Genomic DNA, 57,671 nt, shown 5'->3' on the forward strand with positions numbered 1-57,671 from the left:
CCGTGCGCCGGTCGCCGGCAATTGTATTGCTACAATCCCGCTGCCCCTCGACTTGCATGTGTTAAGCCTGTAGCTAGCGTTCATCCTGAGCCAGGATCAAACTCTTCATTGTAAAAGTATCTTTAACGCCTGAATATCAAATGACATTCAAGTAAGTTGTTGCTCTGCCAGGATTACGGATCAAAAGTTCATTACCTATATATATAAGTATTGACGGTTCTTTTTTACCCAAAACTGTTTCCAGTTTTGCTCTTGTACTACTGTATTGTTTATGTAAATCTCTTCAAAGATCGCTCTTCTTGATGCCCTCCGTTTTTATCGGAAAGCGGTTGCAAAGGTAAGGAGTTTTTCGTATATCCTCCAAATTTTTGCGGAACTTTTTTCGAAGTTTTTTTTCGAAGCTCAGCTTCGAGGTTCACTTCTTAAAAGCGGGTGCAAAGGTAAGGAGTTATTTTCAAACTACCAAATGTTTTGAGAAGTTTTTTTTCGAAAGTTTTTTCGAAGACCTCAGAGGGAAGGAGCTCTCCGCTTGGGCCTCTCTCATGCGAAAGGCGGGAAAGTTACTTGCCGCTAAAGGACAACTTCATCAAAAATCATCTGCAACAGCATGTCAAATATCACCGCTTCGTTTCCGAAAGCGGGTGCAAAAGTACAGCTTATTCAGATAACTGCAAGCTTACAAACGTTTTTTTTCTACACTTTCTTGAACTTTTTTCGCAAATTACTGATTTACAAGTATGTTTTATAGCAGGATTTTCAAAGACGAAATGCACAAGATGAAATGACGACACATTATAATATTTCATGCGCATGGGCGCGCGCGTTACAATTACAACTACAGGTAAACTCTATGCGAACAAAACAAGAAAACAGTGCGTTAGGGAAAGGAAAGCGATGATTTAAGGAGGAGAAAGCAATGCTTTTTCCCTAACTGGAGAAAAAGTTCTGGCCTACTGGGGAAAAAAATTTCCCAATAGGCCAGAACAAACAAATCATAAACATCCATTCCAACTCCGTAAAGTGCCACTTTAGCACGCTAAAGAGGGACTTTACGAAGCTAATATCAATAGTTACACCAAATAAGCTTTTTCGACCGACATCAAAGCACTCCTTTCGACGAAGGCAGTTCGTAGCGATAGATGTCACGCTTCACAGCCATCTTCAATGCACGAGCCAGGGCTTTGAAGATGCCTTCTATCTTATGATGTTCATTTTGGCCCTCAGCCTTAATATTCAAGTTCATCTTGGCGGCATCGCTCAGCGACTTGAAGAAATGCAGGAACATTTCGGTCGGCATCTCCCCTATCCGCTCTCGCTTGAAGTCGGCCTGCCAAACCAGCCAGGGACGCCCTCCGAAATCGAGGCAGACCTGACACAGGCAGTCGTCCATAGGCAGCGAATAGCCATAACGTTCGATGCCCCGCTTGTCGCCAAGGGCTTTGTAGAGACATTCGCCCAAAGCTAACGCCGTGTCTTCAATCGTGTGGTGCTCGTCGACATAGAGGTCGCCCTTCACACGAACCGTCAAGTCAATGCTTCCATGTTTGCCTATCTGCTCCAGCATGTGATCGAAAAAGCCCAGGCCTGTATCAATGAAGCATTTGCCTGAGCCGTCCAAATCAAGCGACACGAAGACATCAGTTTCATGAGTCACCCGATGCACTTCCGCCCGACGTTCGCCGGCAAAGAGGAAATCGGCCACCCGATCCCAGTCGGTCGTAGCCAACACACAAACTTCCTCTAATCCCTCACAAGAGGCACTGCCTCCTTCTACCACCGGCTTTAGCACCGACTTGTCGTCTTGCAACAGAATGGCCCGGCATCCCAAGTTCTTGGCTAGCTCCACATCGGTGGCACGGTCGCCTATCACAAAGCTGCCTGCCAAATCATATGCAGGGTCATTCAGATAGCGGGTCAGCATTCCTGTCCGAGGCTTACGGGTAGGTGCATTGTCTGCTGGAAAACTACGGTCGATACAAACTTCATCGAACGTAATCCCCTCACCCTCCAAGGTCTTCATCATCAGGTTGTGCACCGGCCAAAAAGTCTCTTCAGGGAAAGAAGCTGTCCCCAGCCCATCCTGATTGGTCACCATCACAAACTCAAAATCGAGCTTGCTACGGATGAAGCCAAGGTTTCGCATCACCTTGGGATAGAACTCCAGCTTCTCGTAAGCATCCAACTGATAGTCGACCGGCGGCTCTATGACCAGCGTACCGTCTCGGTCGATAAACAATACTTTCTTTTTCATCGCCCTCTCATCCTTTATAGTTTCTCAAAGCCTTCAGCAGCTGCTCGTTTTCAGGGCGGGTCCCTACCGTCACGCGCAGGCAGTTACCGCAAAGCGAAACCGTATGACGGCTACGCACAATGATACCTTCACCTACCAGATAGCTATAAATGGATACAGCATCGGTCACCCGCACCAGGAAGAAATTGGCATCCGAAGGGAACAACTGTACAGTGCAAGGAAGAGCCTTGAACTCTTCTTCCAGCCAAGCACGCTCTTCCTTCAAGACCTTGACCCAACGCTCCACTTCATAATGACGGAGCACCATCTCCAGTGCCTGTTTTTGAGTAAGCTGATTAATATTATACGGATATTTTATCTTATTGAAAATAGAGATAATCTCTTTCGATGCGAAAGCCATTCCCAACCGGATGGCGGCACATCCCCAAGCCTTGGAGAAAGTCTGAAGTACAACAATGTTCGGATATTTCGCCAAGTCTAGCAAGAAAGAGCGGGCCTCCGAAAAGTCGATGTAAGCTTCATCCACCACCACAAGACCGTCGAACGCCTCGAGCAATTTTTCAATCTCCTCGCGACACAGATTGTTACCTGTCGGGTTGTTGGGCGAACAGAGGAACATCAGCTTGGTATGTTCGTCGGAAACAGCCAGCAGACGGTCAGCCGTAAATTGGAAATGTTCGTCCAGAAGTACTTTCCGATACTCCACATCATTGACTTCAGCACATACCTGATACATCCCATACGTAGGATCGATAGCCACTACATTGTCGATACGGGGTTCGCAGAAAGCACGAAAAACCAAGTCAATAGCCTCATCACTTCCGTTGCCCAAAAAGATATTCTCCGCCGGCACTTTCTTTATTTGAGAGAGATGTACTTTCAGATCCCGTTGCAACGGATCGGGATAGCGATTGTGAGGATTATTATACGGATTCTCGTTCGCATCCAAGAAAACAGAAGCCGTAGCTCCATTGTATTCATCACGTGCAGACGAATAAGGTTTCAGCTTCCAAATATTGGGTCTTACCAATTCCTGTAACGATTTCTTCATATCCAAATTCTTCTATTTAAAACATTCATTTATCACGACGAACAGCATCCAGCCTGACGGATACGGCGTTCTTGTGACCGTCTAACGACTCATTGGCGGCCATCACCTCAATAGCAGGACCTATTTTACACAATCCCTCAGGTTTGATTTCCTGAAAGGTCATCTTGCGGATGAAGCTGTCCAAGCTAACGCCGCTATAGGCTTTGGCATAACCGTTGGTAGGCAGCGTATGGTTCGTGCCCGAAGCATAGTCACCAGCACTTTCGGGAGTTAATGCACCCAAAAATACCGAACCGGCGTTGACAATCTGTTCGGCCACAGCCATGTAATTCTCCGTCTCTACAATCAAGTGCTCGGGTGCATAAGCATTGGTCATCTCGACAGCCTCTTCCATATCCTTCACTACAATCAGTTTGCTGTTGGCAAGCGACCTGGCAGCAATTTCCTTACGCGGAAGCAGGTCCAACTGACGCTCTACTTCGTCCTTAACAGCCTGTTGTAGCTCCTTCGAGGTCGTTATCAGCACGGCCTGACTATCTACCCCATGCTCTGCCTGACTCAACAAATCGGCCGCCACAAACACAGGATTGGCCGTTGCGTCTGCCAGCACTTCTACTTCGGAAGGTCCTGCTGGCATATCAATTGCCACATCACGCAAGCTAACCAACTGCTTGGCCGCCGTGACATACTGGTTGCCGGGACCAAAAATCTTATATACCTTCGGAATACTTTCCGTTCCATAAGCCATCGCCGCAATGGCCTGTACGCCACCGGCCTTGAACACACGCTGCACACCAGCCACCCGAGCCGCAAACAATACAGCCGGATGCACCTTCCCGTCCTTGCCCGGAGGGGTGCACAACACAATCTCCCGACACCCAGCTATGCAAGCAGGTACGGCCAACATCAGCACGGTGGAAAATAACGGCGCTGTGCCTCCAGGAATATACAATCCTACTTTCTCGATAGGTACCGCCTTTTGCCAACAGGTAACTCCTGGCTGTGTCTCCACCTTCTTACCCACAAAACGCTGTGCGGCATGAAAGGCCGAGATATTTCCGGCAGCCAGACGAATAGCCGCCTTCAGTTCCTCGTCGATCAGATTTTCAGCCTCGTCGAACTCTTCAGAAGATACAGCTAAAGCGGACAAACTTACCTTGTCGAACTGCATCTCATACTGGAGTACAGCCTCATCTCCCCCTGCCTTTACACGATCAATGATGCCCTGCACCGTACCAAACAAACTTTCGGTATTCATAACCGGTCGCTTCAGCAATTCCTGCCATTGCGATTTTTCAGGATAATCAATCAGTATCATAACCGTCCGTCCTTTAAATAATCATTTTCTCGATAGGCAAAACCAAGATTCCTTCAGCACCCAATGCCTTCAATTTGCCGATAATTTCCCAAAAACATTTCTCGTCGAGCACCGTATGGACCGAACACCAACCTTCTTGTGCCAAAGGCATTACCGTGGGGCTCTTCATACCCGGCAGTACGGCCACAATCTCATCCAGTTTATCTTTAGGAGCATTCATCAGCACATATTTCTTATCTTCGGCCGTCTTCACTGCATCCATGCGGAAAAGCAGTTCTTTCAAGATCTCCTTCTTCTCGTCACTCAAGTTCTTATTGCCGATAAGCAACGCTTCCGACTTCATTACCACTTCCACTTCCTTCAACCGGTTGCTGACCAGCGTCGACCCCGAACTAACAATATCGAAAATGGCATCGGCCAAACCAATACCCGGCGATACTTCCACCGAACCGGTTATCACATGAATTTCTGCCTTCACTCCCTGTTCCTTCAGATAGCGGGACAGAATGCCAGGATAGGACGTCGCAATTTTCTTTCCTTCAAACCACTGCACACCTGTATATTCGATATCTTTCGGCATGGCCAGTGACAATCGGCACTTGCTGAACCCCAATCGTTTTACAATCTCTGCATCTTCAGCTCGTTCTACAAACTCGTTTTCACCGACAATACCAATATCCGCCACTCCCGTAGCCACCGTTTGCGGGATGTCATCGTCACGCAAGAACAACACTTCGATAGGAAAATTCGACGACTGTACCAACAGGGTACGTTTCGTCGCACTCAATTTGATGTCTGCTTCTTCCAGAAACGACATTGTTTCGTCATAAAGACGACCTTTGGCTTGTACTGCAATTCTCAACATAGCTTTTTATTTTTTCTAATTTTCAATATTCATCAACCAAGGGACAAATAAAAAAAGAAGCCTGCCTCAATCCGGCAAGCTTCTTTCCTCATGTATCCTTTCATGCACATACACTCATCTGCCTACCGAATTTATTCGCCAGGATAATGATGATGATGATGTACTGCAAAAATTCTCATATCTTTATTTGTTTGCGACAAAAATAAACTATATTCTTGAAACAACCAAAGATTTATCACAAAAAGTTTATTTTTCCTATCAAATCAACGGAAGAAGTTCCTCTGGCTCGACCTCGCAACTACGGAAAAACATCTCCTTCTCGGCTTTTTCCTTCGGAAAAGTAAAGTACGTACATAAAGCTTCCGTACAAAGTTCTCCTTTATCGTTATAAAGCCGGGCTTCCACAAACGCCAAGTTTCTCTTCTGTTCCTTCAGCGAAGCTCTCAGCACCAAATGAGAAGCATCTGTCGACACCGACTTGCGAAAGCGTGTCTCCATCTTGGTCGTCATTCCTGCCGTCTGCAACTTACGAAACACGACCCATCCACAAATTTCGTCCAGCAGTACTGACTGTATTCCACCGTGCAACGTGTGCAAAAATCCCTGATAATGCTCATCTGGCTTCCAAATACTCACCACCTCGTCACCATCCTCATAAAATTCCATCTTTACACCATATTCATTATCAGGCGAACAGCCAAAACAATTATATCCGGCAAGTTTCCGCCAGGGATTGATAATCTTCTTCATAATAATCTTCTATTTTGTGTGCAACAAATGTAGTGAAAGATCTCAAAACTTGTACACACAATCCACACCAAAGATGTTTTTCCGTCCGTCGTTCTCCCATTGGCGACAGTAGAATACATCCGCTTCCCAATTCTTCGAAAAAAGCGGAAGTGAAAGACCCGTCCGATAACGCATACGAGCAATATCAAAGCTGTCGCCACGATTCAAACTGTTGTACATCTCGACTGACACGTAAGGTTCCACCTTACAGTCACGTATGTCATAAGCCAATTTAAGACGAGAACGTAGCCTCAACTCATTTTCCTCATCATCCCACGTATGCTGAAATCGCTCACGCAAAGAGATTTTCAACCTCATCCACCGAGTAGATAAAGTTCCTTCCGCATGATAACGATGACGGAAGTTCCATCCATCCTCCCCACGGTTGCGATAATGAATTTCGTAACCTCCACCTACTTTCAGGAAAGGAAGCAGGACATATTTAGCCCCCACATCCAGTCCCCAGCGATCTGTGACCTGCAAGTGATCTTCCGTACGCCACTCCAATCCTCCAGACAAATCAAGACGCTCATTCAGTCCGTACTTGACACCCATCTTCATCCATGTAGTATAATCAGTTTCCTGTGCACATACAGACCATGTAGTAGTGCCCAACAAGAATATACATAGTCCTATAATCTTCTCGATCTGATGAAATTTGCCCATTATTCAGCCCTAAATAGTTATGCAGGCAAATATACTGAAGAATACTGGAATATTTCTGGAAAGGCTCTGCATTGTATTCCCATTTTCTATCAAACTCAATATAAAGCCTCTGCCACTTATCAATTTATAAACTATTCAACCACTTCTTACCATCCTTCACTGGAGCAGAAACTACTACTTCCGGAGCTACAGCCTCAAAATGCTTCTTTGCACAACGTATTTTATCCTGTTCAGCCGGACGTAATTCACTAAATATATCTGTTCCCTTTGTTTCGACTATAAAGTAAATTTTGTTCTCCACACCTTTTACATAAACAGCCCAGTCAGGATTGTATGTTCCGAGTGGAGTATCAATCTTGAATGAGTTTGGAAGTTTCATAAAACAACTGACACGTTCATTATTGTCAAGTGTTTTCGCAAACTCAAGTTCTTCCTTTGAATCTACGGCAAAACAGTCCACAATACTTTTATTAGGAGTTTCTGCTACAAGGCTACTAAAGAATTGTTCCATTTCATCATTAGCCGGAAGTTCCATTACAAATTCATCGTCGAGTTTGGTATATTTCAGCCCTACTACAAGTTCATGTTGCATCAATCTCTTAATAGTATCGCGGACCAACTCCATATATAGCTGTGGGTTATAGATAATTTTACCCAATGTTGTGGTTTGAGTCAGGATTTCGATAAGTGTCTGTCGCTTCAATCCTGTCTCATTTTGCAAATAGCGGATTATATCCGGAATAAGTATCTTGCCAGTATAAGATATTTCACTGAAATCACTAAGCACGCCATCTTTATCTCCCACACCAGAGTCCGAGTCTATAACTACAGTTGCCTTTTCTATATTGTATACAATACGCCCTACCTGCAACTCATTTAAAGCTTCAACACATTTGATTTTGAACTGTTCAACATCAAAATCCACTGAATAGACACTCTTATACTTTATTCTATCCCACAAAGCTTTAAATTCTTCAGATGCAGCGACACGTTTGTTCAATTTAACTAAGCGTTTTGGCTTATGTTTGTTTATGGTAATTTTAGTAGCCAGTTCCGTCACACGTTTACTTATAACTTCAACGTATGGTTTAAAGACATCATCATCCGGAACAACCATTTCAGGATTTACCTTTACTGTATCTCGTAATTTTTCAGTAGGTTTACCGGCCAGAGCATTCCCTTTTATTTTTTCTTTCTCAACATATTCATTACTTACCAAATGCTTGAAAAGCTTTTCTGCCAACTCTTTTCCCAATACATGTCTGACTCCATTATCCGCCAAATATGTTAGATTTCTGAACTTATCAGGAGTTATCACATCAAACATTTCACCTTCATCTTCACGAAGTTCTGTTTGAAAACGTGATACAAAATCATTGAAAGTCTCATTGGCAGTTACGGTAAGTATATTTACTCCCTTTGTATGCACACGTTGCCCTTCCTGATTTACTGCAATACGTAAACCACGGCCAATTTCCTGACGTAAACGAATGTTCTTATCTGGTTTTACCTGAGGATCTTTCAACATGCAAATCTGAAATACATTTGGGTTATCCCATCCTTCCCGTAAGGCAGAGTGTGAGAATATAAATCTACAAGGTTCTGATTCATTCAACAAAATACCTTTCTTCTGCATAATCTTCTGATAAGCAGAATTATCATCTTCTGTATCTCCCTTAGTATCCTTTATCCTTCCTTTCTTGTCAGCAGAGAAATAACCATCATGCAGTTTGCTTACATTACCGCCCCACATAGAGAAAAGCTTCTGGTAAAACATATTTTCCTGAGTAAGTTTCAGAAACTCTTCTTCAAACATAACAGCATATTTGCCACGTTCATCTTCCGTATCATAGTTTCTATAATTAGAAACCTTATCAATAAAGAATAATGACAGCACTTTGATTCCCTTGTCTAAAACAGAAATCTGTTTTTCAAGATGAACCTTTATTGTTTCCCGAATCATCATCCGTTTCAATTCATCATCTGAGTAAAGTGAACGGCTGGTTTTGACACTACCGATATTTATACGTTCATGTCCATTTAATTCAATACAATTATCGTCAATGTTTGTAAGTCGTAATCCAAGATACTCCGGATTATCGGTTACTTCATGTAGCAGGGAATTATATTTCACCTTCTTCGATTTCCTTGAAGATTTGCCTTTGTTTATAATATTCAGTTCCAGTTCAGCTTCACGTTTGGATGGATTGGTATTCAATACTTTAATATAGACACCATTCAAGTCTGTATCCTCGAAAATAGAAAGGACCTCTATTTGCTTTACCAGTTCCTGATTATACGCATCTATTGCTCCCAATTTATAGATGGGATGCGTAATAGTTCTATGAGTAGCTGAATATCTGAATATGGACAAAGGACTAAGTGCACTGATGGCTTCCTTTGCCTTTTCTGTATTATCAACTGACTGAGGCTCATCTATAATCACTATCGGATATGTTTCTTGCAAAAGTGTAATAGGAGCCTTACCATTACATTTCTCACTTTCACGGTAAATCACATTGGCCTTGTCCTCCGGATTGTCTCCTTTAAAAGCCCTGTTGAAAGCTGCTATATTGATAATCATAATTTGTATGGTATTGCTCATGGCAAAATCCCTGACTTGCTGCAGCTGTGAAGAGTCATAAACAAAGTGAGTATATTTTATTCCATACAACAAGTGAAAATGCTCCTTCAAGTCATTGAGTGAAGCATTAACACCCTCTCGGATAGCCTTATTGGGCACTACGATTATAAACTTCTTGAAGTTGTACTCTTTATACAAATTCAGGATAGTTTTCAGATAGACGTATGTCTTACCTGTACCTGTTTCCATTTCAATGGTAAAATCAGGGAAAGACAAGTTCTCTGAAACATCCAGACCACGTTCCATCTGTACAGCACGCAGATTATCCAGTATCTTGTTCTCAGAAATAGTAAACCTGTTTCCTTCACCTAATACAATAGTTGTATCATCTTGATTTCCAAAGTAAGATATACTTTTGCTTATGGTAAATGGAGAAGATGACTTTTGCTGTCCGTCAAATAAATGAATAGCAGCATCTACGGCTTCCTTCTGATATTCCAGATTAGGATTAAATTTTATTTTAGTTTCTTTTGCCATATGCAACTATCAGATAATTTCAAAGTTAGTAATACCTTTCTGTTTGAACAACTGCATAACATTTACTTTGTCATTGTTTGATGCAAAACTTTCATCAGAAAAGACAACTTTAAACTCTCCCGGCTGTACATAATCTGGCTTGTATTCCAACATCTTAGTAATGTCAGAATAAGTAAGTTCTTTTGCAAATGAAGCAACCATAACACCGTGCCCCACAATAAAGACTTTCTTACCGTTTATTTCTTTTTCTTCTACTTTTGTGGTAAGTTGAAGTCCTAACTTCAACATCACTTCATACAATAAGTCAAGCTCTGTTCTGCCTTCTTTAAGGATGTTCAAGACTTTATTAAACTCTAATGTTAATGTTTCTTTTGCATCCTTTTCATTTGTAGAATTAAGTTCCAAATCCCAGTCAGCCACATTAGAACGGTCAAGTTTAAATACTTTAAAACCAATGTCCAGTTTCTTTGCAGTTTCTGTAAATAAGTCTCCTTGCTCTTTATTCTTTTGTTCTTCAAGGATTTCCCTTCCGACACGGCGAATGCGTTCCTTGGCAAGTTCACAAAGGTTAATGGGTAATTGTTTTTCTTTTAAATAACAGACAGCTGCTTTTGCTGATTCTTTTGCAGGTGAACTCGTTGCTTTAGCTGGATCTATTATTTCTGGTAATTGCACCATTATGTATCTAATTTTTCTATCATTGCACGAATTTAAGCGATATACTGCTTCTGCCATTGTGCCAGAGCCACTGAAGAAATCAAGCACTATGAATTCTTTTTCGTTGAATAATGTTAAAAACAGATTCATTAGACCTGTATTTTTAGGAGCTGTAAAATAAGATACTTTTGAACTAAATAATTCTTTTAATTTTGTTCCAGCAGAAGTTGTTTTAACATCAAGTTCATAATCACATGGCATATTATCGATTACTGCTTTATATTTCTTATTTAGCACCAGACTCTTTATTCTAATTGTCGTACTTAAATTTTTTTCGTATATTTTCCCATTTTTAAATTCTAGTGCATTCTCAGTAAAAAGCTCCTTTATTTTTTCTTTTGAATATGTATTCTCAACAAAAGATTCATTATAATATGAATAATATCTAGAATATCCTTGATTTAATAAAGCATTATCAATGCTATCAATATTCACTTCTTTTTTTATGATAAAATCATTTGTCGTATCGTTGTAATATATTGTATAATGCTTGTCTGAATTTAAATCACTTACAATATTATTAAATTCATTTTCACCAACCAAAACCCTCTTGCCGCTATTGTGAACATAGTTGCCATTTTCATCTATAGCTAAATCATTAATATTCTTAGGTATATTTTCTATAAAACCTGAGAAACTTTTGTTTTTAGCATAAATACAACAATAATCATTACTTACAGCTACATAATTTGAATTTTTTCGTCCTTTAGGATTATTCTCTATCGACAGGATCCCTACAAAATTATCCTCTCCAAAAATCTCATCACAAATAGTTTTCAGATTAGAAACCTCATTGTCATCAATAGAAATAAAAATAACCCCATTGTCCGTCAGGAGATTTCTAGCTAATTTCAAACGTGGATACATCATATTTAGCCAGTTAGTATGATATCGACCACTGGCTTCACTATTTACCGCATTGGTAGTATTTGTCTGTTCAAAATAATTGGTCAGATTATCTTTGTAATTATCTTTATATACAAAGTCCTTTCCTGTATTATAAGGAGGATCAATATAAATCATTTTGATAGCACCGAGATAAGAATCCTGAAGCAACTTCAATACTTCCAAGTTATCCCCTTCTATATAAAGGTTTTCCGTATTCTCCCAGTCTTCACTTTCTTCGGGACAGGGACGTAATGTACCTGTACTGCGTTTCTGCGCTTCAGCTATAGCACGACGTTTTCCAGCCCACTCAAAAGAGAACTTTTCTCCATACTTTTGCTTGTAGTCTGTATCATCTTCTGGTATGGATGCTTCTCCCAATAAAATGGAAAGTTTTTCCATATCTACCTTCAATGAGATGTTATTTCCGTCTTTGTCTGCTACTTCAGTTACGGATTCAGGAAATATAGCCTGTATCTGCTTGATATATTCTTGAGTTAAATTCTTACTTTGTCCGTCCATGTTCATTTAAAAATATGTCGTTTAATTCTTTTTTCTTCTTATCTATGAGTAATATTCCTTTTTCATTTATTACACTGTATTTTTCACTGTTATTATTAAGGAAGTCGTTTCTTAATGATAACTTGAGTTTTTCTTTAATTTGTCCCCAACTTACACAAATAACATCACTATTAAGTTTCTCTATTTTTTGTAGCAATACGTTATAACTATCAATATTTTTACCATTACTCTGTTTTATTATTCTTTCTATAACTTGACATACATACTCTTCATCATCAATATCCATAGAATGAAGTATTTGCATAGCATATAAATAAGTTGAGATTTCATAATATCCAATGTCAACAGCTCGATGGTACTGTGCAATTTCCGATTCTTTATCAATATTTATTTCTGTAAAATATTTTGTATAAAACCAGTATTGTTCATCGTGAATATGGTTCATGATATCAACGTAATATGATGGTGTTAATACTCCTTGAATATTATCTACTTTATCTAAAACATAATTAGATTCAGATACACGATTTACATTACGTATGTCATTAAGCAAATCTTTTACTGCGTCTTTCCGTAAAATGTCTATTTGCAGTTTCTTTAAATCCTTATGCTGTTTAATTGATATAAAGATTACAATAAATGAAGCTATTCCAGAAATATAACTTCCCCAAAAAGAAAGCCAATCTTTAGGTTCACCAGCAATATCCCAAGGTACAAATTTATTACATACAGTCAGTGCTCCAATTAAAAATGGAAATAATATAAAAAAGATGCAAGTATAACGCATCCAATATTCTTCAACATGATTCCAAATTCTTTTTAGTATATTCATTTCTTAATAATTAAATCCTATTTAATTGCTCTATCTTAGCTGCAATTTCAACCTTTTCTTTCAGAGAAGTTGACTTGTTATTTAATAATCGTACTAATTTATCTATTTCCTGCTGAATTTCCTTTTTTCGTTCTACTTTTATTTTATATTCTTCAAAGTCCTCAGCTAAAATATCTATCGCTGTATCTGCATTTGCCTGTTCATATATTGCCTGATGAATCGTTATATATGCTTGTTTAAAGTCCAAAGCTGGTAATGAGCCATACTTAATAGTGTCTAAAAAACAATTATCACTATCTGACGTTGAGCATAAGTTTATCCATCTTCCAAAATGAAATTCCTCGGCTACCGTTTTTCCTTTTTCAGCTTTATTTAATCGCTTTAAAGCGGATGAAAAAAGATATTCATCATTCTTTTTAAAAATAGTTACAGTGGGAGTTGGCAATGATGATTGAATTATTTTCGATAACTTTTTTAATGAAACATCAGTCCGTAATATTACTTTGACGATAAATATGGCATCGTAACACTCTTCTTCTGTCACAACCTCAGCCATTGGGTATGTAAATTTATTAAATACATACTCCAACCTAATATCCTCCACTTTTTCTGTAAGGAGTGCACGATCTGTTCTACCAAGCTCTCCTTGCATAAAAAGCTGAGTTTTTGTGATTCGCTTTCCGTATGGCTTTATATTATCCTTGTACCCAAGTCGCTCGAATATATCCATATCACATAATCACTAAATAAGAAATCAATTCAAAATCATTCTCTATAAGTTGAATGCCGGATTTGCCTGCTCCAAAAGAAGACAAACCTCCCAAAGAAAATATATCACCACATTCTTCATCTTCTTTTTCTTTGATAAAACTCAGAGCAGTTTCACATAAATCACGCCAATGTCGCATCTTGCTTAAGTTATGACTTTTCTTATTGAATAAAGTGACAAGTTCTTTTATTGGTTCTTTTCTATCTAAACATAATGAGCGGTAAATGTCAAGAACCTGTTTTATCTGCTTGTCAGTAAAAAGGATGTCACCATCATCTGTGACATATACCAAAAAGTATGGAGCAATTGGATTTTTTTCTTTTCCTACAGTATCATCATTACTTTTGATACAGAAAATGACTCCAGGTTTTATTTCCTCTTGCAACTCTTCAGATTCATTCCGGCTAACCGCAAAAATACCAGTTGGAATTGTATCAAGCAAATTGGGATACTTTTCATTGAATGAAGTTAAGTCCATCCGGAAATCATTCAATGTAAGGTCTGTGATGGATACTCCACCGGAAAGGTCTTCCATATCTAAAACCTCATTCTTCAGTTGCTCCAATTGTTTACGACGATATTCCAAATCATGCATTTCTGTGTTTGATTCAATTATATTCTCTTCTCCTGTGGCTGAAACATCCAAAAGTTTCATTCTCCCCTTTACACGCTGCTCCAAGTTGATGTATTCGTCTAATTCCATTGCCGGCCAGAAGTTAACCAACTGGATAGAATCATTTTTACTTCCTATACGGTCTATACGCCCAAAACGCTGAATAATACGTACAGGATTCCAGTGAATATCATAATTTACCAGATAATCACAATCCTGTAAGTTTTGTCCTTCTGATATACAGTCTGTTGCTATTAATATGTCTATTTCTTCTCCTTCACTGTTACGTTCTTTAGAAATAGGCGAGAAGTTAATAAGTATACTGGCAAAATCTTTCTTTTTGATAGGAAGATTGGTTTTGGGTTCATTGGAGCCTGTAACTAATCCTGTATAAATATCAAAATTATTATTAGCCCACTGGTATAAGTTTTCATAAAGGTAGGTAGCGGTGTCGGCAAAAGCTGTAAATATAATGATTTTCTTGTTATCGACATTAATAGGATGATTCACTTTTTCTGATATAATTCTTTTTAATTCTGTCAATTTCTCATCCCTTTCAGCAGTAACCTTCTTTATTTCAGTAGAAATATGTTGTAGTACAGAAAGATCGAATTCCAACCCCGATTGGTACTTCACTTTATCTAAATCTGCCACACGTATTTTCGTAATTTTACCAATGGTCAGTCCACTTGCGAAAAATTCTTCATCTTCCCATTCTTCCAACAAATCCGGATTTTCAAACTGTTCTTCATCATTCTGTATTTGCTGAAGAATATAGTTTATACCTTCAATCAGGCTATCTACTGTTTTACTAAAAGCATAAACAGAACTCTCCAATCGCTTCAACAGGTTAGTACGCATCAAGGCTTTTAAGCTAAACTCACGGTCAGTCTGCTTAAAACTACCTTTCCCTTTTAATTTAGTATCATACAGATCTTCATAATATGATTTACGCTCCGGCATTACATAAAATAACGGAGTGTACATACAAAGACTCATTCGCATAATGTCTTCATTGATTTCTGCAAATGAAGGGAATTGCCGTAATGAATCAATTTCACATTCTTTATTTATTGGCCGCAATCGGGTTGGAAACTTCCCGATTTTCTCCAATCCATAATATTTTTCTATATGCCGTCTGGAACGGGCGATTGTAAGGGAATCAAGCAGTTTAAAATAATCCCAGTTAAGATACTCCAACAATGATTCTGTTGTTTGTTCTTTTTCCGGTAATTTGTTCCACAAATTAAAAGCAGCCTGTGCCTTGCGCAATGTGTTGGATATACTATCTATATCTGCACTTTTTGCAAAGGCATTATCATTTCCTTCTGATATAAAAGCTATCTGATTCTTAATATCGTTTAGTTCCTTATTGACTGGAGTTGCGGAAAGCATCAGAACCTTTGTTTTCACACCGGCTTTGATTATTTCTTTCATCAACCGCTCATACCTTGTTATTCGGTCTTTACCTGTAGTAGCATTTCTGAAATTATGAGATTCATCAATTACTACCAAATCAAAATTTCCCCATATAACAGATGATAAATCGACATCGCCTGTCATACCGTTTTCACGCGATAAATCGGTATGATTCAATAAAGTATAACTGAACAGTCTTTCACTTGCAAAAGGGTTACGTTTGTCGTTGAGTTTATATACCAGCCAGTTATCACGGAGTTTTTTAGGAGCCAGAACAAGCACCTTATGATTTCTGAGTTCATAATACTTTATAATAGCCAAAGCTTCGAATGTTTTACCAAGACCTACAGAGTCGGCTATAATACATCCACCAAATTTCTCTATTTTGTTAATTGCACCTACCACTCCGTCACGTTGGAAATCATAAAGTTTATTCCAAATCATAGTTTCCGTTATTCCGGTACGTTTCTCTATCAGGGCTTCAGCATCAGCATCTTCCAAAAAGTTATGGAAAAGCTGGTTTAATGTGAAATAATAAAGTAATTCCGGGGACTTGTCCTGATAAATTTTCTTCAAATCAGATAACATCTGAAACTTTATATCCTCCAGTTGGTTAGGGTTATTCCATATAGATTCAAAAGCTTGTCGTAATGCTGAAGCCTTCTCCGGATTCTCTATTTTTTCATTAATGTGTACTCTTCCTGCATTATCTAGTACACCTAAACCTACAGCATTGAAATCTGCATGAATAATATAATCTTTATATGTATCAGCAGTCGATATGCTCAGCATTTTCCCGTCAATTTTACGAGATTTTATTTTACGTACGTTTACTTTGGCCTCTAACCAATTGGCAAATTCCTTTGCTATACCACAATAGTCTAAATTTATTTTAAGACTGTTTTCCTCAATTGTTTCTATGATTTTATTGCTATTATCATATTTGTTTGGATTGATGATAAGGTCTACCCCTCCAAGTTTGGATAGTTCGTTTCTTATTTCCTTGAAGGCATATAAAGTAAAGTAAGAAGTCATGATTTTTAAACGGTCACCATCACCTACTTCATGGGTCATAATATCTTTTAATTGCGGCATGCCAACCATAATTTATTCATTAAAAACGGTTACTTTACAGAAAATTATCACATTGACTGTTTCCAACATAGTTAGCCATTCTTTTTAAAATTCTCAAGCCTGAGAAAAATTAAAAACTCACTATGTACACATTCTGATAACAAATATACAATAATTATCTAAACCCAGCATCTTCGAACTCAGAAAAACGGAAATGAGCACCTTCTATCTTTATAGCTTACAAACAAAAAAAGAATCCATCAAGCAGCTATCCTAACCCAAAGGAAGGTTTCAACCCCAAACCTTTTATGTTTGAAACATTCAGTCCTTAGGTTTCAAACATTCAACAAAAGGCATTTTTATAGCTCTTCAAACACAATAAAAACAAATGGAAAGAAACAATCAACAATATTTACAAACGCCAATTACACAATCCAAAATTTAACTTATTAGTAAAATATGCATCTACAAACATACCATTTCAGTTGTGTAAAGAAGGACTTTGCATAGCTAAAGTGCCACTTTAGCACGCTAACTATGGACTTTAGAAAGCTAATGTAGACCTTGGCAAAATCAGTGCAGTCAATCGGGATTTTGCTGGCGGTAATCATGGACAAGAGCCAACAACTCTTCGCCGTATTTCTCTACGCTCTTTTTGCCCAAATACGGAATGGTAAGCAGAAAGTCGAGAGTGTCGGGAAGCAGATTGGCAATGCCCAGCAGGGCTTTTTGCTGGAGAACGGTATAGGCTGGCAATCCCAGTTCGACAGCCTTCGACGCACGCCAGGCACGCAGGGCTTCAAAGAGCGCGGGATGAAGGATGTCTTGGGGAACCTCGGCCTTCTTCTCTTTCGAGGTTTTCTTTTTCGCGGCTTTGGGGGCTTCGGAGAGTTCGATGGTCAGGCGATTCTTCCGCTTCAAATAGTCGGCCACGATGAAATCGTGCTCCCCCGTCCAAATCAGAAGGCCGTCCTTCAGACGAAGTTCCATGAGCAGCTCAGCAGAGGCTTCGTCGAGTCGTTTCTTCACGACCTTGTTGTCCGTAGTCACGGGATTTTCTTCGAGCAGGGACAGAAGGGCGGCCACAGGCTTGTGCAGATAGGACGAAGCGGCACGGAAGCGCTGCTGCAAGTAGGCATCGTGAGTGTAGTCGGCACTGGTGGCAATGATACGGCTGCATTGGGCCACGAACTTATTCCCGACATCCACCAATTCCTTCATCGGTCCGTCGGCCTGGGCTTTGAGTGCACCGAGGAACTGCGGATAGAGGCGGTAGAGGTGTTCGTCCACCAGGCGAAGGTAGGTATGGAAAAGGCGGGACAGGCGGGCGAAACTGTAGAGCCCTGCCACTTGGTCTTCGAAATAGGCCTGCTGAAGGGCAGTGATACGGGAAGCATCGGGTATCTGAGCCGGAATGTGATTGACAAAGTCGGTGACAATGCGGTCGGAGATGACGGCCGAAGCCTCGACGGGCGCACTCAGCACCAATCCCTCCAAACTGCGACAGCGGCTGAGAGCCACATAGGCCTGACCGGGAGCAAAGGCTTGGCGAACATCAATAATGGCTTTGTCGAACGTCAAGCCCTGGCTTTTGTGAATCGTAATGGCCCAAGCCAACCGCAAAGGATACTGTTTGAAGGTACCCTGGATCGTTTCCGTGATTTCTTTGGTTTCAGGGTCGAGAGAGTATTTGCAATTGGTCCACTCCTCGCGATCGAGGGCTATCTGCTGCCCGTCTTCGGTCTCCACTTCTACAGGACCGATAGCTGAAAGTGAAATGATACGCCCCAACATGCCATTGTAGTAACGGTGCTGCCCCGAAATGTCGTTCTTGACAAACATGACCTGCGCTCCCACCTTCAACACCAGTTCTTCCTCCGTGGGATACATGTAGACGGGAAAATCTCCCTCCATCTCGGCACAGAAAACATGAGGCTCTCCTGCCAACTGCTCCAGGCGGGCAGTGTTCAAATCATTGGCTTTCTGGTTGTGGGTAGTCAGATAAATGTAGCCACGGGGTTGTTCGGCAGCAAAGTTGGGCAGGCAACGACGGTTCAGGCGATTGAGTACCGAGACATCCACCCGATTGTCACGGATACAGTTCAGCAAGTCGAGAAACTCGGCATTGCTCTGACGATAAACTTTGGTCAACTCCACCGTCACATAACCGGCCTGTGCCAGCGCATGGCTGCCGAAGAAATAGAAATGGTCATAATAGGGAGAAAGCAACTGTTGGTCCTGCTCCTTGACAACAGGCGAAAGCTGTTGCAGATCGCCTATCATGAGCAGCTGGACACCGCCAAAAGGCTTATGACGGTCGCAGTAGCGGCGCAGGACGTCGTCCACGGAGTCGAGCAGGTCGGCGCGCACCATGCTGATTTCATCAATGACCAGCAGATCGAGACTACGCAGGATGTTGACCTTCTCCTTACCAAAACGATACTGATACTTGGCTTCTCCTCCGAAATGAGATTCGGGCACAAAAGGTGCGAACGGCAACTGAAAGAACGAATGGATGGTAACACCACCCGCATTCATGGCTGCCACACCCGTAGGAGCTAATACCACCATCCGCTTGGTAGACCGCTCGCGAAGGCTGCGCAAAAAGGTAGTCTTCCCGCTGCCTGCTTTACCAGTGAGGAAAACATTCACGCCAGTGTATTCCACCAACTGCCATGCCAGTTCCAATTCGGGATTGGACTCCATAGGTACCTCCGCCGTCTGCGAGTTTCTTCCTGTATCCAGTTTGCCTGTTTCCATACGTAGTTGCTTTTAGTTGTCAGCAAAGATACGTAAAAATAATTCAGGCGCGGACTGTACGGATAGAAATCCGCGCCAGCCGCGCCTGAACAGAACTTCTATATCAAGCCGGAATTATTTCTTCTTATTATAATTGTTCAATCCTGTCTGCAGGAAGTCGACATACTTGTCGATGTCTTCATCGTAAGAATAAGACTTGTTGAGCGGCTTGCCTTCGTTATCGATCAGGACATAGAACGGTTGGGCATTGGCGCCAAACTTGACGCGCTGCAAGTAACTCCACTTGTCGCCCACGGTGCGGAGGGTACGCTCCGTGCCGTTCTCCATCACCTTGACAGGTTCGGGCAGGCGAGTCTTATTGTCCACATAAAGAGTGATAAGTACGTAGTCGTTGTTAATGAGATCGGCCACCTTCATATCGGTCCAGACAGCAAGCTCCATCTTGCGGCAGTTGACGCAACCATAACCAGTAAAGTCAAGCATGACAGGCTTACCATGTTCACGAGCGTACTTCATACCGGCATCGTAGTCGTCGAATTTAGCATGAACTTCGTTGTTATAGAGGTTGAAGTCCTGCGTCTGCATGGGCGGTGCAAAGGCACTGACCGCCTTCAGCGGAGCACCCCACAGACCGGGCACCATGTAAACGGCGAAAGCCAACGAAGCCAGCGCCAGGAAGAAGCGGGGCACGCTGACCTTGGTGTCATCGTCGTCGTGAGGGAACTTGATCTTACCCAAAAGATAGAAGCCCAGCAAGGCGAAGAGCACGATCCACAGAGCCAGGAAGGTCTCACGGTCGAGAATACGCCAGCCGTATGCCAGGTCGGCCACGGAAAGGAATTTCAGCGCAAAAGCCAGTTCGAGGAAACCCAGCGTTACCTTGATGACATTCATCCAACCGCCCGACTTAGGCATGGACTTCAGCCACGAGGGGAAGAGGGCAAAGAGCGTAAAAGGCAATGCCAAAGCAATGGCAAATCCCAACATACCTACAGCCGGAGCAATCACATTGCCTGTAGTAGACACCTGTACCAACAGGAAACCGATGATGGGACCCGTGCAGGAGAAGGACACCAACGACAACGTGAAGGCCATCAGGAATATGCTCAGTAAACCGGTCGTAGCCTCGGCCTTGCTATCAACAGCGTTGCTCCATTTGGAAGGCAACGTAATTTCGAAGGCGCCGAAGAAAGAAGCAGCAAACACCACCAGCATCAGACAGAAGAAGATGTTGAAGATGGCATTGGTAGAAAGGGCGTTCAGTGCATTGGCACCGAAGATAGCCGTGATGGCCAGCCCCAGCGTGACGTAGATGACTACGATGGAAGCACCGTAAGTCCAAGCGTCGCGGATACCTTTCTTCTTGTCTTTGCTGCGCTTCAGGAAGAAGCTGACCGTCATCGGAATGATAGGCCATACGCAGGGCGTAAATAACGCCAGCAGACCACCCACAAAACCAGTGATAAAAATGTAAAGCCACGACATATCTTCCTGCGAAGTAGTCTCACCCAAAGCGTTCAGTTCGTTGATAACGGGGCTCCACAAATCGTTGTCGGAAACCACCACGGAAGTAGGACCGTCGGCACCGCCGATAACGGCAGGAGCAGCAGCCGTGTCTGCTTGTTCCGCCGGAGTCTCCGCCTGCACTGAAGCAGAAGCTCCCTCGGCCTTACCGGAGAAACTGAACTCCACCTGCGTCGGAGGCAGGCAGTTCTCGTCGTTGCAGGCGCCATACTCCAGATAGCCCGGCACCTGATAGTCACCGCCGGTGAGCTTCAGCTTCTGAACAAACTGCGCCGTGTGTTCAAAGTAGCGCACGTCCATCTCGAACAGTTTGTCGAACGAGGCTATTTCCTTGCCTACGGGACGGAGCTTTCCGTCCAGCTGGGCACCGGTCAGCTTGTCGGTGTTGAACGTGGCCGAAATGGGGCCGCCGTCGCCCAGGTCGGTGGAATAGACATGCCATCCTTGCTCGATGGAAGCGGTGAACACGATTTCCACCTCGGTGGCAGATACATTCTTCAACTCAGTCTTGAACTTCACCGGTTCCTGTATTTGGGCATACGCGGCGAAGGCCAGGAAAGAGACAATCAGTGAAAACAGTATTTTTTTCATCTACAAAACTTTTATCGGGTTAAAATCACAATTCATAGTCGACGCAGGCACGGCTTTCCTTCACCTCGGCCAGCAGCTTTCCGGCGGCCACGTGGTCGGGATGCACGGCATACCGTCTGACGTCGTCCAGCGTGTCGAACTCGCTGTAGAGGGCGATGCTCCACGTCTCGGCCGGATTGATGTTCAGGCCCACTTCAATCTTGCGGATAAAGGGAATTTTGGCGGGAAGCGCTTCGATGGCATCCTTAAAAGCATGCATGGCAGCCAGCTTCGCGTCGGCCGATGCGTCGTCTTTCAACTTGAACAATACAATGTGTTTCACCATAACTTTGTTATTTTAATGATTTATACTATATTTGCTGACAAAAGTGCAGTCCTTAAAACGGATGCAAAAATACTTGTTTTGTTTCAGAAATACATTTAAACGGATGTTAATAATCGGAATAGCCGGCGGAACGGGCTCGGGAAAGACCACCGTCGTAAAGAAAATCATCGAAAGCCTGCCTGCAGGCGAAGTTGTCTTGTTACCCCAGGATTCGTATTACAAAGACAGTAGCCACGTGCCTGTAGAAGAAAGACAGTACATCAATTTCGACCATCCTGACGCTTTCGAATGGAGCCTTCTGTCCAAACACGTGGCCATGCTGCGCGAGGGCAAGAGCATCGAACAACCCACCTACTCGTACCTGACTTGCTCGCGCCTGCCGGAAACCATCCACATTGAGCCGCGTAACGTCATCATCATCGAAGGCATCCTGGCCCTGTGCGACAAGAAACTGCGCAACATGATGGACCTGAAAGTCTTTGTCGATGCCGACCCGGACGAACGCCTCATCCGTGTCATCCAGCGCGACGTGGTGGAACGTGGACGTACCGCCGAAGCCGTCATGGAACGCTACACACGCGTTCTGAAGCCCATGCACCAGCAGTTCATCGAACCCTGCAAGCGATATGCCGACCTCATCGTACCTGAAGGCGGAAACAACCAGGTGGCCATCGACATCCTGACGATGTACATCAAACGACACATTCATGACAATGACTAACCATAAACAAAGATAAATGAGAAATCGTAGGCTGACAAGCATCATCGGAACGGTCCTGCTGTGTCTGCTGGCCATCGGAGGCTGTCGTAGCAATCGTGCGGGCAGTGAGGAAGAACGCGTGCACGACCTGCAACAAATCAAGGACAGCGGCGAACTGGTGGTGCTCACCCTCTACAGCTCCACGTCCTACTTCATCTACCGCGGACAGGACATGGGATTCCAGTACGAACTGAGCGAACAGTTCGCCAAGAGCCTCGGCCTAAAGCTCAAGGTGAAAGTGGCCCGGAACGTCCGCGACCTCATCCGAAAGCTGCAAGCCGGCGAAGGCGATCTAATAGCCTACACCCTTCCCATCACCAAAGAATGGAAAGAAAGCCTGCTCTACTGCGGCGAAGAAGTCATCACCCATCAAGTCATCGTGCAACGGAGCGGCGGACGGGAAAAGCCATTGAAGGACGTCACCGAGCTCGTCGGCAAAGACGTCTACGTGAAGCCCGGCAAGTACCACGAGCGACTAGTCAACCTGGACAAGGAACTGGGCGGAGGCATCCGCATCCACCTCGTCAGGGGCGACAGCCTGAGCGCTGAAGACCTCATCGCACAGGTAGCACAGGGAAAAATCCCCTACACGGTAACGGACAACGACATCGCCCGCCTGAACCGCACCTACTACCCCAACCTGAACATCAATCTGGCCATCAGCTTCGATCAGCGCTCCTCCTGGGCCGTCCGCCGCGACTGCCCGCAACTGGCACGAGCCGCCAGCGAATGGCATCGCGCCAACATGACCTCGCCCGACTACAAGGCCAGTACGAAACGATACTTCGAAATCAGCAAATCGACGCCCCATACGCCCATCCTCTCGCTGCGCGAAGGACGGATTTCCCACTACGACGAACTATTCAAGAAATATGCCAAGAAGATCGGCTGGGACTGGCGCCTGCTGGCCTCGCTGGCCTACACGGAATCCAATTTCGACACCGCCGCCGTCTCCTGGGCCGGCGCCCGCGGTCTGATGCAGCTCATGCCCTCTACGGCCCACGCTATGGGAGTTCCGGTAGGTAAGGAACAGAATGCCGAAGAGAGCGTGAAAGCCGCCGTGAAATATATCGGCCTGACGGCGCAGAGCTTCAAGGACCTGCCGGCAGAAGAGCGCGTGAACTTCGTCCTGGCCTCCTACAACTCAGGCATCGGCCACGTGCAGGACGCCATGGCGCTAGCCGAGAAGTACGGAAAGGACAAGAACGTCTGGCGCGACAACGTGGAGAAATACATTCTGCTGAAGGCCAACGAAGAATATTTCACCGATCCCGTCTGCAAATTCGGCTATTTCCGCGGGGCGGAGACCTACAATTTCGTGCGGGAGATTACCGAACGGTTCGAACAGTATAAGAAGAAGATTCGACAATAACCTTCTGCCCATCTGCATCCCTCCGCACCACTGCTGAAGGGCGCAGACGCTTTTCTTCCCCCTTTCTTTCCTCTTTTTTCCCTGTAATGAAATCTGTCTCTGAGCTTTCATAAGCCTATTTTGAAGCCATAATGCGTATTATAGGACTAAATATATTAATATTTTGATGTGAAAAGGCGCTTTACAGCACCGAAATATGAATATTTCAGCATTGTAAAGCGCTTTATAGACTCAAAATATCAATTCAGAGATATGCAGAAAGCGGGAAATTCGACCAAAATAGAGGCGGAGGGAAAATCAGTCAGTAAAGAGGTTAAGCCGGCGCTTACGAGCCTCCTCGAGGGAAATGGTCAGCGTCTGGCAGGCCTCGCTACGGGCCAACAAGACTCGATTTGCCTCATCCAGTTCACGGACGAAGGCCTCACGCTGACGCGGATTCATCAAGCGGGCTGCAACGGCGGCGTTCTGCGAAGCATCCTTCAGGTAAACCACCGGCGCGTGATAGACAGGAACAATCTTCAGGGCCGTGTGCAGGGCCGAAGTCGTGGCGCCACCTATCAGCAGGGGGATGTCGAGGCCGGCCTTCTCCAGCTCGGCGGCCACGTGAACCATCTCGTCGAGCGACGGGGTAATGAGGCCGCTCAGGCCTATCATATCTACCTTCTCGGCAATGGCGCGCTGCACGATGGTCTCGGCGGGTACCATAACGCCCAGGTCGATGACATCATAGCCATTGCAGGCCATGACGACGGCGACGATGTTCTTGCCGATGTCGTGGACGTCGCCCTTCACCGTAGCCAGCAGTACGCGTCCGGCCGAGGCCATGCCCTCGGTCTTTTCGGCCTCGATGGCGGGTTGCAGGATGGCGACGGCTTTTTTCATCGTGCGGGCGGTCTTCACCACCTGGGGGAGGAACATCTTGCCGGCACCGAAGAGATCGCCCACGTGGTTCATGCCCGCCATCAGCGGTCCTTCGATGATCTCCACGGCCTTTGGATATTTTTCCAGGGCCTCGGCCAAGTCTTCTTCCAGGTAGTCGCCGATGCCTTTGGTCAGGGCGTAGGTGAGGCGTTCCTCCAGCGTGCCGCTGCGCCAAGCCTGCTGTGCGGGCGCAGAAGCGGAGATTCCGCCAGCCTTCTCGGCTTCCTTTTCGGCTTTCAAGCGTTCAGCAGTCTCGATGAGGCGCTCGGCGGCGTCGGAGCGGCGGTTCAGGACGACGTCCTCAATGCGCTCCAGCACGTCGGCGGGGATGTCGGTGTAGAGGACGGACGAGGCGGGGTTGACGATGCCCATGTCCATGCCCTCGCGGATGGCGTGGTAGAGGAAGACGGCGTGCATGGCCTCGCGGATGTAGTTGTTGCCGCGGAAAGAGAACGACAGGTTGCTGACGCCGCCACTAACGTGTGCGCCGGGCAGGTTGCGGCGTATCCAGCCCGCGGCGCGGATGAAGTCGACGGCGTAGTTGTCGTGCTCCTCCATACCCGTGGCCACGGCCAGGACGTTGGGGTCGAAGATGATGTCCGACGGACGGAAGCCAGCTTCGTCTACCAGCAAGCGGTAAGCCCTGCTGCAGACGGCAATGCGGCGTTCGTAAGTGTCGGCCTGCCCCTGCTCGTCAAAAGCCATCACCACCGCAGCGGCGCCCAGGCGGCGGATGAGGCGGGCATGTTCCAGGAATTTCTCCTCGCCTTCCTTCAGCGAGATGGAGTTGACGATGGCCTTGCCCTGCACGCACTTCAGTCCGGCCACGATGACGTCCCACTTCGAGGAGTCTATCATCACCGGCACGCGGGCAATCTCGGGCTCGGAGGCTATCAGGTTGAGGAAGGTTATCATCTCTTCTTTGGCATCAAGCAGGCCGTCGTCCATGTTGATGTCGATGACCTGTGCCCCGTCCTCCACCTGACGGCGGGCGATACTGAGGGCTTCCTCGTAGTTTTTTTCATTAATGAGCCGCAGGAACTTGCGCGAGCCGGCCACGTTGCAACGCTCGCCCACGTTGACGAAGTTGTTTTCGGGCTTCACCTCCAGCAGTTCGAGGCCGGAGAGCCAGAGGTTTTCCGGCGCGGGAGCCGGCGTATGGGGAGCCGCGCCTTCCACCAGAGCGGGGAAGCGGGCGATGTATTCTTCGGTCGTGCCGCAGCAGCCGCCGATGATGTTCACCAAGCCCTCGCGGACGTACTCGCCTACCTCGCGGGCCATGTCGTCGGGCGTCTGGTCGTACTGCCCCAGGCTGTTGGGCAGGCCGGCATTGGGATAGGCACTGATGTAATAGGGAGCGCGGGCGGCCAGCTGCTCCAGGAAGGGTTTCAGCTGGCGGGCGCCGAACGAACAGTTCAGGCCCACGGAGAAGATATCGGCATGCTGCACGGAAGCCAAGAAGGCGTCCAGCGTCTGGCCGGACAGGGTACGCCCTGCAGTGTCGGAAACAGTGACGGAGAGCATCAGCGGCACGCGGCGTCCCATTTCCTCCATCGCCTGCTCCGCTGCATAGAGGGCAGCTTTGGCATTAAGAGTATCGAAGATGGTCTCGATGAGCAGAGCGTCCACCCCACCCTCCAGCAAGGCAGTCATCTGCTCGCGGTAGGCGTCGGCCAAGTCGTCGAAGGTCAAGGCACGGTAGGCGGGATTGCTCACGTCGGGGCTCATGGAGCAGGTCTTGTTCGTGGGGCCCACAGAGCCTGCCACGAAGCGCGGCTTCTCCTCCGTTGAAAAGGCATCGGCTGCCTGACGAGCCAGGCGAGCAGCGGCCAGGTTGATGTCGCGCACGCAATGCTCCACGTAATAGTCGGCCTGGCTGACGCGCGTGGCATTGAACGAATTGGTTTCAATGATGTCCGCCCCAGCGGCAAGATATTTGCAGTGGATGTCCGACACGATGTCGGGGCGGGTCAGACAGAGCAGGTCGTTGTTTCCCTTCATCTGCCCGGGTATTTCTTTAAAGAATTCGCCGCGGAAATCGGCCTCTGTCAAGTTGTATCGTTGTATCATGGTGCCCATCGCACCGTCAAGAATAAGGATGCGTCGGCGCACCAGGTCTTCCAGTTTCATAAAATCGGTTTTATCGTTTGAACATACGTTCCATGTCGCGCTTGTCGGCTTTCTCCTTCAGCGCTTCGCGTTTGTCGTATTGCTTCTTGCCTTTGGCCAGCGCCACGACGAGCTTGGCCAATCCCTTCTCGTTGATGAAGAGGCGAACGGGCACGATGGTGAAGCCGGGATCCTTGGACGTACGCTCCAGTTTCTCCAGCTCCTTGCGGGTGAGCAGCAACTTGCGCTCGCGGCGGGCGTTGTGGTTGTTGTACGAACCATAGAAATATTCGGCCACGTGCATGTTCTTCACCCACAGCTCGCCATTCGCAAAATAGCAGAACGTGTCCACCAGGCTGGCCTTGCCCAAGCGGATGGACTTGATTTCCGTACCTGTCAGCACGATGCCCGCCGTATAGGTGTCTATCAGCTCGTAGTCGAACGTCGCACGTTTATTCTTAATGTTTACAGGAGCCTGTTTCATTTTTCAGCAATGGATATTGGTAATGATAAATCAGTTTAACATGATGGTCAGCCGGTTAAAGATCCATTCGATCAGCATCGGACAGACAATGAGCAGCACGGAAGCCGTCAGGGTGAAACGCAGGCGGTTGGCATCCGACACCTGAAGCAGTCGCGCACTACCCTCCCACGCCACGTAGACCGTGTAGAACTGCAACAGCATGGCAATGATCTGAAAATCGGGCAAGATACCCAGCACCATCCGAAGCAGGAAGACCACCACCATCGCATAGCCCGAGAACTGCTGAACCAGCGACAGATTATCGCCCATCCCGCAGAAACGAACGGCCGCCTGATTGATGAGATAGGCCGCCAGAAAATAGCCGCCAAACAGGGCTACCGCCACCGCGCAGCACTTCGTCATGGCATATTGGAAACTCTGCGGCCCACTCCACCCCAACGCTATCAGCGAACCAATGAAGACGGACAACCCGCATAAACCAATCATAGGATAGACAAAAGCCGTAAAGACTTTCCGCCTATCCTCTTCCAAACGAATTTCCTCCCAGGCTTGCGCCGGGGAGGAAATCAGTCGCAGGGTTATATTTAAAAGTTCCTTATAATTCAATTTTGGGTCTCTAATGTATATTCAACCTCGTATTCTTCGTAATTTTCGGGCAACTCCGTCGTCATGCTTTGAGTTTCATGCGCCTTGATGACAATCTTTGTAGGATCGGCACCCGACTTCATGGCAAACATATTTACTGCCGCACGGATATCAAAGCCATACCACTGGCTGTAGTATACTTCTGCCTTGTCGTCTTCGCCACGGTCGTGTCTCAGGTAAAATACCAGCGTAGTATCACCTTCGGACACTTCTTCCATGTTGCATGCCAGGTAAAGTTTGTGGAGTTTGAACTTTTCGTTATCATTCGTCAGATAGAACTGAATGGGAAGCAAAAGTGTATTCAGGTCGAACAACATGGGCTTCACGGTAGTTCCCCACGTATTGTCACTGAACTCCAACGAGCCTACAGGGGCTGTTTCAGGAGCCATTCCTTCCATTTCTTCAGCAGTCTGAGCCACTACAACATCCTCACCGTCAAGGCTCTGGGCAGCAACCAGTTTCACATCAAATGTTTGCGGAGTCGTTTCTCCAGCCTTGGTCGAAGTTTCTGTGTCTTCCACCATCTTAACGTATACGAATGCCACATTTGTTTCAGATGACTTGAAACCAGCCTGTTCTACAGCCATCAGCGACTCATAGGTAGGAATCAGCTTATTGCCACCAGCATCCTGGAAATAGGTACCGGCCATTGTGTTCTGTACAAGTACGAAACCGGCCCAATCGTACAACGATTCACTATTATCCGAATTCAAACATGAAGTCATCATTACGCCCATCACCAGCGTCAGGGCAGCTACCATCAAAGTTTTAATCTGTTTCATTTTCAAATTATTGGTATTAAGTTTTGCAAAATTAGACATAATGGAGCGAGTAGCCTACTACACGCCACGTTTTTTCATTGTTTTTAAGACAAAATGACAAGTATGCTAAAATACTGCATTCGGATTTTCTTTTTAACTTTTATTCAGAACTCCGTTTCCATCCCGTCTGTATCATCCCCTTAAAAAGAAAACGGTGTTTTACCGAGGAGAAAGCAATGCTTTATCGAGGAGAAAACATAGCTTTGTCATCTGTAAAAGAAAGAGCTCCAACCGCTCTCTATACGACCTTGGCAAAAAGATCCAGATGCTCGTCCACATATTCAGCTACCTGCGCCGTGAACATCTCTTCCTTCTCCAGGAATTCATCCTCCAGATCGTCGAACGCTTCATACTGCTCGTACATGGCCATGAACTCCTCGTCGGTACGTTCACGCTCCAAGTCGGCACGGTTGGCATCGTAGATATTCTTGGCGGCATAGATCAGCTTCCCCAGCTCCCCCCCCCCCCAAAGGCGCATGGTTTTGGCGAAAGGATTGTCAAAAATGTATCCGCCATACCCGTTCTGGATGAGCTGACAGAAACCGCCCTCCATCACCTCGTCGCGGAAGAACACATAGGCCAACAACGTATGTTGCTCGCCCGTCAGCAAAGCCATGTTTTCAGCCGTGAGCTTGCCGCCCAAAGCTTCCATATACGCATCGGTAAACACCTTAATAAAGGCATCCATACCTTCGCCGGCCGCCTGCTGCAACATTTCGTCTTTTACTTCTATCATAACTTCTACTCGTGTATAAAATCGGGTACAAAGCTATAAAATAAAAGAAAAAGAACGAAACTTCCACATAGAAAAAGAAAATCTACACCTCACCCAGCCGGCAATTCCCTATTTTTGCCAGCAATTAATCAACTAAAAAAACATCCATCTGAAATCATGAAAAATCTGTTTTTCCAAGCAGGGCTGTTCCTGCTGTTTCTGACAAGTGCCTGTCAGGCACCGGCAAGCACGACCGAAGAACCTGTACCTCCTGTCACCGTCCCCGACGATAACCCCACAGATACTCCAGACGAACCTGCCCCCTCTGCCCCAGCCTTCCCTGGCGCCGAAGGTTTTGCACGCAACACCACGACGGGCGGACGTGGCGGTACCGTCTATCACGTCACCAATCTGAATGATAGTGGTGCCGGATCGCTCAGAAACGGCTTGGCCATGACGGGGCCACGTATCATCGTCTTCGACGTATCGGGCATCATCGAGCTGCAGAAGACGCTTGAAATAAAGAATGGAGACGTCACCATAGCCGGACAAACAGCTCCAGGCGACGGCATCTGCCTGAAGAACTACTCGTTCGTGGTGAAGGCCGACAACGTCATCATCCGCTTCATCCGAAGCCGCATGGGCGACGAACTGAAAACAGAGGATGATGCCATGTGGGGACGCAATCAGCAGAACGTCATCATCGACCATTGCAGCATGAGCTGGAGTACAGATGAATGTTCTTCCTTCTACGGCAACAAGAACTTCACCTTGCAATGGTGCATCCTCAGCGAAAGCCTCACCAACTCCGTCCATGGCAAGGGTAGCCACGGCTATGGCGGCATCTGGGGAGGCGAAGGAGCCAGCTTCCACCACAACCTCATGGCTCACCACAAAAGTCGTACGCCACGCCTCTGCGGAAGCCGTTTCTCAGGTCGGCCCGACGACGAACTGGTAGACCTTCGCAACAACGTATTCTACAACTGGGGACCCACCAACGGCGGTTATGCCGGCGAGGGAGGACACTACAACTTCGTCAACAATTACTACAAACCAGGCCCATCGACCATCACGAAAAAAGGGCTGGTCAACCGCATCTTCGCACCCAACGCCGACGATGGCACGCAGAAAAATCAGGCAGGCATCTGGGGAACATTCTATTTGAACGGAAACCTGTTCGACAACCAGCTGGTGCCCTCCAACTACCAAACACTGATTGATGCCGTCAACCGCGACAATGCCGAAGGCCTCCATCCCGACACCAAGAACGGCTATCCCTTGCCCGATGGCGAAAAAAACGCCATCATCAGCCAGACAGCCTATGAAGTAGAGCCGACAGGCACCCACACCGCTTCCGAAGCCTACGACAAAGTGCTGGCCTATGCCGGCGCCAGCCTGAAGCGCGACGCTGTGGACACACGTATCGTGAACGACGTGAAAAACGGTACCTACGAATACGAAGGCAGTAACGGAAGCACTAACGGCCTGATAGACTCACAAGCCGATGCCGGCGGATGGCCAACCTATAACAGTACAGAGAAACCCCAAGACACAGACAACGACGGGATACCCGACACATGGGCCGCCCAACACCTGCCGACAGGCAAGACCTATAAGGACATCGACCCGACTAGCGGTTACTGCTATCTGGAACTCTACATCAACAGCCTGGTCGAAGACATCATGAAAGCCGGCACATCAAACGAAGCGAACTCTCCTTGCAACTCCGATTTCCAATAATAAAGATGAAGGAGAGAATCTCGCCAAAACGCCGACAGATTGCAAAGTCTACTTTGCAATACGCAAACGCAGGTTCTTTCATTACTTATTTTTAATAAAAAAGTCAAATTGAACGGTTGGCAGGATAAAAGAAAACGGTTAACTTTGCCTCAGTTTTACAAAGTGGAACTACGTTTTTTTAATTATAACTAACTAAAAAGAGCTAATTATGACTTATTCACACGAAGTGGAACACATGTGTGTTGTAAAGAAAGGTCCCAACCACGGACCGGCTCCTATTCCCGAAGAAGGTAAATGGGTAAAAGCTAAAGAAATCGTTGACATCTCTGGTCTGACACATGGTATCGGTTGGTGTGCTCCCCAGCAAGGTGCTTGTAAATTAACCCTCAACGTAAAGGAAGGCGTTATCCAGGAAGCTTTGGTAGAGACTATCGGTTGCTCCGGTATGACTCACTCTGCTGCTATGGCTTCTGAAATCCTCCCGGGCAAGACTATCCTCGAAGCCCTGAACACTGACCTCGTTTGCGACGCTATCAATACAGCTATGCGCGAACTCTTCCTGCAAATCGTATACGGACGTACTCAGTCAGCTTTCTCTGAAGGCGGTCTGATGATCGGTGCCGGTCTGGAAGATTTGGGTAAAGGTCTGCGTAGCCAGGTAGGTACATTGTATGGTACTTTGGCCAAAGGTACTCGCTATCTGGAAATGGCTGAAGGCTATATCAAGACCATCGCCCTGGACAAAGACGATCAGGTTTGTGGCTATGAATTCGTCCACCTGGGCAAGTTCATGGACGAAATCAAGAAGGGCACAGACGCCAACGAAGCTCTGAAGAAGGTAACCGGTACTTACGGACGCTTCAGCAAAGAGGCCGGTGCAGTTAAATACATTGACCCACGTAAAGAATAAGGAGGAAGGAATATGATTAGAGAAGTGAAATTTGAAAGCCAAGACCGTCGTATCAAGCAAATTCTTGCTGCTTTGAACGAAAACGGTATCAAGGATATCGAAGAAGCTAACCAAATCTGCGAATCTTACGGCCTCGATCCTTATAAGACTTGTGAAGAAACTCAGCCTATCTGCTTCGAAAATGCAAAGTGGGCTTACGTAGTAGGTTGCGCTATCGCATTGAAGAAAGGTGTGAAGACAGCTGCCGAAGCTGCCGAAGCTATCGGTATCGGTCTGCAGGCATTCTGCATCCCCGGTTCTGTAGCCGACGACCGTAAGGTTGGTTTGGGCCATGGTAACCTGGCAGCCCGTTTGCTGAGCGAAGAAACTAAATGTTTCGCTTTCTTGGCCGGTCACGAATCATTCGCCGCTGCCGAAGGTGCCATCAAGATTGCTGCTAAGGCTGACAAGGTTCGTAAAGAGCCTCTGCGTTGTATCCTCAACGGTCTGGGTAAGGACGCTGCCATGATTATCTCTCGTATCAACGGCTTTACTTACGTTCAGACTCAATTCGACTACTACACTGGCGAGCTGAAAGTTGTGAAGGAAATCGCTTATAGCGACGGTCCTCGTGCCAAAGTAAAATGCTACGGTGCCGACGACGTTCGCGAAGGTGTAGCCATCATGTGGAAGGAAGGCGTAGACGTATCTATCACAGGTAACTCTACCAACCCGACCCGCTTCCAGCACCCCGTTGCTGGTACGTACAAGAAAGAGCGCGTACTAGCAGGCAAGCCCTACTTCTCAGTAGCTTCTGGTGGTGGTACAGGTCGTACACTGCACCCCGATAACATGGCTGCCGGTCCTGCCTCTTACGGCATGACGGACACGATGGGCCGTATGCACTCTGATGCTCAGTTCGCTGGTTCTTCATCAGTTCCTGCTCACGTAGAAATGATGGGCTTCCTGGGTATCGGTAACAACCCGATGGTAGGTTGTACAGTAGCTTGCGCCGTTGACGTTGCTACTGCTTTGAATAAGTAATTCAATACTTAATCAAGATAATTAATCCCCGTAACTCAATGAGTTATGGGGATTTTTATTTTATTCACAGTCCATAGGAAAAGGACAATATTCCATTGCTCTCTAATATAATCCATAGTTACGTTTCTAAAGTCCATAGTTACGATGCTAAAGTCCATAGTTACGTCGCTAAAGTAGGTGTTTACAGAGCCAGAATAGGATATTCACTAACGACCATCTATATCCGTTAATGTTAATCTATCCCAATTATATTACGAACAATTCGTAAATACATAAAATCTTAATATATTAGCCTCACACTTTAAAAAGCAACATGTATGAAACGAATTATTCTTTTTTTCGCCTTTCTCGGTCATATCTTGGCTACCACCGCCCAATCCCCTGTTTCCAATGATATTCGAGAGGTTATGAACAATTATGATTATGAAGCTGCCCTCCAATTAATGGAGAAAACACCTTCAAGTATTCCTCTGCTCTATCTGAAAGGAAAAGCCTTGAAAGAACTGGGACGAAACAATGAAGCCCTGAACGTGTTCAACCAATTGACCAAACAAGACTCACTCAACCCACGGGCATACATTGAGGCAGGAGAATGTTACAAGACCTTGGGAAAATTTCAACCGGCCTTATTATGCTACAAACGGGTACTGGACCTAAAGCCTGACCATAAATATGCCCGTATCCAGTATATCAGCCAGTTGCTGAATTTACAGAAATACCAGGAGGCTTTAGGCGAAAGCACTGCCTTGGCCGAACAGGACAGCTCTGCAACCATCCTCCACCTGAAAGCACAAAGTCTGGAAGGATTGTATTCCGACCCCAACATCCAAATTGGCGCCTACATGGAAATACACGAACGCTATCCTGACGACTACCTCGCCGCTTCCAAGTTGGCAAGCCTGTACATTCGAAACAACTATTACGATTATGCCATCGAAACTTGCGAAGCCTATCGAAAAACAGACACCACAAATGCGACCGTCAACCGTCTGGAAGCACAAGCCTACTGCCTGAACCAAGAATATCAAAAGGCATTGGAAAGATACCAGCCTTTGCTGGCCCAGGGAGACAGTTCGTTCTACAACTGCTACTATGCCGGCATCAGCCACTATGCCCTGAACCAGCCCTACGAGGCACACGACCTGCTGGAAGCCGCCCGTAAACATGTTCCCGACCACATCGACCTGCTCTACTATCTGGGAAAAGCCTGCTCCAAAACGCTTTGGAAGAAGAAAGGTATGGAATACATGGAAGATGCCATCCGGCTGGTTTTCCCACAGGACAGTGTGGTGGCACGACTCTATGGTGGTTTGGCCGACTGCTGCAGAGAGGCAGCCGAACCCCGCAAACAGATAAAAGCGCTGATGCAACAATACAAATACAATCCACAGGCACATTATGTGCTCTACAAAGCTGCCTTTGTTTCTTTCTATCACCTGAAAGATCTGGAAAGTACCGAAAAATATCTGGAAGCCTACCTCAAGACCCGTCCTAAAGAAAGCAAGGATCAACCACAAGAGATGACGGAAGAAGGTGACATTGTCATCAACGAAAACAATCGATACAACGCCGCCGAAGCATGGCTGCAAGATTTGCGGAAACGAAAGAAAGTGGAAGATTTCTTCCAAGGAAAAACAGCTATAAAGGTCAATCCACCTACTTCAAAGTAGCATAAAGCAAACGTTTGCATAATATAAAGGAAAGTGATTGGCGGAGAAACATAGCGTATCTCCGCCATTTGTCTTATATTAGCCCCACTAAATTGTAACCGTAAAATTACTATCATGAAAAAGAAAGTATTTTCCCTTCTCGGGACGATGCTGCTGTCCCTTACTACCTACGCAGCACCTAACATCAACAAAATTGATCCCCCTTTCTGGTATACAGGCATGCAGAATCCCGAACTGCAGCTGATGGTCTATGGCGAAGGAATCGGCGATGCACGTGTCACGGTAGACTATCCTGGCGTATCAGTGAGCAGCACCGTGAAGCTGGAAAGCAGCAATTACCTGCTGGTCTATCTGAAACTAGACAAAGACGTAAAGCCTGGTAAAATGGTTCTCACCTTTACACAAGGAAAGAAAAAGACAGTACAGGAATATGAACTGAGAGCTCGTGCCATGAAAGGTAGCGACCATAAAGGATTCGATGCATCGGATGCCCTTTACCTGTTAATGCCCGACCGCTTTGCTAACGGTAATCCGGATAATGATCAAATAGAAGGTATGCTGGATGCAAAAGTAGACCGCAATGATCCGAATGCCCGCCATGGCGGTGACCTGGCCGGTATTGAACAGCATTTGGACTACTTCACAGACCTAGGTGTAACGGCTCTGTGGTTTACACCCGTTTTGGAAAACAACATGCAAGGAGGAAGTTACCATGGCTACGCCACAACAGACTATTACAAAGTAGATCCTCGTTTTGGTACCAACGAAGAATACCGTCAGCTGATCGAGAAAGCACACCAGCGTGGTATCAAAATCGTAATGGACATGATCTTCAATCATTGCGGTGTCGACCATATCTGGATCAAAGACATGCCCTCCAAAGACTGGTTCAACAACTCCGATTACCAGAACAACTTCGTCCAGACTTCTTTTAAACTAACTCCACACGTAGATCCCTACACGTCAAAATATGATTTCGACCAAATGAACGACGGATGGTTTGTAACAGCCATGCCCGATCTGAACCAAAAGAATCCACACGTACTGAGATACCTCATCCAGAACAGCTTCTGGTGGATTGAATATGCAGGTATCGATGGCATCCGCATGGACACTTACCCCTACGCTGACTACGATGGCATGAGCCAATGGATGAAAGAGCTCAACGAAGAATACCCCAATTACAATACCGTAGGCGAGACTTGGGTAACTGAACCTGCCTATACCGCCTGGTGGCAGAAAGATTCCAAGCTCTCGGCTCCGAAGAACAGCAATCTAAAGACTGTAATGGACTTCAGCTTCTACGATAAGATAAATATCGCCAAGAACGAACAGACCGAAACCTGGTTCAAAGGCCTGGATCGCGTATACAATAACTTCGTCTACGACTTCCTCTATCCCAATCCTGCCAGTGTCTTGGCTTTCATCGAAAATCATGATACTGACCGTTTTCTGGGTGAAGGACAAAACTTCGCCATGTTGAAACAAGCTACAACCTTGCTACTCACCACACGACGTATTCCACAGCTCTACTATGGTACAGAAATCATGATGAACGGAACCAAAAGCAAGAGCGACGGTTATGTGCGCTGTGACTTTCCTGGTGGATGGGCTGGCGACAAACAGAATGCCTTCACCGCTGGAGGACGCACTGAACAGCAAAACGAGTGCTACAATTTCTATAAAACCATCCTGAACTGGCGTAAAGGCAACGATGTCATCGCCAAAGGCAGCATGACACAATTCATGGTACAAAACGGAGTTTATGCCTATGCCCGGCAATATGAAGGCAAAACGGTATTCGTCATGCTGAACGGTACAGACAATGAAACTACCCTTCCCCTGAAGTTCTACAAAGAAATTCTGAAAGATGCAACACAGGGCAAAGACATTCTTAGCGGTCGCACCATCAGCTTCACAGAAGATCTGAAGATGGCACCACGCGAATCATTGGTCATCGAATTGTAAGTCTCCCCTGATTCATCCTCTATATCTTAAGCGGACCGAGCCACAAGCAATCGGTCCGCTTTTCTTTTACCATGCCGATTCTATTGCTTGGCAGCACCTTCTAAAGCTGCAAGAAATCCGATTTTTCCTTTGATATTCAAAAGATTGTAGATACCTTAGCAGAAATAAATAAAGGATATGACATGAAACAAGACAAAATCGTCGAACTTTATCGAGGTGAGCTTTGGGAGTGCCAATTGCTGGAAAGCATCTTGAAAGACAATAACATCGATTGTTTTTTGACCAACAGTACGCGCAGCGGTTATGGTCCTATCGTCACTCCTGCCCAGCTAATACAAATCATGATAAAGGAATCTGATACAATAAAAGGAACTGAAATACTGAAACAGTTCAAGCAAAACAATCAAGAATAAAATATCAATTATAGTAACATGAAAGAAAAACTGATTTTTATCACTGGAGCTACCAGCGGCATCGGTGAAGGGTGTGCCCGCAAATTTGCAGCAATGGGAAGCAATCTGATATTGAATGGACGGAATACAGAAAAGTTGGAAGCACTGAAAGAAGAACTAACGGCACAAGGCGTAGAAGTTCTTACATTACCATTCGATGTACGCGACCGTGAAACAATGCGTCAGGCGGTCGATTCATTGGAAGGAAAATGGAGGAACATCGATGTCCTGATAAACAATGCCGGACTGGTTATCGGAATGGATAAAGAATATGAAGGCTCACTGAACGAATGGGACATCGTGATTGATACGAACATCAAGGCATTGCTAGCCATGACACGGATGATTGTACCAGGAATGGTAGAACGCGGCAGTGGACATATCATCAATATCGGTTCTATTGCCGGTGATGCGGCTTATGCAGGAGGCAGTGTATATTGTGCTACCAAAGCAGCTGTTAAAGCATTGTCCGACGGTCTACGCATCGACTTGGTAGATACGCCATTGCGAGTGACCAACATCAAGCCGGGCATGGTAGAAACAAACTTCTCCGTCGTCCGCTTCCGAGGGGATAAAAATAAAGCAGACGCTGTGTACGAAGGCCTCAAACCGTTGACAGGGGATGACATTGCCGATGTGGTGTATTACGCAGCTTCAGCTCCGGCGCACATCCAAATAGCCGAAGTATTGGTGATGCCTACCAATCAGGCTACAGGAACTGTATGTCATCGACAGAAAAACATCTAAACATATTAAATAATAACAAAAACGTCTGTCTTCTATTAAAGCAGCCGAAGACAGACGTTTATTTTTATTCTTATACCTCAATCTTCCTAATCCCCATTATACCATATCTTCTCCTGTATGGATAACCGGTACCCGTACCGTCTTATGAAATGGAATAAAGCGGGAAACGATGGCTATAATCAAAGTTATAGCAAAAAGCCAGCCTAAAATATGCTTTAAAGCCAATAGAGTGCCTTGTTGCTGCAAAACAGTATAGAGTGTATTGGTAGCGAGTTGGGTAGCTTCATCAATGCCATGTCCTTGTGCCAAACTACTGTTCAGAGCAGATTGCCAACGATCTACAGCCAATGGATCCGTAGCGCTGAGTGTTTCGGACAGTTCTACCATATATTTCTGTTGCAGACGATAAAGCGTATTGCTGTAAAAAGCCGAAGCAATAACCGGCGTTAGCACCGAACGAAAGGTTATAAGAAAAAAAGCATTCGAAAGCAGATATTTCGGAGGCAGATCTTCGACGGCAAAAAGTGCGAAAGCTATAATAAGCGTCAACATCCCTAAACCACGCAGGAACATAGGCAGGTAGAGCATCTCATAAGTACTGTCGGGTGAAACTCCAAAATAAAGAATACCAAAGAAAAGAGCAAAGCATGCCATACCTCCAGCTATAAGAAAACGGAAACGCCACCGTTGCCACCTGAACCACCAAAAACAGATGAAAGCTCCTACTGCATAACCTGGAAGCAAGCAAATATATAAGGTATAACTATGGGTATTGTCTACCCGCAGAATAGTGGTCAGATAACTGGTTAGCAAACTGGTGGAGGTACTGAAAAACATCACAAGCATCATATAAAAGTATCCAACAATGGCCTTCCATTGGAACAGGGGCTTCAGACTCACGTAGGGATGAGGAGAATGGAATTGTTCCCATAAAAATAGAGCTACGAGTAGCGGAGCTATAACGATGTAAATGCAAATACGTGTAGATGCCATCCAGTCGAGTGTTTTTCCGTAGGTTATAACATAAATAAGCATCAAAACACCTGTAGCAATAATCAGCATCTCACGGGGATGAAGTTCTCCCCATGGAATCGGTTTGGAAGGCCGGTCATGACGGAAAAACAGAATAACTGCCAAAATAGCAATCAGCAAAAGCAGCATCATGAAATAATACATATATTTCCAGTCATAATGGTAAGCCAGCAAAGCAGTAATAACCATCGAAAGCTGACCTCCTCCAAATACCAACGGATAAAAATAGGCATAGAACTCACTTCGGACATCCTTTGGGCTGAAGATGAATTTGATACGGCGGATTATCCAAAGCATCAGAAAACCTTTCAGAAAACCAATAATAAAACTGGCAGCAATAAGCAAATCGATATTGGCCTCTCGTGCACAGAACCAACTGAGAAAAAACTGAAGGGTAAGGTTGACCAGCAACAACGATTTACTGGAGAATGCGTTCAGTATCTTGGGAACAATGGGATAAGATACAGCCATACCAGCCGAAGCAGCATAATAACCAATAGTAATATCTTCGGTATACACTCCCAAGGTATTTGAGACTTCTACCATACTGCCCGTATAAGTACCATTCAGCATGGCGATGGGAAGCATAATGATGAAAACCGTAGCAATAGCCAACAGGTCGGGTACCCAGGGGCGAGCAGGAATATCAAGTTCGCTGGCTGTTTTCATTTCTCCCTCAAGGCTTCAGTTATAACCATCATACCGGCACGCAGATGGTTCATGGTTTCATCGTCTACATCATCCAAATCGATACGCACCGGAATGCGTTGCTGCACTTTTACGAAGTTTCCTGCCGAATTGTCTGTAGGAACAAGTGAATATTTAGAACCGGTAGCTTCAGAAATAGCAGTTACATGGCCATGGAGTTTTTTTCCTGGTAATCCATCCACTTTGATACGTACAGGCTGACCGATATAGATATTGGCAATCTGCGTTTCTCGATAATTAGCCGTTATCCATTTCCCAGATTGACGGACAATATAAGAAAGTGTTTGACCGGCACTCACGTATTGCCCCGGCTCCAACGTCCGACGTCCCATGTAACCACTATAAGGAGCAGTCACAACTGTATACGAAAGATTCAGATTGGCTAAGTCAAGAGCTGCTTCAGCACGCAAAATGCCTGCTTCTACATTCACCTGTTTTTTGTTCGCTTCGTCATATTGCGAACGAGCCGCATCTTTCTGTTTTAGTAGTGCGTCATAACGAGCATGAGCTGCTTCATAATTAGCCTTAACCTGATCGTATTGTTGTTCTGGTACAGATTCCTGTTTCAGTAATCGCTCATAGCGACGGAAGTCCTGTTCTGCCTGCCACAATTTAGCCTTTGCTTCAGCTAAATTGGCATCCTGTTCAGCAATGCGAGTGTGTGAAGTGCGTATGCCCGAAGCAAGTACGTCACGCGAACCCTTGGCATCAAGTAAAGCCGCATAGGCCTCTTTTTGCCGAATGAGATATTCGCGATTATCAAGAACAACAAGTGTATCACCCGCATTCACATATTGATGTTCTCGAAAACGAACTTCCTGAATATACCCACCCACACGTATGTTTATGGGAGCAATATATTGATCCACAAACGCATCATTCGTAATTTCGTAATTAATATATCTCCAAAAATAGTTGGCTGTCCAAGCCAATCCTGAACCAGCAATGAGAATACATACAATATTGAGAACTATATTGCGGCGTTTCCGTCGTTTCAGTCGATTATATTTCAGTTGATGTGACATAATTCTTAATCGTTTATAGAGCTCCAATGGCCCGTTGTAACTCATAATAAGTATAAATCACTTGAGTACGAGCGGTGGTCAACTGCAACTCTGCATTAAGCCGCAGGTTATCAGCATCAAGCAAATCAGTCAGAATAGCCAGTTGGTTCATGTATCGGTTCTGCATGATACGATAATTTTCTTCCGCCTGCCGCACGGATAATCTCAATGCATCTACACGATCTATTGCTTCGCGATGTTTCAACAAGGCAGTTTGCACATTCATACGAATATGTTGTTGTTTCTGCTCTTCAGCATTTTGCATCAATAAAACATTCTGTCGTGCTTCCCTTATCCGATGCCGATTCCGATAGAACGATGAAATCGGATAAGAGAATGAGAGACCAATATTCCAACTATTATTATACATATCTGCCAAAGTACGTGATACAGGACGTGCCAAAGTATTTGAAGCTGTAAGTGACAAATGAGGCAATTGCTCCGCACGAATCAACCGGATATTGTTTTCCGCTAATTCAGTTTGTTTACGAATCAGAAGTAAAGCCGGATCCGACAAAACAGCGCGACCTACATAATCATCATAATCTATTATCGGACATTCTTGGCTGAGCAAAGTCGTATCAGGAATGAGTAGTAAATGTTCATCCAATCCTATCAGAATGTCCAACTGTTGCGATACGATACATATATTATTTTCCGTTTCATTCTTCAACAACCGATCATTGGTCAGTTGCATTTCACTACGCAGTACATCATTGTTCGTAATAATACCTTCAGCTTTCAGTTGGCGAATATCCTTCAGACGTCGTTCTGATTCATCAATCTTACGATTCAAAACGAAATGCTGCTTATAAAGGCTAAACAGATTAAGGTATTGTTCCAATAAGACTAATTTAATCTCAGCCTGATCAGTAACCGTCTGTAGTCGGGCTATTTCCTGTTCCAAATCTGCCTGACGGATAGCATAGCGAATTTTTCCTCCTTGGTAAATAGGCTGTGAAAAATCAATAGCATAGTTCTGTTGCCAGTCGGGCGATTCAGGATAAGTCGGATTACTCATACCATTCTGCCAAACGATGGGCTGCCCTAAAAATCCACCTTTAAGACCAACATTCAGTTCCGGCAAGCGGGAAGCACGTGCTGTCATTGCACGTTCATGAGCCATTTCCTCTTTCAGTCGGTCAGCTGCCAATTGCAGATGTTGTTTTGTACCACGCTCGAACAGCTGTTGTAAGCTGAGACATAAAGTGTCCCGCTGCGCATATAAGCTTATAGAAAAGAAAAAACTACAACCTGCAATTACCAAACGCTTAATAACCTTCGATAGCATATTGCAACTCTTTTAGTAATTCCTCTGTCTGTTGCAGTTTGTCTATCCCTAATATATCTTCCAACCGTTTGTGATAAGCAGCCAATGTAGGAGCAATCCATTGGTGAAAGGCTTCCCCCTTATCAGTCAGATAAACCAATTTATTCCGACGATCTTTCGGATCTTCATGCCGACACACATACCCCTTACGCTCCAAATTTGTCATTAGACTTGTCAGACAAGCCTTATCCTTTGCCGTACGTTCAGCCAATGTCTGCTGACTAATACCTTGTTCACTCCACAAGCAACTCATTACTTGTAGCATTTCAAAAGTTATTCCAGCATTGGAGTTTCTCAACAACCGCTGCATAGCATGGCGTGAAGCCATACGGGTACGTATCAGTTGCAGAATGCAATCTCTTGACGTAATACGTTTCTTTTCTTCACTCATAATAGTCTTTATATAGATCTGTTATCCTTTTCGGAGCGCAAAAGTAATACATTTCATTGAAATAGTCAAATACCTAACTATTAATCCAAATGAAATAAGATAAGATTTATAAATATCAAGTTTATAGGAAAACAGCTATATAATAACAAAACGAAGATATTGCATGCTAATTTCTATCCAACTAAACAATTATCTTTGCTCCCCCTAAAAAAATGCAATAACAAAATGAACATTATACAGTCTTATTTTGTATATGATGCTGTTATTTACAGAATGCTTTATGACAAGAACTAAACTCAGGACTATTTTTACCGTACTTTCAAGCAGCTTATTGCTCCTGTCATCCTGTTCTCAACAAGAAGAGAATCTATTTCTTCCTACCAACGACCTCTCGCTGACGTGTATCCAGTCCACCTGGGCAGGCACCCGTGCCACTATGGATAATGAAGGACAGGATAATTTCTCCGAAGGAGACCAGATTGAATTACGGATAGCAGGCGAAAAAAAAAACAGCCATCACCTCGTTGGAATATGTAACCGGCCAATGGACACCAAAATTGCAACGTTACGAATATGGTGGAGCCCTTACTCTTTCAGCCCTGTTCCCTCTGCAGACGCAGAATGAAGAGAATCTGCAACAACGCGACATCCATATCCCTGTAGACCAGAGTAGTGAAGAGAATTATTCGGCTGCCGATATCCTTTTTGCAAGTACATCAATCGGCATCACCGACGCTTCAGCTACCCTGAAATTCAACCATGCCCTGCACCGTGTCAACATCAATCTGAAAGGTAACATCCCCGAAAACCTGGTAATCGAAGTAAAGAGTCTTGCCAATGGACAGATATCACTGGACAATGGAGCCGTGACGACAGATGCATCTGATGGTTATGTCTGGATAAAACCATTTCGAAAGAGTGACAGTGTGTATAGCCTCATCATTCTGCCACAAGATACAAAGGCATTCACCAGCGGCGAAGGCTTGGTGCGTCTGACTACCGGTGGGAAGTCCGCCTCATACACATTCAATGGCAATGCCGAAACTTTCAACCCTGGTATGCAGACAACCCTCAACCTGACCTTAAAAAAGGAAGAGAGCAATGTGGACCTGGAGTTCAGCAACCAAACCTATTGGGTATATGGCATCACAGTCCCTCCTTTCCCCGGCAAGGAAAATCTTTTCTCTGCACGACCTGGAAGAAAAGATTTCGAGGATGGACTATGGTTCCGCTATGCCAACGAGACTATGTATCCTCCACTTTTACTGGAAGAAGAATATCTCACCTGGAAAGAAGGTTTCGGATGGTTCGACTGCAACAAGACTTTCAACTATAACGGAGACCGCAATATGTGCTGGGCTGCAGCCGCATCCAATCTGATACATTGGTGGATGGCACAAAACAAAAAATACATTGATGCATACGACGAGAAATATGGTTCTGAATACGAAGGCGTGCTACGACCGGAGAAATACAGCAAAATGACCAAAGAGAATCAGGAGCATAGTGAAGTGTTCAACTTCTTCAAATTCTGTTTCGATGATTTAGGAAGCTGGGATACGGGAGGTATCAACTGGTTCATAAACGGAGACAGACAGCATCTGATATCTTGTAGTTGGCAAGAATTCCATGGTTTCTTCAGTAAAGTATTCTCGAAAGACGATGTCATAGCAAAAGAAACACGTGACACATCCAAAGAAACGTTCAACCTTTGGTTCAAGAACGCTTTCCGATACAACCAAGCCATCGGATTTGCAGCCTACGATTTTGCCGGCACTAATACCCAAAGCCATTCCATGGTCATATGGGGAGCGGAATTTGATGCCGAAGGAAATGTAGCTTATGTCTATTTCTGTGATAATAATAGCGCGGAAGATGAACCCAACCATGCATCTCTGAAACGCTATAAAGTGGTATATGACAAATCAACCATTCCCGAATTAAAAGGTGATTATGCCTATATTTCACTATTGGACAATATAGACGGAACTCCTTCGCCAACCCGCTTCCGATTCACCTCGCTTACTTTGGTCGACCTGCGTCGTGACCTTTGGCAAAAAGCTTTTCCTGATGTGAAATAACAATAAAAACCAACTGATAATGAAAAAGAAAGTATTCTATGTAACGATGGCTGCCATATTCGCAGCAACCTCTTGTACGAACGAACTCCCTAATGAGCAGCCCACCGATGTAATAAATATCGTGGCCAGCATATCATCGCAAACACGTGCTCCACAATTGACGAACGACGGAAGCGGCAGTTTCTCCCAGGGAGACAAAATGTCACTCTTTCTGAAAGAAACCGATGGAGAAAGTCATACCGTTGACTTCGAATATGGTTCAGGCATCTTGACTTGGGGCAGCCTGGGACTCTCTGGAAGCAATGCCCAAATTTCTTTGGCTGCATGCTATCCGCAACAGAAAGATATACAGGACGGAACGTTCGAATTCAATCCTCTCACAGCTTCGGAAAAGGATTTGCTTCTTGCTCCTGCCCAATCTGTAACAGCCGGTACTTCCGAAACCGTACATCTGACCTTCAACCACGCCCTGCACCGGTTAGACCTGACATTTACGGCAGGAAACAGTTATACAGATGAAGACCTGAAGGGGCTTTCCGTGGCCCTCAATGCCAGAACGACGTGTGTAGTAGACGGAGTACAGGGTAAGATAACACAAGTGAAGGAAGCGACGGGCGAATATACGGCAAACGACACGCAAGCTTCTTTTTACCTGGTTCCCCAAAACACGTCGGATGTCACACTGACCATCGCCATCGGCAGCGACCAGAAGTCACTGACCTTGGACAAACTGTTGGAGCAACTGGAATCTCCGCAAAGTGTTCTGGAAGGAGGAAAACGTTGCAGACTGACCTTGAAAGTTAGTCGGGAAGGCATTACCGTAGAAGGAGGTTCCATCACAGCCTAGGGCGACCAGGTCACGGCCGACGGCGAAGTGGTTATTGGCTGATCCTCTCCGAATTGTAACAAATCTTTCAACAGAAAATCATTCATCATTCCGGCTCTATGTCCCAGTGACTAGAGCCTTTTTTTATTCCAAAGACAAAAAGCATCATCATACGCCCATTTTCATAAAAATCTTTCCTATCTTTATCCGCTTTTGATTTCGAACGGACAAAATATGAGGAATCCTGATTATATCATACGTGCGTTGCAACCGGAAGAAACTCGTCTGTTGCGCAACTTTCTATACGAGGCCATTTACCTGCCCGAGGGTACATCTCCCCCGCCCCGTAGCGTCATCGACCTGCCCGAGCTGCAAATCTATATCCAAGACTTCGGTACCCGGCCTGATGACCATTGCCTGGTAGCCGAAAGTTCCGGTCGGGTTATAGGCGCCGTCTGGGTCCGCCAGATGAACGACTACGGCCACATAGACGAACATACGCCTTCACTTGCCATTTCTCTCTACCCGCCATTCCGCGGGAAAGGAATCGGTACCCGCCTGATGCGGGAAATGACAAGCCTGTTGCGTGCCAAAGGTTACAAACAGGTATCACTCTCGGTACAGAAAGCCAATCCTGCTGCTCGCCTTTACCGCCGTCTCGGATTCGAAACGGTGCGGGAAACAGAAGAAGAATATATAATGATACGCCCTTTATCTTTCAATCGAATTATGAATACACATGCCCCTGACAAGACAATCGATATAACTTTCCGCCCTGCCACCGCAACCGACATACCAGAGTTGAAAGAGCTTTTCTGCAGTACGGTGCTGACGGTAAATGCCCGCGACTATACCGCCGAAGAAGTAGCCGACTGGGCTTCGTGCGGCAATCGCCCGGGCCGCTGGGAAGAACTGATGGCAACCCTGCATTTCATCGCTGCCTGCGATGCCGAAGGACACATCGTGGGCTTCACCTCCATCCGCAACGACGGCCACCTGCACTCCATGTTCGTCCACAAGGACCATCAGGGAGAAGGCATTGCCACCGCTCTGCTGCAGCGGATTGAAGCATACGCCATGGAACACGGCATCTGCGACATCACTTCGGAAGTAAGCATCACGGCACGCCCCTTCTTTGAGCGACGGGGATATGTCGTGGGGCAGGAGCAACGCGCACAGGCCAACCGCCTGAAACTGACAAACTATATCATGAAAAAGCAACTGAAAAAGATATGAACATATTGATTTTGTATGAACATCCAACTTATCACCACCGACAAGAAACGTTTCCTTCCCCTCCTTCTCCTGGCCGACGAGCAAGAGTCGATGATTAACCGTTATCTGGAACGGGGAGAGTTGTTCGTCATGCACGGCACGCAGGAAACTGAAACCGTTGCCGTAACCGTTGTGACAAACGAAGGAAATGGTGTATATGAGCTGAAGAATCTGGCTGTTGCACCAGCCTGCCAACGGAAGGGATATGGACGGCAGATGGTGGAATATCTTTGTCGGTACTATGCCGATGTGTGTCACACGTTGCTTGTAGGCACGGGGGAAAGCAAGCCGACAATTGCTTTTTACGAAAGTTGTGGTTTCAGCTACTCGCATACCGTTGCCGACTTTTTCACTCTCAACTACGACCATCCGATTGTAGAGGAAGGCAAGGTGCTGAAGGATATGATTTATTTTAAGAAGAAATTAACTTCCAACCGCTAAGAAGAATGGATACGGTGTTTATACTCTTCCTACTACCCTTTTTCTTCTTGCTTCACGAACTGGAAGAAATCCTTATGGTACATCGGTGGATTGAAAAGAACGGCGCCGCAATGCACAAACGCTTTCCGAGATTGAGATATCTTATCCGGAAGATGGAAGAAATGACCACACGAAGATTTGCCACAATCGCCTTTGAAGAATTTTTGATTGTTTCTACCTGTACATTTGTGAGTCTGCAGACAGGAGACCTAGAAGCCTGGTATTGCTGTCTGGCCGCATTCAGCGTCCATCTATTCGTCCATATCATTCAGTTTATTGTATGGCGCAGATATATTCCTGCCATTGTTACTACAGCTTTCTGCCTGCCTTATTGTATTTGGGCGATACATGACACGTATCCGTTCTTTTCTGCATACGAGCTCTTTTTCTACACGATATTGGGCACATTGCTTGGCGGAGTGAACTTAATAGGAATGCATGTAATCATGCACCGTCTGGCTAAATAGATCGAAAAAGAGTTATCCGACCAAAGTATTTTCTTATATTTGCAACCGGAAGAAGTAATTCGTCCATGACATATTAAGTAAAGAAAGAAGCGTTATGCTTATCTTGTAGTTTGAAAACCTGAGAAACTTTCATAACGAGATACAAGGAAGAGCATAGTGGTTCTCACGCCATAGCGTGGGCTGCTATTATCATATCTGTATCTCAGGTTTTCTCAGGACCTTCAAACTAAGATGTGGCATCGCAGTTCCACGCTTCTGCATTTAAAGAAATCCCTTTGAGGAACTGGAAGGCAACAAAAACAAACATCAGATACAGATGAAAAACGAAGTTAAAACAATCACCGCCTCCACAGAACACATCGCCGCCTGCGGCCTGTATTGCGGAGCATGCCGTAAGTACCTCTACGGGAAATGTCCGGGATGCCGGCAGAACGACCAGGCAAGCTGGTGTAAAATCAGACAATGCTGTCTGGAGAAAGGTTACCGTAGTTGTGCCGAATGCAGCACAGACGTAAAAGCCTGTAAGACGCATAACAATGTGATAGGAAAAATCTTCGCTTTTCTGTTCAACTCCGACCGTGCTGCGTGCATCCGCTACATTCAGACAAACGGGCGCGAAGCTTTTGCTGAAGAAATGACCCGGCTGAAAGCGCAAACCCTGAAGAAAAGGAAATAAGACCTTATGAAAGCAGACTATACCGACACCTATACGACAACTGTCCGGAACGCCCGTCGCATGACGGCAGCCGACTTGTTCCGCCTGATGTTCGTGCGCTACCCAAAACCCGTCCAGTACCTGCTACGGCTGCGTAACCGGCTTGTCAAACCATTCGGACTTAAAGCCGGAGGCGGCTTTACTGATCTGATACAGGAACAGAATGAAGAAAATGTTGTCTTCGGCAAACAGGACAAACATCTGACTTTTGAAGTAGGGCTAACGTGCGCCCCACCCGACGTATACAAACAATGCCAAGCCATACAGATAACAACCTCCGTCCAGTTTCACAACACACTGGGCAGAGTCTATTTTTTCTTCATCCGCCCCTTCCATTGCCTGATTTGCAGAAGCCTTTTGAAACGGGCAGCACGAAACTGGGAAAGGGATGCTCTCAAAGAACAAATCAAATTAGAAAACAATGAAACAAACCGAACAACAGACTTTTGAAAAAGTATATCAAATGCCACTCGGCAAGGTCTATCCTTTGCTGGTGAACAAAGCCATAAGAAAAGGAAGGACGCAAGAGGAGGTCAACACAATCATCTGCTGGCTGACCGGTTACAGCCCTCGACAACTGGAGGAACTGCTGAACCTGTCCACTACCTACGGCGACTTCTTCCGCAATGCCCCAGCTCCCAACCCCAACCGTAAACTGATAAAAGGCAGTATCTGCGGCATCCGTGTGGAAGAAATAGAAGAACCGTTGATGCAGGAAATACGCTACCTGGACAAACTGGTAGACGAACTGGCCAAAGGAAAGCCCATGGAGAAAATCCTGAGAACATGAACAGACAAACGCCTGACATACCTACAGCTTCCCGCTACTTTCCCTCTACCTCCATCGTCTGCATCTGCCTCCTTGTAGTACCAAATCGCTTGCCATAAAATGTCCAATAAATGTCGGCGGCCAGACGAAACAAATACTTGGAAAGCGGCATCGTGGCGCTCAACGTATGGTAACGTCCGCTTACCATGGACTGGGCCAAACGACGAATATTCCTTGTAGCTACGTACTTAAATGGCGTGTCGAGGATAGCTTCTCCGCTACCTAACATCAATACAGACCCCATGACATAGCCATTGCGACGACAAAAAAGTCGCATCATACGGATGGCAACTTCACTCTGTTCAGCTTCCAGAAAACCACAGTTTATCAAGATGGAGACCACAGGCTTATGAGCTGGCGGACAAGCCTCCAACGATTTCAGAAAATTCAGAAAGCCCACTGGCAAAGAATCGGCATAGAGCGGAAAAGCAAACAACACATCGGTATAACCGCTGAGCGCAGCACACAATTCTTCATGGTTCTTCTTGGTAATGTTACGATAATCAGTCTCGGCCGTACAATAACGCATGAAAATCTCAGCATAGCGTTTCGAGTTCGATTTCGGAGCACGAGGGCTGCCATTCAATATCAGAATTTTTCCCATTTCTGCAATACTTGTTTTACCATGTCATCGATCATGGATTCGGTTGTAAACTGGATTTCATAACTCTCGAAGTTCATGTTGCGGGCATTACGCTCTACAAGCTGACGGAAGATAGCACGTTCCTCTTCGTCCTCGGCCCCATAGGCAATGATAGTGGCATGCTTGGGTGCGACAGAGCGCTGCACGTGGTGTGTCTCGCCACAATGGATACGGATGAAAGCTTGCTGTACGGGAATGGCCCGTTCGAGCATAGTCTTCATCACGGTATCATAACCGCCATACTTCAGGCGGCTGACGTAAAGCACGGCATCACTGGCAGCAATGCAGGGATAGATTCGAGTGGCATCGTCGCGAATAACGCATCGTCCTGGCGTTTGAGTCCAACAAGCGAAGCAACCCATGCAATTGGCTATCTTCAGATTGGATAAATCAAAATAGCGAATATCCTTTTCTGAATCGACAGAAATATCTAGCCGTTTATCGCTTAAAATCAGTTTCATACGTCGTCTTTAATTTTGCACTATACTCAAAAAACATTTATATATCTACTTTTGTTCGCTTCTTCTTCCCCTGCGATCTTACATTCAACAAAAAGACATTGATATAAACATACAGGCAACAAAAAGAAAGTGTTTCATCGTTTCAGCGAACACAGACCTTTTTCAGAAAAGAGAAAACAGGAATAGATAACATGAAAAACAAACACTTCGAATACGGAAAAGGGTGTTTTTCAGAAGCTAAAAGTATGCTTTCTCCCGAAAGATAGTATGTTTTCTGTCATCAGGTCGTATGTTTGCACCCTCAAAAATACGTCTTTTTAAGCAAAAAAGTAAATGTTTACACGTCTAAAGTGGCACTTTAGCGGCATAAACACCCACTTTAGACCGACAATCTCCTTGTTTTCCACCTTCTTTGCGGTAGTTTCCTCCCCTTTCTCTTCTATTTCAAATGTAAATATTTCGCTATCCTATTGTCTATTAGACAGAAAGCAGATTTCTTTTTCGTTCTTTTCGACCGCCCTCTACTTCAGGCCGAAAGAAGCGATTCTCAGGAGGTTGGGAAATCAAAATGTCATTTTGATACTTCCCATCTCCGCATACGGTATTTCAAAGGTGAAAGACCTGTCTTGCGAACAAAGAACTTGCCAAAGACCGACTGGTCGGAAAAGCCCAGTTCGTCGGCAATTTCCTTCACATCCTTGTCGGTACACTCCAACAGTTTACGCGCATCGGCACAAAGCAGTTCGGATATGTGGAAACAGACCGTATGCCCCGTGATATTGCGCACGATGCGCGAAAGGTAGGTCGTAGAAATGTGCAGACGGTCAGCATAGAAACCGATGTTGTGCTGTTCGCGGTAGTGATGCACCAACAAACGCTTGAAGTTACGGAAAATCTCAGTCGAACGGTTGGCAAAACCCGTCGTCTCACGGTTCTTCTGATACAGCGCATCGGCCATCTGCAACAAAAGAAAGCTACACAAATGGCGGACTATACCATCACGATAAAGGTGAAGCTCCTCCAGCCGGCTGGAAAAAAGCACCAACGTCTTCTGTAAATAATCGGCCTGCTCCGCTTCCAATTGGAAAATCGGCAGCAGATAGTTACCCACGAACTGGGATACCTGTCCATAGACGAGCTGTCCGACGGAAAGCGTGTCGAAATAATCGGGCTCGATATAAAGGCAGACCATACGGAAATCGGCACTCATGTCAGTGAGTGTGACACGAATACTAGGTGTGACAACCAGCAAATGGAGGGAAGCAAGCGTATAACTGGCATGGACATCCGATACAGACGCCGTTCCGTTTGCGACGAGCAGGAAATAAAATCCCTTGTCCAACAGAATTTGTCCGTATCCAGCACAGGCCATATCCATAGCAAGGCCACAAGGCATGCCTACACCCGGCCTACAGGCCTTCATCAGTTCGGTAATTGCAATGCTCATATCTTACCATAATTTAATCACAAAAATAAGATTTGTTTCGTTTTCGACCAAGATAGGTCGTTCTTTTCTGAAGGAAATACAAAGAAATAGTATGAACTTTGCGGCGGTTTTCAAAACAGAAGATTATGAGTAAATATACTTTCAGACGCTACCTGTTGTTCGTCGCCTCACTGTTCATCAATGCATTCGGCATTGCCTTCATCACCAAAGCGCTGCTGGGCACGTCGCCCATCACGAGTGTAACCTACGTACTGAGCCTGTTTACGCCCTTCACAATGGGTATATGGACCATTCTGCTCAACCTGCTGTTCGTCGTCCTCGAACCATTTCTGATGACACGCAGGGAGTTGAGAGAAGACCTGCGGATGTACCTGCTTCAAATCCCCATTGCGTTCTGCTTCGGCCTGTTCATCGACTTCTCCATGTTCATGCTCTCCTGGCTGGAACCCTCGGCCTATGTCATGCAAGTGACGGTTCTGCTGATCGGTTGCGTCATTCTGGCTCTGGGTATCGCTCTCGAAGTAAAAGCCAATGCGGCCATGATGGCAGGAGAATATTTTGTGAAAGCCATCACTCGACGCTTCCATGGAGAGTTCGGCTACGTAAAGCTGGGATTTGACATAACGTTACTCACCATTGCCTGCATCCTGTCGCTCGTCTTCTTGTCCGACATTCAAGGCGTACGCGAAGGAACAGTAGTGTCCGCCTTGCTGGTAGGCCCCATCGTACACTTCGTCAATCCTGCCTACCGCATTTTCGACCGTTGGATCAATGCTCCCATCAAACAGGCCGACACACCTTCGGCCCAACATACAAATACTATCATCACCATCGCACGTGAATATGGAAGCGGAGGTCATCTGCTGGGTGAAAGACTTGCCAAGGAGCTGGGCATCAAGTTGTACGACCGCGAGTTCATCCGCATGGCTACCCAACGGAGCGGCATAGACGAACAATATATCGCGAAAAATGAACAGTCCATTCCTTCGTTCTGGCTGAAGTGCATCCTCTCGAAGAACAGCGAACAGCCAGTGGAAGCCAGTCTTTCGGCAGACGACATACTGTTCGTGGCCGAAAGTCGGATTGTACAGGAGCTCGCCGCTCAAGAACCTTGCATCATCGTAGGCCGTTGTGCCGACTTCGTACTGAAAGACCACCCTAAAGTGGTGAAAGTATTCTGCTATTCCGACCTGAAAAGTGCGGTGAACCGCTGTGTCAACGACTACGGCATTCCCCAAGAGCAAGCAGAAGCGGAAATCCGCCGCATCAATCGCAACCGCATCCATCACTACGAATACTACACCGGCTGGAAATGGGGCGAACCTCATCACTACCACCTGATGCTCAACACAGGAAATATCAGCCTGGAAACAGCCTGCAAGCTGGTGAAAGAGGTTTATCAGAATATAGCCAAAGCATAAGAGAAAAGGAGATACGAAAGAAACAAACACAAAAAAAGCCGCCCTCGTCAGGCGGCTTTTCTTATTTATATACGGATAAAACTTATTCTGCCAGCTTGTTGTCAGAACCCAGCACGTTGATGATTTTGTGCTTGTAGAGTTTCTCCATGTTGTCACGAGCCGGACCCAGATACTTACGAGGATCGAATTCAGCCGGTTTCTCAGCAAATACCTTGCGGATAGCAGCAGTCATAGCCAGACGAGAGTCTGAGTCGATGTTGATCTTGCAAACAGCAGACTTGGCAGCCTTACGCAGTTCGTCTTCGGGGATACCGATAGCAGCTTCCAGCTTACCACCAAACTTGTTGATAGTATCAACTTCTTCCTGAGGAACTGAAGAAGATCCGTGCAGAACGATGGGGAAGCCCGGCAATTTTTCCATAACGGCGTCGAGAACTTCGAATGCCAAAGGAGGAGGAACCAGACGACCCGTAGCAGGATCTACGTGGCACTGTTCGGGTTTGAACTTGTAAGCACCGTGAGAAGTACCGATAGAGATAGCCAAGCTGTCGCAACCAGTGCGAGTAGCAAAGTCGATTACTTCTTCAGGGTCAGTATAAGTGTGATGTTCTGCAGATACTTCATCTTCTACACCAGCCAATACACCCAGCTCGCCTTCTACAGTTACATCGAACTGATGAGCGTAGTCAACAACCTTCTTAGTCAAAGCTACGTTCTCTTCGTAAGGCAGGTGAGAACCGTCGATCATTACAGAAGAGAAGCCCATATCGATGCAAGACTTGCAGAGTTCGAAGCTGTCACCGTGGTCAAGGTGGAGCACGATTTCAGGATGAGCGCAACCCAGTTCCTTAGCATATTCTACAGCACCTTCAGCCATGTAACGCAGCAGAGTCTGGTTTGCATAGTTACGTGCACCCTTAGAAACCTGCAGGATAACCGGAGACTTAGTTTCAACAGCAGCCTTTACGATAGCCTGCAACTGCTCCATATTATTGAAGTTGAAAGCCGGGATAGCATATCCACCCTTAATGGCACGAGCAAACATATCTCTTGTGTTTACAAGGCCCAAATCTTTGTAATTAACCATTTTGTTTAAAAGTTTATAGTTAGTGAATCAAATTCTGTGCAAAAGTACACATTCTCGTTCAAATAGCGGACGCCAATTCCACTAAAAAAACTCTTCAAACAAAAGAAAAACAATCATTTTTCAAGTGTTTGAAGAGTTTTAACAAAAGATTGTAAAGTCTACGTTACAAGATCCCGCTACCTGAGCTGAATTATTTCTTCAGATAAATAATGGTCGGCAGATGGTCACTATAACCGTTCAACCACGTACGGCCACCATGGGTACGTAACGGAGAACCCTTGTATTTACCGTCCTGCTGAATAAGATAGTCGCGGTAGAAGACCTCATGATGGTCGTAACGCAATCCGTGACGTTTTTTCAATAATGGTTTCGACAGGACAATCTGATCGAACAGATTCCACTTACCACGATAGAGCAGCGTACCTACCCCTTCGTCTTCCAGCGTTTCCCACCAGGGGTTGTAGAAATCGGCCTTCTTCACCTCTTTTTTATATTTACGTGCGCCTAACGTCTGCATACTCTCATCCATCGGGTCGTCGTTCATATCTCCCATGATGAATAGCTTCAGCTTGCGGTCTTCGTTCCGCAAAGAATCTGCCAAAGCTTTTACCTGTCGTGCCGCATGTACACGTACTGGTGACTGGGCTCCACGAGAAGGCCAGTGGTTGACAATGACACACACACGCTCACCAGCCATACGCCCGTCCACAATCAAGAAGCCACGCGTCAAGTGGACCGTATCCCCCTGATAAGGTTCGGAAAAAACAAGTTTCGAACAAGTCACTTCAAACTGTTGCGGATCGTAGAACAAAGCACAATCAATGCCGCGTTTGTCGGGACCTTCGTAGTGGATATATTTGTAAGCAGAAAGAGAAGGTTGCTTCAAGAGGTCGTCCAATACACGATCGTTCTCTACTTCAGCTACCCCGATAAAAGCTGGACCTTGCGGTACCCTGTCGCGCGACAAGGAGGAAAGCACCTTAGCCATGTTTTCCAACTTTGCCTCATACTTCTTCGAATTCCATTTATAACTACCGTTGGGTAGGAAATCGTAGTCGTTTTTGCCCGCATCATGAATGGTATCGAACAAATTCTCAAGATTATAAAACGCTACGCTGTACAGGTCGCGCTTCTCGTTTTGTGCCTCCAAAACTATCGCACAGAGGCAACACATCAACAGAAAGAATAGTTTCTTCATATTCATACACAAATTTTAGATGCAAAAAAAAGAAATAAAACGAGATAAACCTATTTTTTAGTCGAACTTTTTTTCTGTTTCAAGAAATAGCACTATCTTTGCACCCTGAAAACTGAAAAGACCATTACACCACTATTTGTTACCAGCAATAGTAAACGAAATAAAAAAATTAAAAAACAATATCGAAATGAAAAAAGGTATTCATCCCGAAAATTACCGTCCGGTAGTATTCAAAGATATGTCAAACGGTGACATGTTCCTGTCTCGCTCAACTGTTAACACCAAAGAGACAATCGAATTCGAAGGCGAAACTTATCCGTTGGTAAAACTGGAAATCTCCAGCTCTTCTCACCCGTTCTATACTGGTAAGTCTAAGCTGGTTGATACCGCCGGTCGTGTAGATAAGTTCATGAGCCGTTACGGTAACCGTCAGAAGAAATAATCATTTCTGATAAGAGATAAATAAAAGGGAAGCTCGAAAGCTTCCCTTTTATTTTATACCTATACTTCATTTTATTTACGGAAAGGCGGCTTTACTACTACAGCCTTCAGCTTACGACCACGCATGTCGATGCAGATTTCCGTGCCAGGCTTACTGAATTCAGTCTTTACATAACCCATACCGATACCAATCTTACGAGTAGGCGACATCGTACCTGAAGTCACATTTCCAATGACTTCTCCATTGGCATCCAGCAGCCCATAGCCATGACGGGGGATACCACGGTCGATCATTTCGAAACCTACCAGCTTGCGCGTCACGCCTTCGGCTTTCTGTTTTTCCAACATCGCGCGGTTGGTAAAGTTCTTACCTTCTACAAATTTAGTTATCCAGCCCAGTCCTGCTTCAATAGGCGAAGTCGTATCGTCAATATCGTTGCCATAAAGACAGAAGCCCATCTCCAAACGAAGTGTATCGCGGGCACCCAGACCAATAGGCTTAATACCAAACTCAGCTCCAGCCTCAAAAACAGCATCCCATATTTTCATGGCTGCGTCTGGATAGAAATAGAGTTCAAAGCCTCCTGCACCCGTATAACCTGTATTCGAAATGATGACATCCTTCTCACCTGCGAATTCGCCATGAGTAAACGTATAATAAGGTAAAGAAGACAGATCGATCGGCGTCAACTTCTGCAAAGCTTCAATAGCCTTCGGTCCTTGCACAGCCAGCTGAGCCATACGGTCGGAAGCATTTTCCAGCTCGGCACCGACGGTATTATGGGTTACACACCAATTCCAATCTTTCTCAATGTTGGCAGCATTCACTACCAGCAAATACTTTTCAGGTTCATAGCAATAAACCAGCAGGTCGTCTACAATGCCACCTGTCTCGTTGGGAAAACAAGTATATTGCACTTTACCTGGAGTCAAGACTGCCACATTATTGGAAGTCACCATCTGCAAGAAGGCCAAAGCCTGGGGACCTTTCACCCAAAATTCTCCCATGTGTGATACGTCGAATACGCCTACACCCTGGCAGACAGTCATGTGTTCGTCGATAATACCCGAATACTCAATCGGCATATTGTATCCCGCAAACTCGTGCATCTTAGCACCCAGCGAGATGTGTTTCTCGGTAAATGGAGTGGTTTTCATGAAACTTATATTTAAGAATTAAAATGAATGATCAGCGTGCAGCTACCAGTCCGGCAATTTTGACAATTACCATCATAGCTTTCTCCATGCTCTGTATGGGCACGAATTCATAACGCCCATGGAAATTAAGTCCACCGGCAAAAATATTGGGACAAGGTAATCCTTTGAATGAAAGCTGTGCACCGTCC

General features: G+C 45.5%; 49 protein-coding genes (1 of these 49 running past the window's edge). 19 read left to right on the top strand and 30 right to left on the bottom strand.

All coding sequences use genetic code 11. From position 1 onward, the window contains the following. Positions 1-1,099: 1,099 nt before the first annotated feature. The 14 genes from hisB to BQ8005_RS08385 form a co-directional block, all read right to left on the bottom strand. Positions 1,100-2,251, bottom strand: coding sequence for a bifunctional histidinol-phosphatase/imidazoleglycerol-phosphate dehydratase HisB (gene hisB, locus BQ8005_RS08320; protein ID WP_075317724.1), 1,152 nt, complete (start codon positions 2,249-2,251; stop codon positions 1,100-1,102). Positions 2,252-2,258: 7 nt separating this feature from the next. Beyond that, complete coding sequence (gene hisC / locus BQ8005_RS08325) at positions 2,259-3,302, bottom strand: histidinol-phosphate transaminase (protein ID WP_021846373.1); 1,044 nt, start codon at positions 3,300-3,302, stop codon at positions 2,259-2,261. A 25-nt stretch (positions 3,303-3,327) separates the two neighbouring features. Continuing rightward, positions 3,328-4,620, bottom strand: coding sequence for a histidinol dehydrogenase (gene hisD, locus BQ8005_RS08330; protein WP_075317725.1), 1,293 nt, complete (start codon positions 4,618-4,620; stop codon positions 3,328-3,330). Between the two features lie 13 nt (positions 4,621-4,633). Then, positions 4,634-5,485, bottom strand: a complete 852-nt coding sequence (gene hisG, locus BQ8005_RS08335; RefSeq protein ID WP_075317726.1) for an ATP phosphoribosyltransferase — start codon at positions 5,483-5,485, stop codon at positions 4,634-4,636. A gap of 258 nt (positions 5,486-5,743) precedes the next feature. Continuing rightward, positions 5,744-6,235: a PaaI family thioesterase gene (locus tag BQ8005_RS08340; protein ID WP_021846370.1), complete on the bottom strand. Its 492-nt coding sequence runs from the start codon at positions 6,233-6,235 to the stop codon at positions 5,744-5,746. A 42-nt stretch (positions 6,236-6,277) separates the two neighbouring features. Next, positions 6,278-6,940, bottom strand: a complete 663-nt coding sequence (locus BQ8005_RS08345) for a DUF2490 domain-containing protein (protein ID WP_075317727.1) — start codon at positions 6,938-6,940, stop codon at positions 6,278-6,280. 124 nt (positions 6,941-7,064) lie between these two features. Beyond that, entirely contained in the window at positions 7,065-10,061 is a 2,997-nt protein-coding gene (locus BQ8005_RS08350; RefSeq protein ID WP_075317728.1) for a restriction endonuclease, read from the bottom strand. Between the two features lie 9 nt (positions 10,062-10,070). Next, positions 10,071-12,185 (bottom strand): site-specific DNA-methyltransferase, encoded by a 2,115-nt coding sequence (locus BQ8005_RS08355; protein ID WP_083610604.1) that lies wholly within the window; start codon positions 12,183-12,185, stop codon positions 10,071-10,073. Further along, entirely contained in the window at positions 12,169-13,017 is an 849-nt protein-coding gene (locus BQ8005_RS08360) for a hypothetical protein (protein WP_159436230.1), read from the bottom strand. Before BQ8005_RS08360 ends, BQ8005_RS08355 begins: the two co-directional genes overlap by 17 nt. 10 nt (positions 13,018-13,027) lie before the next feature. After that, the gene (locus BQ8005_RS08365) at positions 13,028-13,747 is read right to left on the bottom strand and encodes a DUF4391 domain-containing protein (RefSeq protein ID WP_075317731.1); all 720 of its coding nucleotides are present in this window, start codon (positions 13,745-13,747) and stop codon (positions 13,028-13,030) included. Between the two features lies 1 nt (position 13,748). Further along, complete coding sequence (locus BQ8005_RS08370; protein ID WP_200806329.1) at positions 13,749-16,913, bottom strand: helicase-related protein; 3,165 nt, start codon at positions 16,911-16,913, stop codon at positions 13,749-13,751. 561 nt (positions 16,914-17,474) lie between these two features. Continuing rightward, on the bottom strand, positions 17,475-19,598 hold the full coding sequence (locus BQ8005_RS08375) for an HRDC domain-containing protein (protein WP_075319049.1): 2,124 nt from the start codon (positions 19,596-19,598) through the stop codon (positions 17,475-17,477). A gap of 168 nt (positions 19,599-19,766) precedes the next feature. Then, positions 19,767-21,767 carry a protein-disulfide reductase DsbD family protein gene (locus tag BQ8005_RS08380; RefSeq protein ID WP_075317733.1) on the bottom strand — a complete coding sequence of 667 codons (2,001 nt, stop codon included), beginning with the start codon at positions 21,765-21,767 and terminating at the stop codon, positions 19,767-19,769. 25 nt (positions 21,768-21,792) lie between these two features. Beyond that, positions 21,793-22,092: a Dabb family protein gene (locus tag BQ8005_RS08385; protein ID WP_075317734.1), complete on the bottom strand. Its 300-nt coding sequence runs from the start codon at positions 22,090-22,092 to the stop codon at positions 21,793-21,795. A 103-nt stretch (positions 22,093-22,195) separates the two neighbouring features. Here BQ8005_RS08385 and udk point away from each other — a divergent pair, with 103 nt between their 5' ends. Further along, entirely contained in the window at positions 22,196-22,813 is a 618-nt protein-coding gene (gene udk / locus BQ8005_RS08390; protein WP_075317735.1) for a uridine kinase, read from the top strand. 16 nt (positions 22,814-22,829) lie between these two features. Then, positions 22,830-24,224, top strand: coding sequence for an MltF family protein (locus BQ8005_RS08395; RefSeq protein ID WP_075317736.1), 1,395 nt, complete (start codon positions 22,830-22,832; stop codon positions 24,222-24,224). A gap of 297 nt (positions 24,225-24,521) precedes the next feature. On the opposite strand, the gene metH is transcribed toward BQ8005_RS08395, so the two are convergent. From metH to BQ8005_RS08420, 5 genes are all read right to left on the bottom strand, one after another. After that, positions 24,522-27,275: a methionine synthase gene (metH, locus tag BQ8005_RS08400; RefSeq protein WP_075317737.1), complete on the bottom strand. Its 2,754-nt coding sequence runs from the start codon at positions 27,273-27,275 to the stop codon at positions 24,522-24,524. Positions 27,276-27,285: 10 nt separating this feature from the next. Continuing rightward, positions 27,286-27,738: an SsrA-binding protein gene (gene smpB, locus BQ8005_RS08405; protein ID WP_021846355.1), complete on the bottom strand. Its 453-nt coding sequence runs from the start codon at positions 27,736-27,738 to the stop codon at positions 27,286-27,288. A gap of 30 nt (positions 27,739-27,768) precedes the next feature. Continuing rightward, a complete protein-coding gene (locus BQ8005_RS08410) occupies positions 27,769-28,344 on the bottom strand; it encodes a Yip1 family protein (protein ID WP_075317738.1) in 576 nt (191 codons plus the stop codon). Then, the gene (locus tag BQ8005_RS08415) at positions 28,341-29,165 is read right to left on the bottom strand and encodes a hypothetical protein (protein ID WP_083610528.1); all 825 of its coding nucleotides are present in this window, start codon (positions 29,163-29,165) and stop codon (positions 28,341-28,343) included. Before BQ8005_RS08415 ends, BQ8005_RS08410 begins: the two co-directional genes overlap by 4 nt. A gap of 277 nt (positions 29,166-29,442) precedes the next feature. After that, positions 29,443-29,940, bottom strand: a complete 498-nt coding sequence (locus BQ8005_RS08420) for a DMP19 family protein (RefSeq protein ID WP_075317740.1) — start codon at positions 29,938-29,940, stop codon at positions 29,443-29,445. A gap of 156 nt (positions 29,941-30,096) precedes the next feature. On the opposite strand from BQ8005_RS08420, the gene BQ8005_RS08425 reads away from it, so the two are divergent. The 7 genes from BQ8005_RS08425 to BQ8005_RS08455 all read left to right on the top strand — a co-directional run bounded on the left by BQ8005_RS08425 (position 30,097) and on the right by BQ8005_RS08455 (position 38,429). Continuing rightward, positions 30,097-31,659, top strand: a complete 1,563-nt coding sequence (locus BQ8005_RS08425; RefSeq protein ID WP_083610529.1) for a pectate lyase family protein — start codon at positions 30,097-30,099, stop codon at positions 31,657-31,659. Between the two features lie 208 nt (positions 31,660-31,867). Next, positions 31,868-32,569 carry an iron-sulfur cluster assembly scaffold protein gene (locus tag BQ8005_RS08430; RefSeq protein ID WP_021846350.1) on the top strand — a complete coding sequence of 234 codons (702 nt, stop codon included), beginning with the start codon at positions 31,868-31,870 and terminating at the stop codon, positions 32,567-32,569. Between the two features lie 12 nt (positions 32,570-32,581). Then, positions 32,582-33,592, top strand: coding sequence for a GGGtGRT protein (locus BQ8005_RS08435; RefSeq protein ID WP_071149403.1), 1,011 nt, complete (start codon positions 32,582-32,584; stop codon positions 33,590-33,592). A 317-nt stretch (positions 33,593-33,909) separates the two neighbouring features. Further along, positions 33,910-35,262, top strand: coding sequence for a tetratricopeptide repeat protein (locus BQ8005_RS08440; RefSeq protein ID WP_075317741.1), 1,353 nt, complete (start codon positions 33,910-33,912; stop codon positions 35,260-35,262). Between the two features lie 114 nt (positions 35,263-35,376). Continuing rightward, complete coding sequence (locus BQ8005_RS08445; RefSeq protein WP_075317742.1) at positions 35,377-37,230, top strand: glycoside hydrolase family 13 protein; 1,854 nt, start codon at positions 35,377-35,379, stop codon at positions 37,228-37,230. A gap of 182 nt (positions 37,231-37,412) precedes the next feature. After that, entirely contained in the window at positions 37,413-37,643 is a 231-nt protein-coding gene (locus BQ8005_RS08450) for a putative signal transducing protein (protein ID WP_021848687.1), read from the top strand. An 18-nt stretch (positions 37,644-37,661) separates the two neighbouring features. After that, a complete protein-coding gene (locus BQ8005_RS08455; protein WP_075317743.1) occupies positions 37,662-38,429 on the top strand; it encodes an SDR family NAD(P)-dependent oxidoreductase in 768 nt (255 codons plus the stop codon). Between the two features lie 96 nt (positions 38,430-38,525). On the opposite strand, the gene BQ8005_RS08460 is transcribed toward BQ8005_RS08455, so the two are convergent. The 4 genes from BQ8005_RS08460 to BQ8005_RS08475 are packed head-to-tail and all read right to left on the bottom strand — an operon-like array spanning position 38,526 to position 42,954. After that, the gene (locus BQ8005_RS08460) at positions 38,526-40,130 is read right to left on the bottom strand and encodes an MFS transporter (protein ID WP_075317744.1); all 1,605 of its coding nucleotides are present in this window, start codon (positions 40,128-40,130) and stop codon (positions 38,526-38,528) included. After that, positions 40,127-41,194, bottom strand: a complete 1,068-nt coding sequence (locus BQ8005_RS08465; RefSeq protein WP_075317745.1) for an HlyD family secretion protein — start codon at positions 41,192-41,194, stop codon at positions 40,127-40,129. Before BQ8005_RS08465 ends, BQ8005_RS08460 begins: the two co-directional genes overlap by 4 nt. Positions 41,195-41,207: 13 nt before the next feature. After that, the gene (locus BQ8005_RS08470) at positions 41,208-42,524 is read right to left on the bottom strand and encodes a TolC family protein (RefSeq protein ID WP_075317746.1); all 1,317 of its coding nucleotides are present in this window, start codon (positions 42,522-42,524) and stop codon (positions 41,208-41,210) included. After that, the gene (locus BQ8005_RS08475; RefSeq protein ID WP_075317747.1) at positions 42,505-42,954 is read right to left on the bottom strand and encodes a MarR family winged helix-turn-helix transcriptional regulator; all 450 of its coding nucleotides are present in this window, start codon (positions 42,952-42,954) and stop codon (positions 42,505-42,507) included. The genes BQ8005_RS08470 and BQ8005_RS08475 overlap by 20 nt, the downstream gene beginning before the upstream one ends. A 524-nt stretch (positions 42,955-43,478) precedes the next feature. On the opposite strand from BQ8005_RS08475, the gene BQ8005_RS08480 reads away from it, so the two are divergent. From BQ8005_RS08480 to BQ8005_RS08520, 8 genes are all read left to right on the top strand, one after another. Then, entirely contained in the window at positions 43,479-45,035 is a 1,557-nt protein-coding gene (locus BQ8005_RS08480) for a fimbrillin family protein (protein WP_075317748.1), read from the top strand. Positions 45,036-45,054: 19 nt separating this feature from the next. Beyond that, positions 45,055-45,882: a fimbrillin family protein gene (locus BQ8005_RS08485; RefSeq protein WP_075317749.1), complete on the top strand. Its 828-nt coding sequence runs from the start codon at positions 45,055-45,057 to the stop codon at positions 45,880-45,882. A 213-nt stretch (positions 45,883-46,095) separates the two neighbouring features. After that, the gene (locus BQ8005_RS17970) at positions 46,096-47,097 is read left to right on the top strand and encodes a GNAT family N-acetyltransferase (protein ID WP_083610530.1); all 1,002 of its coding nucleotides are present in this window, start codon (positions 46,096-46,098) and stop codon (positions 47,095-47,097) included. A 15-nt stretch (positions 47,098-47,112) separates the two neighbouring features. After that, positions 47,113-47,577, top strand: coding sequence for a GNAT family N-acetyltransferase (locus tag BQ8005_RS08500; RefSeq protein ID WP_075317750.1), 465 nt, complete (start codon positions 47,113-47,115; stop codon positions 47,575-47,577). Between the two features lie 5 nt (positions 47,578-47,582). Next, entirely contained in the window at positions 47,583-48,083 is a 501-nt protein-coding gene (locus tag BQ8005_RS08505; protein WP_075317751.1) for an HXXEE domain-containing protein, read from the top strand. A 316-nt stretch (positions 48,084-48,399) separates the two neighbouring features. Continuing rightward, positions 48,400-48,759 carry a DUF3795 domain-containing protein gene (locus BQ8005_RS08510; protein WP_075317752.1) on the top strand — a complete coding sequence of 120 codons (360 nt, stop codon included), beginning with the start codon at positions 48,400-48,402 and terminating at the stop codon, positions 48,757-48,759. Between the two features lie 6 nt (positions 48,760-48,765). Then, positions 48,766-49,248 carry a DUF2867 domain-containing protein gene (locus BQ8005_RS08515; RefSeq protein ID WP_075317753.1) on the top strand — a complete coding sequence of 161 codons (483 nt, stop codon included), beginning with the start codon at positions 48,766-48,768 and terminating at the stop codon, positions 49,246-49,248. After that, complete coding sequence (locus BQ8005_RS08520) at positions 49,220-49,588, top strand: DUF2200 domain-containing protein (protein WP_075317754.1); 369 nt, start codon at positions 49,220-49,222, stop codon at positions 49,586-49,588. The genes BQ8005_RS08515 and BQ8005_RS08520 overlap by 29 nt, the downstream gene beginning before the upstream one ends. Before the next feature lie 34 nt (positions 49,589-49,622). On the opposite strand, the gene BQ8005_RS08525 is transcribed toward BQ8005_RS08520, so the two are convergent. The 3 genes from BQ8005_RS08525 to BQ8005_RS08535 form a co-directional block, all read right to left on the bottom strand. Further along, positions 49,623-50,231, bottom strand: a complete 609-nt coding sequence (locus tag BQ8005_RS08525; protein ID WP_075317755.1) for a hypothetical protein — start codon at positions 50,229-50,231, stop codon at positions 49,623-49,625. Next, positions 50,216-50,731, bottom strand: coding sequence for a flavodoxin family protein (locus BQ8005_RS08530; protein WP_075317756.1), 516 nt, complete (start codon positions 50,729-50,731; stop codon positions 50,216-50,218). The genes BQ8005_RS08525 and BQ8005_RS08530 overlap by 16 nt, the downstream gene beginning before the upstream one ends. 571 nt (positions 50,732-51,302) lie before the next feature. Further along, entirely contained in the window at positions 51,303-52,178 is an 876-nt protein-coding gene (locus BQ8005_RS08535) for a helix-turn-helix domain-containing protein (RefSeq protein WP_075317757.1), read from the bottom strand. Positions 52,179-52,303: 125 nt separating this feature from the next. On the opposite strand from BQ8005_RS08535, the gene BQ8005_RS08540 reads away from it, so the two are divergent. Further along, the gene (locus BQ8005_RS08540) at positions 52,304-53,599 is read left to right on the top strand and encodes a cytidylate kinase family protein (protein ID WP_075317758.1); all 1,296 of its coding nucleotides are present in this window, start codon (positions 52,304-52,306) and stop codon (positions 53,597-53,599) included. A gap of 82 nt (positions 53,600-53,681) precedes the next feature. On the opposite strand, the gene BQ8005_RS08545 is transcribed toward BQ8005_RS08540, so the two are convergent. Together BQ8005_RS08545 and BQ8005_RS08550 are read right to left on the bottom strand one after the other, a co-directional pair. Then, a complete protein-coding gene (locus BQ8005_RS08545; RefSeq protein WP_021848706.1) occupies positions 53,682-54,686 on the bottom strand; it encodes a class II fructose-bisphosphate aldolase in 1,005 nt (334 codons plus the stop codon). 190 nt (positions 54,687-54,876) lie between these two features. Next, on the bottom strand, positions 54,877-55,884 hold the full coding sequence (locus BQ8005_RS08550) for an endonuclease/exonuclease/phosphatase family protein (RefSeq protein WP_075319055.1): 1,008 nt from the start codon (positions 55,882-55,884) through the stop codon (positions 54,877-54,879). 187 nt (positions 55,885-56,071) lie between these two features. On the opposite strand from BQ8005_RS08550, the gene BQ8005_RS08555 reads away from it, so the two are divergent. Next, positions 56,072-56,326: a type B 50S ribosomal protein L31 gene (locus BQ8005_RS08555; RefSeq protein ID WP_021848708.1), complete on the top strand. Its 255-nt coding sequence runs from the start codon at positions 56,072-56,074 to the stop codon at positions 56,324-56,326. A 71-nt stretch (positions 56,327-56,397) separates the two neighbouring features. On the opposite strand, the gene gcvT is transcribed toward BQ8005_RS08555, so the two are convergent. After that, positions 56,398-57,483, bottom strand: a complete 1,086-nt coding sequence (gcvT, locus tag BQ8005_RS08560) for a glycine cleavage system aminomethyltransferase GcvT (protein WP_021848709.1) — start codon at positions 57,481-57,483, stop codon at positions 56,398-56,400. 31 nt (positions 57,484-57,514) lie between these two features. Beyond that, positions 57,515-57,671: the final stretch of a peptidase T gene (gene pepT, locus BQ8005_RS08565; protein WP_075317759.1), read on the bottom strand. It continues 1,067 nt past the right edge of the window; the window shows 157 of its 1,224 coding nt (coding positions 1,068-1,224); its start codon lies off the right edge, out of view; its stop codon occupies positions 57,515-57,517.

Origin of the sequence: Bacteroides togonis (assembly GCF_900130135.1) — a bacterium.
Lineage (GTDB): Bacteria > Bacteroidota > Bacteroidia > Bacteroidales > Bacteroidaceae > Bacteroides > Bacteroides pullorum.

Bases quoted from the DNA above. Each gene is read 5' to 3' on its own strand.
- BQ8005_RS08360 (WP_159436230.1), bottom strand. From the start codon at position 13,017: ATGAATATACTAAAAAGAATTTGGAATCATGTTGAAGAATATTGGATG.
- BQ8005_RS08340 (WP_021846370.1), bottom strand. From the start codon at position 6,235: ATGAAGAAGATTATCAATCCCTGGCGGAAACTTGCCGGATATAATTGT.
- BQ8005_RS17970 (WP_083610530.1), top strand. From the start codon at position 46,096: ATGAGGAATCCTGATTATATCATACGTGCGTTGCAACCGGAAGAAACT.
- BQ8005_RS08525 (WP_075317755.1), bottom strand. From the start codon at position 50,231: ATGGGAAAAATTCTGATATTGAATGGCAGCCCTCGTGCTCCGAAATCG.
- BQ8005_RS08425 (WP_083610529.1), top strand. From the start codon at position 30,097: ATGAAAAATCTGTTTTTCCAAGCAGGGCTGTTCCTGCTGTTTCTGACA.
- hisD (WP_075317725.1), bottom strand. From the start codon at position 4,620: ATGATACTGATTGATTATCCTGAAAAATCGCAATGGCAGGAATTGCTG.
- BQ8005_RS08450 (WP_021848687.1), top strand. From the start codon at position 37,413: ATGAAACAAGACAAAATCGTCGAACTTTATCGAGGTGAGCTTTGGGAG.
- smpB (WP_021846355.1), bottom strand. From the start codon at position 27,738: ATGAAACAGGCTCCTGTAAACATTAAGAATAAACGTGCGACGTTCGAC.
- BQ8005_RS08445 (WP_075317742.1), top strand. From the start codon at position 35,377: ATGAAAAAGAAAGTATTTTCCCTTCTCGGGACGATGCTGCTGTCCCTT.
- BQ8005_RS08505 (WP_075317751.1), top strand. From the start codon at position 47,583: ATGGATACGGTGTTTATACTCTTCCTACTACCCTTTTTCTTCTTGCTT.
- BQ8005_RS08435 (WP_071149403.1), top strand. From the start codon at position 32,582: ATGATTAGAGAAGTGAAATTTGAAAGCCAAGACCGTCGTATCAAGCAA.
- BQ8005_RS08385 (WP_075317734.1), bottom strand. From the start codon at position 22,092: ATGGTGAAACACATTGTATTGTTCAAGTTGAAAGACGACGCATCGGCC.
- gcvT (WP_021848709.1), bottom strand. From the start codon at position 57,483: ATGAAAACCACTCCATTTACCGAGAAACACATCTCGCTGGGTGCTAAG.
- BQ8005_RS08355 (WP_083610604.1), bottom strand. From the start codon at position 12,185: ATGGACGGACAAAGTAAGAATTTAACTCAAGAATATATCAAGCAGATA.
- BQ8005_RS08350 (WP_075317728.1), bottom strand. From the start codon at position 10,061: ATGGCAAAAGAAACTAAAATAAAATTTAATCCTAATCTGGAATATCAG.
- BQ8005_RS08465 (WP_075317745.1), bottom strand. From the start codon at position 41,194: ATGTCACATCAACTGAAATATAATCGACTGAAACGACGGAAACGCCGC.
- BQ8005_RS08370 (WP_200806329.1), bottom strand. From the start codon at position 16,913: ATGCCGCAATTAAAAGATATTATGACCCATGAAGTAGGTGATGGTGAC.
- BQ8005_RS08455 (WP_075317743.1), top strand. From the start codon at position 37,662: ATGAAAGAAAAACTGATTTTTATCACTGGAGCTACCAGCGGCATCGGT.
- BQ8005_RS08415 (WP_083610528.1), bottom strand. From the start codon at position 29,165: ATGAAACAGATTAAAACTTTGATGGTAGCTGCCCTGACGCTGGTGATG.
- BQ8005_RS08345 (WP_075317727.1), bottom strand. From the start codon at position 6,940: ATGGGCAAATTTCATCAGATCGAGAAGATTATAGGACTATGTATATTC.
- BQ8005_RS08555 (WP_021848708.1), top strand. From the start codon at position 56,072: ATGAAAAAAGGTATTCATCCCGAAAATTACCGTCCGGTAGTATTCAAA.
- BQ8005_RS08460 (WP_075317744.1), bottom strand. From the start codon at position 40,130: ATGAAAACAGCCAGCGAACTTGATATTCCTGCTCGCCCCTGGGTACCC.
- BQ8005_RS08520 (WP_075317754.1), top strand. From the start codon at position 49,220: ATGAAACAAACCGAACAACAGACTTTTGAAAAAGTATATCAAATGCCA.
- BQ8005_RS08365 (WP_075317731.1), bottom strand. From the start codon at position 13,747: ATGGATATATTCGAGCGACTTGGGTACAAGGATAATATAAAGCCATAC.
- udk (WP_075317735.1), top strand. From the start codon at position 22,196: ATGTTAATAATCGGAATAGCCGGCGGAACGGGCTCGGGAAAGACCACC.
- BQ8005_RS08430 (WP_021846350.1), top strand. From the start codon at position 31,868: ATGACTTATTCACACGAAGTGGAACACATGTGTGTTGTAAAGAAAGGT.
- BQ8005_RS08540 (WP_075317758.1), top strand. From the start codon at position 52,304: ATGAGTAAATATACTTTCAGACGCTACCTGTTGTTCGTCGCCTCACTG.
- BQ8005_RS08515 (WP_075317753.1), top strand. From the start codon at position 48,766: ATGAAAGCAGACTATACCGACACCTATACGACAACTGTCCGGAACGCC.
- BQ8005_RS08545 (WP_021848706.1), bottom strand. From the start codon at position 54,686: ATGGTTAATTACAAAGATTTGGGCCTTGTAAACACAAGAGATATGTTT.
- BQ8005_RS08485 (WP_075317749.1), top strand. From the start codon at position 45,055: ATGAAAAAGAAAGTATTCTATGTAACGATGGCTGCCATATTCGCAGCA.
- BQ8005_RS08500 (WP_075317750.1), top strand. From the start codon at position 47,113: ATGAACATCCAACTTATCACCACCGACAAGAAACGTTTCCTTCCCCTC.
- BQ8005_RS08395 (WP_075317736.1), top strand. From the start codon at position 22,830: ATGAGAAATCGTAGGCTGACAAGCATCATCGGAACGGTCCTGCTGTGT.
- BQ8005_RS08420 (WP_075317740.1), bottom strand. From the start codon at position 29,940: ATGATAGAAGTAAAAGACGAAATGTTGCAGCAGGCGGCCGGCGAAGGT.
- BQ8005_RS08510 (WP_075317752.1), top strand. From the start codon at position 48,400: ATGAAAAACGAAGTTAAAACAATCACCGCCTCCACAGAACACATCGCC.
- BQ8005_RS08475 (WP_075317747.1), bottom strand. From the start codon at position 42,954: ATGAGTGAAGAAAAGAAACGTATTACGTCAAGAGATTGCATTCTGCAA.
- hisB (WP_075317724.1), bottom strand. From the start codon at position 2,251: ATGAAAAAGAAAGTATTGTTTATCGACCGAGACGGTACGCTGGTCATA.
- BQ8005_RS08470 (WP_075317746.1), bottom strand. From the start codon at position 42,524: ATGCTATCGAAGGTTATTAAGCGTTTGGTAATTGCAGGTTGTAGTTTT.
- BQ8005_RS08440 (WP_075317741.1), top strand. From the start codon at position 33,910: ATGAAACGAATTATTCTTTTTTTCGCCTTTCTCGGTCATATCTTGGCT.
- hisG (WP_075317726.1), bottom strand. From the start codon at position 5,485: ATGTTGAGAATTGCAGTACAAGCCAAAGGTCGTCTTTATGACGAAACA.
- BQ8005_RS08380 (WP_075317733.1), bottom strand. From the start codon at position 21,767: ATGAAAAAAATACTGTTTTCACTGATTGTCTCTTTCCTGGCCTTCGCC.
- BQ8005_RS08375 (WP_075319049.1), bottom strand. From the start codon at position 19,598: ATGGAGTCCAATCCCGAATTGGAACTGGCATGGCAGTTGGTGGAATAC.
- hisC (WP_021846373.1), bottom strand. From the start codon at position 3,302: ATGAAGAAATCGTTACAGGAATTGGTAAGACCCAATATTTGGAAGCTG.
- metH (WP_075317737.1), bottom strand. From the start codon at position 27,275: ATGAAACTGGAAGACCTGGTGCGCCGACGCATCCTTATTCTTGACGGT.
- BQ8005_RS08530 (WP_075317756.1), bottom strand. From the start codon at position 50,731: ATGAAACTGATTTTAAGCGATAAACGGCTAGATATTTCTGTCGATTCA.
- BQ8005_RS08550 (WP_075319055.1), bottom strand. From the start codon at position 55,884: ATGAAGAAACTATTCTTTCTGTTGATGTGTTGCCTCTGTGCGATAGTT.
- BQ8005_RS08535 (WP_075317757.1), bottom strand. From the start codon at position 52,178: ATGAGCATTGCAATTACCGAACTGATGAAGGCCTGTAGGCCGGGTGTA.